This window comes from Coleofasciculus sp. D1-CHI-01 (assembly GCF_040218875.1).
GTDB lineage: Bacteria > Cyanobacteriota > Cyanobacteriia > Cyanobacteriales > Coleofasciculaceae > Coleofasciculus.
Genome location: NZ_JAVJQP010000058.1, coordinates 1 through 57671, shown reverse-complemented (window position 1 = coordinate 57671; position 57671 = coordinate 1). Strand labels below are relative to the sequence as shown.

General features: G+C 43.4%; 49 protein-coding genes and 4 pseudogenes (1 of these 53 running past the window's edge). 25 read left to right on the top strand and 28 right to left on the bottom strand.

The window, feature by feature from the left end:
• Nucleotides 1–1566, bottom strand: the 5' portion of a protein-coding gene (locus RIB93_RS11490; RefSeq protein WP_446372909.1) for a GumC family protein. Its footprint begins 732 nt before the window's first position; the window shows 1566 of its 2298 coding nt (coding positions 1–1566); it begins with the start codon at nt 1564–1566; its stop codon lies off the left edge, out of view.
• 592 nt (nt 1567–2158) lie between these two features.
• Between RIB93_RS11490 and RIB93_RS11485 the strand changes: the two genes are divergently transcribed.
• On the top strand, nt 2159–3502 hold the full coding sequence (locus tag RIB93_RS11485; RefSeq protein WP_446372908.1) for a glycosyltransferase family 4 protein: 1344 nt from the start codon (nt 2159–2161) through the stop codon (nt 3500–3502).
• Between the two features lie 47 nt (nt 3503–3549).
• On the opposite strand, the gene RIB93_RS11480 is transcribed toward RIB93_RS11485, so the two are convergent.
• The 20 genes and pseudogenes from RIB93_RS11480 to RIB93_RS11385 all read right to left on the bottom strand — a co-directional run bounded on the left by RIB93_RS11480 (nt 3550) and on the right by RIB93_RS11385 (nt 23319).
• Complete coding sequence (locus RIB93_RS11480; protein WP_446372907.1) at nt 3550–4407, bottom strand: glycosyltransferase family 2 protein; 858 nt, start codon at nt 4405–4407, stop codon at nt 3550–3552.
• A gap of 30 nt (nt 4408–4437) precedes the next feature.
• Nucleotides 4438–5085 (bottom strand): class I SAM-dependent methyltransferase, encoded by a 648-nt coding sequence (locus RIB93_RS11475; protein WP_446372906.1) that lies wholly within the window; start codon nt 5083–5085, stop codon nt 4438–4440.
• 18 nt (nt 5086–5103) lie between these two features.
• Nucleotides 5104–5490, bottom strand: a pseudogene (locus tag RIB93_RS11470) (glycosyltransferase); the annotation flags it as partial.
• A 126-nt stretch (nt 5491–5616) separates the two neighbouring features.
• On the bottom strand, nt 5617–6798 hold the full coding sequence (locus tag RIB93_RS11465) for a glycosyltransferase (protein WP_446372905.1): 1182 nt from the start codon (nt 6796–6798) through the stop codon (nt 5617–5619).
• Nucleotides 6791–8161, bottom strand: coding sequence for an O-antigen ligase family protein (locus tag RIB93_RS11460; RefSeq protein ID WP_446372904.1), 1371 nt, complete (start codon nt 8159–8161; stop codon nt 6791–6793). Before RIB93_RS11460 ends, RIB93_RS11465 begins: the two co-directional genes overlap by 8 nt.
• Before the next feature lie 13 nt (nt 8162–8174).
• A complete protein-coding gene (locus tag RIB93_RS11455; protein WP_446372903.1) occupies nt 8175–9257 on the bottom strand; it encodes a glycosyltransferase family 4 protein in 1083 nt (360 codons plus the stop codon).
• A gap of 75 nt (nt 9258–9332) precedes the next feature.
• Nucleotides 9333–9971, bottom strand: coding sequence for a class I SAM-dependent methyltransferase (locus RIB93_RS11450; RefSeq protein WP_446372902.1), 639 nt, complete (start codon nt 9969–9971; stop codon nt 9333–9335).
• 120 nt (nt 9972–10091) lie between these two features.
• The gene (locus tag RIB93_RS11445; protein ID WP_446372901.1) at nt 10092–11219 is read right to left on the bottom strand and encodes a glycosyltransferase family 4 protein; all 1128 of its coding nucleotides are present in this window, start codon (nt 11217–11219) and stop codon (nt 10092–10094) included.
• 216 nt (nt 11220–11435) lie between these two features.
• Nucleotides 11436–12398, bottom strand: a complete 963-nt coding sequence (locus RIB93_RS11440; RefSeq protein ID WP_446372900.1) for a hypothetical protein — start codon at nt 12396–12398, stop codon at nt 11436–11438.
• 43 nt (nt 12399–12441) lie between these two features.
• Nucleotides 12442–13410, bottom strand: a complete 969-nt coding sequence (locus tag RIB93_RS11435) for a glycosyltransferase (protein ID WP_446372899.1) — start codon at nt 13408–13410, stop codon at nt 12442–12444.
• 75 nt (nt 13411–13485) lie between these two features.
• Entirely contained in the window at nt 13486–14334 is an 849-nt protein-coding gene (locus RIB93_RS11430; protein ID WP_446372898.1) for a sulfotransferase domain-containing protein, read from the bottom strand.
• A gap of 89 nt (nt 14335–14423) precedes the next feature.
• Nucleotides 14424–15608: a glycosyltransferase gene (locus tag RIB93_RS11425; protein ID WP_446372897.1), complete on the bottom strand. Its 1185-nt coding sequence runs from the start codon at nt 15606–15608 to the stop codon at nt 14424–14426.
• Nucleotides 15609–15663: 55 nt separating this feature from the next.
• On the bottom strand, nt 15664–16515 hold the full coding sequence (locus RIB93_RS11420) for a hypothetical protein (RefSeq protein ID WP_446372896.1): 852 nt from the start codon (nt 16513–16515) through the stop codon (nt 15664–15666).
• A 67-nt stretch (nt 16516–16582) separates the two neighbouring features.
• Nucleotides 16583–17854, bottom strand: coding sequence for a hypothetical protein (locus RIB93_RS11415; RefSeq protein WP_446372895.1), 1272 nt, complete (start codon nt 17852–17854; stop codon nt 16583–16585).
• Nucleotides 17855–18122: 268 nt separating this feature from the next.
• Nucleotides 18123–18800, bottom strand: coding sequence for a class I SAM-dependent methyltransferase (locus RIB93_RS11410; protein ID WP_446372955.1), 678 nt, complete (start codon nt 18798–18800; stop codon nt 18123–18125).
• 2 nt (nt 18801–18802) lie between these two features.
• Complete coding sequence (locus RIB93_RS11405; RefSeq protein WP_446372894.1) at nt 18803–20086, bottom strand: ABC transporter ATP-binding protein; 1284 nt, start codon at nt 20084–20086, stop codon at nt 18803–18805.
• Between the two features lie 128 nt (nt 20087–20214).
• A complete protein-coding gene (locus RIB93_RS11400) occupies nt 20215–21045 on the bottom strand; it encodes an ABC transporter permease (RefSeq protein ID WP_446372893.1) in 831 nt (276 codons plus the stop codon).
• Nucleotides 21046–21510: 465 nt separating this feature from the next.
• On the bottom strand, nt 21511–22272 hold the full coding sequence (gene fabG / locus RIB93_RS11395; RefSeq protein ID WP_446372892.1) for a 3-oxoacyl-[acyl-carrier-protein] reductase: 762 nt from the start codon (nt 22270–22272) through the stop codon (nt 21511–21513).
• Nucleotides 22273–22331: 59 nt separating this feature from the next.
• A complete protein-coding gene (locus tag RIB93_RS11390; protein ID WP_446372891.1) occupies nt 22332–22589 on the bottom strand; it encodes a zinc ribbon domain-containing protein in 258 nt (85 codons plus the stop codon).
• Nucleotides 22525–23319: an RNA-guided endonuclease InsQ/TnpB family protein gene (locus tag RIB93_RS11385; protein ID WP_446372890.1), complete on the bottom strand. Its 795-nt coding sequence runs from the start codon at nt 23317–23319 to the stop codon at nt 22525–22527. The genes RIB93_RS11390 and RIB93_RS11385 overlap by 65 nt, the downstream gene beginning before the upstream one ends.
• Nucleotides 23320–23501: 182 nt before the next feature.
• Here RIB93_RS11385 and trxA point away from each other — a divergent pair, with 182 nt between their 5' ends.
• Entirely contained in the window at nt 23502–23819 is a 318-nt protein-coding gene (gene trxA, locus RIB93_RS11380) for a thioredoxin (protein WP_446372889.1), read from the top strand.
• A gap of 70 nt (nt 23820–23889) precedes the next feature.
• Here trxA and psb29 read toward each other — a convergent pair whose 3' ends face one another.
• Nucleotides 23890–24615: a photosystem II biogenesis protein Psp29 gene (gene psb29, locus RIB93_RS11375; protein ID WP_446372888.1), complete on the bottom strand. Its 726-nt coding sequence runs from the start codon at nt 24613–24615 to the stop codon at nt 23890–23892.
• A 492-nt stretch (nt 24616–25107) separates the two neighbouring features.
• On the opposite strand from psb29, the gene RIB93_RS11370 reads away from it, so the two are divergent.
• On the top strand, nt 25108–25722 hold the full coding sequence (locus tag RIB93_RS11370; RefSeq protein ID WP_446372887.1) for a CpcT/CpeT family chromophore lyase: 615 nt from the start codon (nt 25108–25110) through the stop codon (nt 25720–25722).
• 99 nt (nt 25723–25821) lie between these two features.
• Here RIB93_RS11370 and RIB93_RS11365 read toward each other — a convergent pair whose 3' ends face one another.
• Together RIB93_RS11365 and hemF are read right to left on the bottom strand one after the other, a co-directional pair.
• Nucleotides 25822–26190: an STAS domain-containing protein gene (locus RIB93_RS11365; protein WP_006101536.1), complete on the bottom strand. Its 369-nt coding sequence runs from the start codon at nt 26188–26190 to the stop codon at nt 25822–25824.
• 573 nt (nt 26191–26763) lie between these two features.
• Entirely contained in the window at nt 26764–27798 is a 1035-nt protein-coding gene (gene hemF / locus RIB93_RS11360; RefSeq protein WP_446372886.1) for an oxygen-dependent coproporphyrinogen oxidase, read from the bottom strand.
• A 309-nt stretch (nt 27799–28107) separates the two neighbouring features.
• Between hemF and RIB93_RS11355 the strand changes: the two genes are divergently transcribed.
• The 9 genes and pseudogenes from RIB93_RS11355 to RIB93_RS11315 all read left to right on the top strand — a co-directional run bounded on the left by RIB93_RS11355 (nt 28108) and on the right by RIB93_RS11315 (nt 35320).
• The gene (locus RIB93_RS11355) at nt 28108–28590 is read left to right on the top strand and encodes an SRPBCC family protein (RefSeq protein WP_446349601.1); all 483 of its coding nucleotides are present in this window, start codon (nt 28108–28110) and stop codon (nt 28588–28590) included.
• Between the two features lie 347 nt (nt 28591–28937).
• Nucleotides 28938–29886: pseudogene (locus RIB93_RS11350) on the top strand (RRXRR domain-containing protein).
• Between the two features lie 109 nt (nt 29887–29995).
• Nucleotides 29996–31063 carry an Mrp/NBP35 family ATP-binding protein gene (locus RIB93_RS11345; RefSeq protein ID WP_446372885.1) on the top strand — a complete coding sequence of 356 codons (1068 nt, stop codon included), beginning with the start codon at nt 29996–29998 and terminating at the stop codon, nt 31061–31063.
• Between the two features lie 201 nt (nt 31064–31264).
• Nucleotides 31265–32524 (top strand): rod shape-determining protein RodA, encoded by a 1260-nt coding sequence (gene rodA, locus RIB93_RS11340; RefSeq protein ID WP_446372884.1) that lies wholly within the window; start codon nt 31265–31267, stop codon nt 32522–32524.
• Between the two features lie 193 nt (nt 32525–32717).
• Complete coding sequence (locus tag RIB93_RS11335) at nt 32718–32903, top strand: NAD(P)H dehydrogenase subunit NdhS (RefSeq protein WP_006101398.1); 186 nt, start codon at nt 32718–32720, stop codon at nt 32901–32903.
• Nucleotides 32904–33097: 194 nt separating this feature from the next.
• Nucleotides 33098–33766 carry an HAS-barrel domain-containing protein gene (locus RIB93_RS11330; RefSeq protein ID WP_446372883.1) on the top strand — a complete coding sequence of 223 codons (669 nt, stop codon included), beginning with the start codon at nt 33098–33100 and terminating at the stop codon, nt 33764–33766.
• Between the two features lie 223 nt (nt 33767–33989).
• Nucleotides 33990–34361 carry a hypothetical protein gene (locus RIB93_RS11325; RefSeq protein ID WP_446372882.1) on the top strand — a complete coding sequence of 124 codons (372 nt, stop codon included), beginning with the start codon at nt 33990–33992 and terminating at the stop codon, nt 34359–34361.
• 48 nt (nt 34362–34409) lie between these two features.
• Nucleotides 34410–34934 (top strand): hypothetical protein, encoded by a 525-nt coding sequence (locus tag RIB93_RS11320; RefSeq protein WP_446372881.1) that lies wholly within the window; start codon nt 34410–34412, stop codon nt 34932–34934.
• Between the two features lie 95 nt (nt 34935–35029).
• Nucleotides 35030–35320, top strand: a complete 291-nt coding sequence (locus tag RIB93_RS11315) for a DUF2470 domain-containing protein (RefSeq protein ID WP_044207414.1) — start codon at nt 35030–35032, stop codon at nt 35318–35320.
• Here RIB93_RS11315 and RIB93_RS11310 read toward each other — a convergent pair.
• Nucleotides 35307–36047 (bottom strand): DUF554 domain-containing protein, encoded by a 741-nt coding sequence (locus tag RIB93_RS11310; RefSeq protein ID WP_446372954.1) that lies wholly within the window; start codon nt 36045–36047, stop codon nt 35307–35309. The genes RIB93_RS11315 and RIB93_RS11310 overlap by 14 nt on opposite strands.
• Before the next feature lie 384 nt (nt 36048–36431).
• Here RIB93_RS11310 and RIB93_RS11305 point away from each other — a divergent pair, with 384 nt between their 5' ends.
• On the top strand, nt 36432–37220 hold the full coding sequence (locus RIB93_RS11305) for a DUF4058 family protein (protein WP_446372880.1): 789 nt from the start codon (nt 36432–36434) through the stop codon (nt 37218–37220).
• Nucleotides 37221–37542: 322 nt separating this feature from the next.
• On the opposite strand, the gene RIB93_RS11300 is transcribed toward RIB93_RS11305, so the two are convergent.
• From RIB93_RS11300 to RIB93_RS11290, 3 genes and pseudogenes are all read right to left on the bottom strand, one after another.
• Nucleotides 37543–37857: a YkvA family protein gene (locus RIB93_RS11300; RefSeq protein WP_446372879.1), complete on the bottom strand. Its 315-nt coding sequence runs from the start codon at nt 37855–37857 to the stop codon at nt 37543–37545.
• A gap of 158 nt (nt 37858–38015) precedes the next feature.
• Nucleotides 38016–39706: pseudogene (locus RIB93_RS11295) on the bottom strand (toll/interleukin-1 receptor domain-containing protein); the annotation flags it as partial.
• Nucleotides 39666–39866, bottom strand: coding sequence for a toll/interleukin-1 receptor domain-containing protein (locus tag RIB93_RS11290; protein ID WP_446372878.1), 201 nt, complete (start codon nt 39864–39866; stop codon nt 39666–39668). The pseudogene RIB93_RS11295 and the gene RIB93_RS11290, both read right to left, overlap by 41 nt.
• A gap of 1209 nt (nt 39867–41075) precedes the next feature.
• Between RIB93_RS11290 and RIB93_RS11285 the strand changes: the two are divergent.
• The 12 genes and pseudogenes from RIB93_RS11285 to RIB93_RS11230 form a co-directional block, all read left to right on the top strand.
• Nucleotides 41076–41723, top strand: a pseudogene (locus RIB93_RS11285) (MotA/TolQ/ExbB proton channel family protein); the annotation flags it as partial.
• A gap of 363 nt (nt 41724–42086) precedes the next feature.
• Nucleotides 42087–42848, top strand: coding sequence for a biopolymer transporter ExbD (locus tag RIB93_RS11280; RefSeq protein WP_446372877.1), 762 nt, complete (start codon nt 42087–42089; stop codon nt 42846–42848).
• 307 nt (nt 42849–43155) lie between these two features.
• Nucleotides 43156–45684, top strand: coding sequence for an alpha-L-rhamnosidase-related protein (locus RIB93_RS11275; protein WP_446372876.1), 2529 nt, complete (start codon nt 43156–43158; stop codon nt 45682–45684).
• A 182-nt stretch (nt 45685–45866) separates the two neighbouring features.
• A complete protein-coding gene (locus RIB93_RS11270; protein ID WP_446372875.1) occupies nt 45867–47282 on the top strand; it encodes an aspartate ammonia-lyase in 1416 nt (471 codons plus the stop codon).
• 34 nt (nt 47283–47316) lie between these two features.
• On the top strand, nt 47317–47598 hold the full coding sequence (locus RIB93_RS11265; protein ID WP_446372874.1) for a hypothetical protein: 282 nt from the start codon (nt 47317–47319) through the stop codon (nt 47596–47598).
• Between the two features lie 28 nt (nt 47599–47626).
• Nucleotides 47627–48586: a DUF362 domain-containing protein gene (locus RIB93_RS11260; RefSeq protein ID WP_446372873.1), complete on the top strand. Its 960-nt coding sequence runs from the start codon at nt 47627–47629 to the stop codon at nt 48584–48586.
• A 1205-nt stretch (nt 48587–49791) separates the two neighbouring features.
• Nucleotides 49792–50313, top strand: coding sequence for an inorganic diphosphatase (locus RIB93_RS11255; RefSeq protein WP_446372872.1), 522 nt, complete (start codon nt 49792–49794; stop codon nt 50311–50313).
• 409 nt (nt 50314–50722) lie between these two features.
• Entirely contained in the window at nt 50723–51574 is an 852-nt protein-coding gene (locus RIB93_RS11250) for an MBL fold metallo-hydrolase (RefSeq protein WP_446372871.1), read from the top strand.
• A gap of 240 nt (nt 51575–51814) precedes the next feature.
• Complete coding sequence (locus RIB93_RS11245; RefSeq protein WP_446372953.1) at nt 51815–53746, top strand: ShlB/FhaC/HecB family hemolysin secretion/activation protein; 1932 nt, start codon at nt 51815–51817, stop codon at nt 53744–53746.
• Nucleotides 53747–53759: 13 nt separating this feature from the next.
• Nucleotides 53760–54596, top strand: coding sequence for a sulfurtransferase (locus RIB93_RS11240; protein WP_446372870.1), 837 nt, complete (start codon nt 53760–53762; stop codon nt 54594–54596).
• 547 nt (nt 54597–55143) lie between these two features.
• Nucleotides 55144–55662 (top strand): LabA-like NYN domain-containing protein, encoded by a 519-nt coding sequence (locus RIB93_RS11235; protein ID WP_006101490.1) that lies wholly within the window; start codon nt 55144–55146, stop codon nt 55660–55662.
• Nucleotides 55663–55732: 70 nt separating this feature from the next.
• A complete protein-coding gene (locus RIB93_RS11230; protein WP_446372869.1) occupies nt 55733–57352 on the top strand; it encodes a 2-isopropylmalate synthase in 1620 nt (539 codons plus the stop codon).
• Nucleotides 57353–57671: the final 319 nt, after the last annotated feature.

The following is a 57671-nucleotide window of genomic DNA, read 5'->3' as shown; positions in this document are numbered from 1 at the left end:
TTTTGCGAGTTTACTCTGTTTTTTCAGAGGCTTGTGAAAAGGAATCGTACCCAAAACCGCTAACCCTGTCTTTTCCTTCAACTCCTCGGCTGAGTGAAATACCTTGTCTAATTTTTCCGCTAAAAACCCCGCCCCAGCACCTGCCAGCAATCCAGCCACCGCCCCAAACACCAAACCACGGGGGACGTCGGGAGAGATTGGTGTTTGAGGTTGTTGGGGTTGGGCAATAAGCTGCCAAGGTAATGTCTTTTGGGCGGCTTCAATTTGTAGCGTTTCTCGCACCGCCAGAAAGCGGTTCAAACTCTCGGTGGCGACTTTCAACTCCCGCTGTAAATCCGTATACTGACGGGCAACCACTGCCAAATTCTTCAGTTGCTGACTCATCAACCGTTCCGCTTTAGCGATCGCACCTGCCCGCACTTCTAGCATATTAATTTGATTTGTCGTCTCTACAAGCTGCTGAGTCAGTATCGAACGTAAGGAACTCGGAGATGCCAGAGATGCCGGATTTTCGGGTACAGCACTAGCATTTGCCCCCAAAACAGTTCCGGCTTCCTGACTCAGCAGAGGAAGTAAATTTTGTTGCTTCTCTCGTAGCGCCTGAATCGTGGGACTCTGTTCGGTAAACCGCGCCGATTCACTAGCAATTTGACTTTCGATCTCCGTCAACTGATTCAGCAACTGCTGATAACGCGGGGCTTCGGAGAGGGCGGAAGCCGCGATCGCTTGTTCTGGAGATAGTCCTAATTCCCTTAATTGACTTTGCAGTTGTACCGCCAGGGTGCGGGCTTCATCCAGTTTAGTTTGGGTATCTTGACGTTCTTGGACGATGGCGCTAACTCGATTGGTCAAGACTTGACCCTGACTATCAGGATCAACTAATATATTTTCTTGGCGAAATCGTTGTAGCTTTTGCTGGAGAGTATCCACCCGCCCCTGAAGTTTAGGCAGTTGCTCTTCGACAAACTCAATCCCCTGTCGTGTACTCGTCTGTTGTTCAGAGAGTGAGTAGTTTACATAGCCTTGGGCAATTTGCTCTAAAATAAATTGAATTTTTTCCGGATCAGAATCTTGGTAGCGTACTTCTAATATTTTCGTTTCTTGTAACTGATTAATCGCCAATTGGCGGCGAAGCGTATTATAGTCAATTTCTGGATAGCGAGACTGAATTTGTTCGACAATCGGAGTCATCACTTGAGGACTCCACAGCACCTGAATCTGGGTGTCGTAATCAATACTATTGGTTTGAACCCCAGAGGATTGATTCAGGGATTCACTAATCTGATCGAAGTGATCTTCACCGGAAACTGACCCAACTAATAACTGAAACTTACCTTCGTAGTTGGGCGTCTGCTGCAAGACTTTCGTGACAATTCCCGATGTTACCGCGATCGCCATCCCAACGACAACCCATGCCCGTCGCCGCGCTACCGCTAGAATCTTACGCAAATCCAGCTTGTCGTCCTCTGTCTCAACTAACTCATACAGGGAGAGGCTGGACAGTTCTGACGGTAGTTGTCCATTACGATTGGGTGGTAACGGCTGATATTCTCCATTTGAACCCATAATTCGTTAAACGTTGGCGTTTCTCAAACTGACGCGAATAGTGGACGATTAAATTCCTTATCCCAGAAAGGGTGGGGATGCAGGAATGTTGAACCTCGTAAGCAGCTAGAACTCCCGACCACAGGAGGAGAAGAACTTTTTAAGATGTTTTAGTGTACGCTGATCATAATGACTACTTACAGATACAGCGCTGGTGCGTTTAATCAGGATAATCTTTAGCTGGGTCAGGGTGTAGGCATTTTGAGTTTACTAATCTTGCCTATCGCGGCGGTGGATGGGCAAACCACTATAAATCTATCCAAACGTGGTGGAAATTTTCGTTAAAATGTGGTGATGTCTAAAATTAAGGCAATCACCTCATTTAGATGAATGATAAACTCTTAATACTGACATCAATGTTTAAGTCCGGAGTATTTATCAAATCTTCATGCATTAGGTTAACAAGTAAAATAACATAAATAGGTAAAGTTAATCAAAGACTTGATAAATTCATAAAATTGAGTGCTAATCTAGTCCGGATAGTAGCAAATCAATATGTAAATTTTAGCGTAATCTGATATCTATTTTAGATCCCAGTCAGTAACACAGAAACATGAGCAATAGTGAGACTCCCCTACGGCATAGTAAATCTCTCAGATTATCGATCGTAACTCAATATTACCCCCCTGACTACGCTGCAACTGGACAGCTAATAGAAGAACTGGCTATCGAGTTGGGAAAACAAGGTTTGTCGGTGCGAGTGTTTACTGGACAACCAGGTTATGCATTTCAAAGCCACTCAGCACCAGCCAAAGAGTATTTTCAGCAACTTATCGTTCAGCGATCGCGGGCGACTCGGATTTGGTCAAAGCGTATTCGTGGCAAAGCATTGAATGGACTAATCTTTTGTCTGCGGGCTGGACTGCATTTACTCAGAACCCGTAGTCGGGGAGACATACTTCTGTTAACCACTGCTCCTCCTTTTTTGCCCATTCTGGGATATTTGGCGAAAAAGTTATTTGGACTACCTTATGTGTGTTTAGTCTATGATTTATATCCAGATGTTGCAGTCGAACTCAATGTTGTGTCTCGTCGCCACTGGCTGGTCAAACTCTGGAATATAGTAAACTGCCATATTTGGAAACAGGCTCAACAAATTGTGGTCTTGAGTCCTTCGATGAAAACTCATGTCGCCGCTAAATGTCCCTCCCTGAACGACAAAATTACCGTTATTCATAATTGGGCAGATGCCAATTGGATTGTACCCATTGCTAAACAGGATAATTGGTTTGCCCAAAACTTCAATCTAGTTGATCAGTTTACGGTACTCTATTCCGGAAATATGGGTCGCTGCCATGATATGGAAACGATTCTCAACGCAGCCCAACTGTTACAAAATAAGCCAATTTTGTTTGTGTTTATTGGTAATGGTGCTAAACGGGAAGCCTTTGAAACCCAAACTCGTCTGCTTGGCTTAAGGAATTGCCGCTTTTTACCCTATCAAGATAAACAAAACCTACCCTATTCACTCACTTCAGGGGATTTATCCTTAGTTAGCATTAGTTCAGGGATGGAAGGTTTAGTCGCCCCCAGTAAACTTTACGCCGCCTTAGCCGCAGGGCGTCCAATCGCTGCGATTTGTGAACCCCAGTCTTATTTACAGACACTGATTGCGGAGGCTGAATGTGGTGCAGCGTTCAGTAATGGTGATGCGAAGGGTTTGGCAGAATTTATTCGACGCTTGTCCATAGATGAACGATTAGTCAAGCGTATGGGTGAAGCCGGTCGTCGGTATTTACAATCCAATTTTACCCCCGATTTGATTGCACGAGAGTATTCTAAATTATTTCATCAGTCTGTCATTTCAGAGTTTGTATCAAGCCCTAATGGAATGGATCGGAAAAAAGGGCATCAAACGAATAGAATAACTCAAGCAGGGGATAAGGCAACAATGTAGAAACGTGCCATAGTGCATGGTTTGAGATGTATTATGGCACATTGGGGCTATTTCTTCACAAAAACAGAAGGGTTAACCGATTGGGTAGATGTTGCTGCGATTATATTGGAAACAGATCTGTCCGACATGGTGGGTACTTGAGATTCAAATTTTTCCATTTCGATGAGACGAATAGAGAGTAGAATTTCTGCCAGGGTGCGCTGGAGTGCATAATACCAGCCATACCAACCGTCGAGAATACCAAGGTTTAAGATCAGACAGTAGAACAGGATGACGAAGGGGGCGAGGATTTTTTGCCGCCGAATGCGATCGCCGAAGCTGAGTTCACCAGGAGACGTTTCCAGGATTTTCTGGTTTTCAATCAGCATGTAGCGATCTTGCGCCCATAACCAGCGGCTTAGAGGTTTGCGATCGTCGTGGTAGATATAGGAGTTGAGTGTACCCGACTCACCTCTGACGTGAAGTAGCTGGGTATGTCCGTCATCGAGATAAATAGATTTTTCCCGTCGAAATAGAACTTGTCGAGGCGGAAGTAATGTTCCCCGTAGTGGCTTGCCAAATACGCAATATTTGAACCGGGCGAAGTAGCCATCTATGGGGGAATCTGTGGGAAGAGACGCAAGTTCAGCAATCAGTTCGTCGGTAAGCATGTAATCGGCATCGAGGGAGAGTACCCATTCAGTTTTCACTTGTGCCAAGCCGTAGTTCCACTGGTTGTGATGGGTATCGAACTGCCGCTGGAAGACTTGGGTTTGCGGATAGGATTTTACAATGTCCAAGGTTTCGTCAGTACTGTAGCTGTCGATAACGACGATTTGCTTTGCCCAAGTGAGTTTTGCCAGAGTGCGATCGATGTTAGGGGCTTCATTAAAGGTCAGAATAAGAGGTGTTATTTTTTCAAGCATAAGCCTGAGGTTACTATGAAAATTTTCAACTTAACTATTCACTGGAGAGCTGGAACAGAGCCTTGATTTCCAAAGATAGGGGCATCTGCCGGAAAATTTGAATTTAATGTTTGTGTAGTCTTCTTGGTTTAATAGCTCAGTTAGAGTTTTTGGAGAGAAAAACTTAATATGACCACCATCCCAAAGAGTGGTAAAGTGCCTATCCATTTTTCCGGAAAGAGCTAGAACCAGATTTTTAAAATAGCCGTGATAGGGAGTGGTAATGATTAAAACGCCATTTGGCTTCAAACATTTCTTAGCAGCTCTAAGGAGTTCTCTCGGATAAAATAAATGTTCAATAACTTCGCAGGAAATAACACTATCAAATGAGTTGTCCAACTTAGCATAAGGTAAATTGTAAATACTCCCCTGAATAAATTGGCAATCTGGGAAACTCGAACGAGCCAATGTCACACCCGACTCAGATTCTTCAACACCAACAACTTCATAACCTTGTTGTGCAATGAGATTAGTCAGACTGCCATTTCCACAGCCGATATCTAATACACGTAGCTTTTGTTGGTTGAAGGGTTTTGCCTGAGAGAGTATTTTTAGGAGTGGATCGAGCAGATAGGCATGATGATGCCCTGAACAATTATCTTGATAAGCATAGTTGTATTGGCTAATGGTGGTTTCCATTGATAAATTGGTACTCCATTAGTAGAAAATAGGGACAGGATATTTTTTAATGATGGCGGTATAAACCTCAATCAAATTTAAGGCAATGCCATCCCACGTATATTGTTTGAGAATCAGTTGACGGGCGCGGTTCCCCATCGCTTTTGCTTCTTGGCGATGGTTGAACCAATGTTTAATAGCAGATGCGATCGCCGCCACGTCCAGTTCGGTTAAATAGCCGAGTTGATGTTGTTTGACCATAGACGCTAAGGCAACACCGGGGGTGACCAAAACAGGTAGCCCTACGGCTAACGCTTCTAGAACAACAACCCCAAAGTTTTCCGAGTGGGAAGTCAGGACAAACATATCCGAGCCTTGCAGTAGTAAATCTTTCATCTCCCCTGTGACAAATCCGGAACGATAGGTGCTTTTTGTATCTTGATACAGTGCCGTTTATTTATATCCGACCACTTATAGTGATGTATTGAGATTACTGTATAGATAAAAATATTCGTAATTTTTAAACACTATGATGTACAACTTTGAATTTGCTCAGTCTAACATTGAAGTCGGCTTTTGTTGTCGATACAATATCCATTCGTAAACCTCTATCATTTGTTCTGCTGTACGCTCCCAGGTATATTTAGATTCCACTAATTGTCGTCCTCGATAGCCCATTTCAGTTCTCTGAATTTGTTCGCTCTCCATTGCCTCTCGAAGAGCTTCTACTAGAGGCATTACGCCACTATCAATCCACCAACCGCAGCGATAGGTAACTAAATCAGACCAAGGGGTTCCCTTAGTAGCGATGGCGGGTGTACCGCTTGCTAAAGCTTCTGCTATTACAATTCCGAAATTCTCGGTAAAAGAAGGTAGAACAAAAACATCAGCTTCTTGATATAGTTTCCACTTGGCTTCCCTATCAACATATCCCATCAAATTAATAGTATCTATCACTCCCAATTGCTTTGCTTTTTTTTCTAAAAAACCTTGGTAATTTCTTTCGTCATTACCGGCAATAATCAACTGCCAAGATTTAGAGTTTAGATGAGACCAAGCTTCAATTAAGTTACTTAACCCTTTGACGGGGTGAATTCTTCCAATAAACAAAACTGTTTTTTGGGATTGATGAGAACCTTTTTTTGTTATTGTAGGTAGTCGATCCACTCCCAAAGGGATCATAACAATTGGTAAATCTGGAAACAATTTTCTTAAGTTAAGTGCTTCTGCATTTGATGTAGCGTGCAATACCTGTGTAGTTTTCAAATCGGAATACTGGAAAAAATGCCAAGCTATTCTCTTTTTCCAAGCTTTATAATTCAAAGCCCAATTTTCGAGCATTCCATGAGGAGTAACTATTCGTGGTATTCCTAATCGACGTGATTCTACAGCAATGGCATGATTATTAGGTAACCAAATACCGTGATCATGAACTAAAGAACAGGATGTATCTACTGATGTACCATCCTTAAAATCATGTAAAAAATGCTTAAAAGATTGACTTAAATTTTCAGATAATGGATTCCACTTGAGGTTAGATTTAATTTGAGTTTTACTTAAAATTGGCAAACAGCCAGGACTAGCGCCCAGTCTAATTTGTATTGTTTGATCGTAATCTGCGATCGCCTCTACTAACCTAATAACGGCAATGGGAACTCCTCCTTTATCTTGGGAAATATCCCGAAGAGAGTGTAAAACTTGTATTCCTGTATCTTGAAAAAAATCTTTATTCATTTTCAATTCTCTGATATTTAGACAAAATATTTTTTTTAAACTTTACTTGTTGTACATATTGTTCTATTCGATCAAGTTCCAGTAGATAAGTACCCAGTGCTTCATAAAGAAGTAATGCGAATAAAGGAAAAGTTAGATTACCTAATAAGTATGCTTCGGCAAAGCTACTCAATAGTAAAGAGCCTAATCCAGCTATAACTACACTACAATGAGGATAATAATCAGGGCGTCGAATAGCTATTTTATTGAGTTGTTTCATCATTTTTATGGATTTAATTCCAAATATCACCAGAGGTATAAAACCTAACAAACCCAGGGCTGCTCCTGCAGCTAGCCAGGAGTTTTCTCCATAGCGTAATCGCTCGCTAGTAAGTGGGATGCCAAAAAATGGATAGGTTAAAAAAGTTCGCCATTGAGCCTTCCATACTAGCTCGCGTGTATTGCTCTGAGAACTGAGTTTGTCAAAAGCAATTCCTATGTCAAAAAAATCTAATTCATAAGGTACAAATAAAAGACCAAATATAACAACTGTTAATATTATTAAAAGCCAAAATAGTTTTCCGCTGTAATAGCGATAATAAAGTATTACAGAAAATATTGCAGATAATACTCCAGTTCGTGAACCAGTAGATATTAAACCCAAAATAACTAATCCAAAAAATAAAATTAATAATTGCTTAATTAGAGGATATTGATCATGTTTTTGGTATAAAAACAAGAAACAAGGAATCGTAAGGACGAGAAGGATAGCTGCAGCTTGTGGGTTTCCAGTCGTTCCATGAAATAACCCTTGTACAACCGTAATTGGCGATACATTTATGGTGGCTTGATAGAGGTTGGCAATTACAAAAAGAATGCCTACCATTGCGAGCGACCAAATGGCAAGCTCGAAATTACGTTCGTCTTGAAGCCAACGAGATGGTCCATATATGATTGTTAATACTACTGCCCCAAAGGTGAATATACCTATAAATGCAAAAGAGATGCTTCCATATTGTAAAGTTTTCAAAAAAATTACAATCTGAACAATAATCAGGTAAGTAATAGGCTTGGGTATGAGAATAGAACGCCAGCCTTTAGGAGTTTTAAACGCGATCGATAGGAGCAAGCCCAGCAGAAAAATCGTTAAAGGTCGTCCCATAGTGCGTAACTGCTGCAAAGGAAAAGCTAGAGCGGGTGCTTCTAAAATCCATTCATTTTTGAATTCACCCAAGGAAGCGGCAAATCCACAAAGCGCGAGCAAAAACCAGTGCTGGCGACGGTGAGCCTCGTTAGCCTGCACTAGGATAAGCAAACAAAGGACAACGCCAATCAACCCATAAGAACTGGTTAGAAACTTGAAAAGTTGGTCTAAATAAGACATTGGTTACCTCAAACTACGCTCCGGCTAGGGCTTTTTTAACTACTTCATTCAGAAGCTCGTGCCAACGATCTGCCCAAATCTGTGCAGCATAGGGAGCAGCTAATTGCTGGGCACGTTTTCCCCACGTTGAAAGCAACTCGTAATGTTCATGTAAGCTCAACAAAGCCCGAGCTAGTGCTTCTGGGTTTTCTTGGGGAACGATGATGCCGTTATAACCTGGTCGAATTACTTCTACTGACGAGCCACACACATCCGTACAAACAACAGGCAAGCCAGCAGCCGAGGCTTCGACGAGAGCGAGGGGCCAAGGATCGAAACGACTGGGCAACAGAAATGCTCCTGCCTGTCGCCACACCGCAATCATATCAGTGGGTTGTACGAAGCCGCGATTTTCAATCCCAGCTTGATTTTGTAGGCGATCGCCTAGGGTTCCCTGACCGCAGCAAACAAGCCCCCACGGGTCTGATATCCTACTACGATACTGACGGTATGCTTCCACCAGAATATCGATTCCTTTTGAAGGGGCGTAGCGACCCACGAACAGAAAAGATTGGGGCCAAGGCGATTGTTGCCGTTCCTGCCAGAGGGGATGCCAGACTTGGTCGTCAATTCCATACAGTCCGCGCTGAATTTTGGCAACGGGAATTCCCAGTCGTTGGGCGTACTGCCAACTTCGCTCTCCTGCCACTACAACCCGATCCATACGCTGTAGATACCGATGCAGTAGCCAGGGCGCTAGGTGCTGTCTCCAGGTGCCCCACCAAGGAGTATCCATGCCCATCACCAAGGCGCAATGTTTCAGCGTTGGGGAAAAGGCGAGTTTCCGATAGGGGGGGTGCAGCCAGCCAGAGAACACCACTGCATCGGGCTGAGCTTTTTGAACAAGCTTTTCGATGAGGGGAAAGTTTTGACGTTCCTCTAAATTCAGTAAGCGCGAGGGAATACCTGCCATCAGTTGGTCGGAAAAGGCAGTTTCGGTGTGGGCTTGGAAAGCAAGGACAAATACATCGATGTCTGGAAGCGTGTGCAAAGCAAGCCAGTTCGCTGCCATGTACCCAGAAATGTCAGACCAGCAAAATAAAACTTTGGTACTCATTACTTGAATAACTATTCAATAACGCCACGACATAAAAATCAAAAAAATAAGCCCATTCAATCGCCATATTCTCAATCACTTATAACATTGAATGCCGAGTTCTAAAGTCCAACGCTTTGGATCTTCAACATCACAAAAAACATCAATATTTGAGTCGCCAAATCTGGCTCTTCGTATATTTTTAAATCCAGCACTTTTTAACTCTAAACAAAGCGAGTTGTAGTCAAACATCCAAAGATGAATATTGCCAGTCAAACATTCTTTTAGAAAACTAAACATGTCTTTTTTACGATACTCCTTGCCCAGCCAAGTTATTCTCATAAATTCATGAGCTGCTTCTGGATTATTTGAGCTAATATATGCTTTAGCCATAATTTCTAAATCTGGTACTACCAATCGAAAAATTCCTCCCGGTTGAAGATGCTTGTAACAATTGGCGAGGGCACAGCGTACTTCCTCTAAGCTCATGTGTTCTAGGACATGGGAGCAGTAGAGAAACTCCACACTCTCATCTGCAACTGGTAAACCTTTGACAATATCACCATAGTGAACATTTTTGGGATAACGCCCAAATAGACCAGATGGAACTAGCTTGCCGATAACAGGTATTTTCTGTAATCTCATCAGTGGACTCATATCAAAATTTAACCAACGTTCTGGAGCGCAAAGTCCGCACCCAAACTGAGTAAAGCGACTTTCTGTTGCTGAAAACATAAATTTTTTCCAAAACTAAAGCGTTGACATGTAATTGGGTAAAATGTGGCAGGTAAGATACACGCCCTACAGGAATTTTGGATTCAATCAAGTCCCTAATATATTTAAAATTTATATCAGTTAAATATATTGGAAAAATGCCTTTTCAAGCCGATCGACACATCGCGACCAGGTGTTTTGCTTAGCATAGTCGAGTCCACGCTGGCTGTAGACTTCTCGTAATCTAGAATTTTCTTCGAGTTGGCTCAGAGTATCAACAATAGTTGCTGTTTCCTCTGGTTCAACAATAATGCCATTTGCACCCACTACCTCTGGCAAAGAAGCTCGATTAGCGACTACCGCAGGAGTACCAACAGCCATCGCTTCTAGGGCAGGTATACCAAATCCTTCATAATGTGACAAGAATAGTAAAGAAGAAGCACACCTCAAGATTCGAGGCAAATCACTATCTGGGACAACTCCTAACAATTTCACATTAGGAAATTCGCGAGTTGCTTCCACATACTTCGGTTCTGACTCTCCGGCAACAACGATTTGCAAATCAGAATGGCGATCGAGTAAAAGTTTAGCTACTTCTAACACAAAATTCCCACCCTTTTTTAAACGTAAGCCACCAATAATTAATATATAAGGAGCATCTATAGGCTTTTTAAGCTGAATGGGATTAGCAGAAGCCATTTCATAAAATTGTTGTTCGACTCCACAACCAATTACTACTATTTTATCTGGAGCTGCTCCTAGCAATTCAACCATTCGATGCTTGGAAAATTCAGAAATAGTAAAAACAATTCGGCAATTAGCCAAAGCTTTATAAATCCACTGGTTCCATTTATAACGAAACCATCGATGTTGACGAGTATTAGACCAAGGTAAATCAGGTTCAAATGCTTGAATGTCATAAATTGTAATGGCTGTCGGACAGGATGATACAGGAATATAAGTTTCCATCGGTGTAAAAAGCCAATCTGTTTTTTCGGATATAAAAACATCCATTTTAGGAAGTTGAGCTAATTTCCAAAGTCTTTCTGTAAAATTTTCCGGCAATGGGAAAGTCTTAAGAGATAAATCTCTTAAGGGTGATTTAATGTCTAATTTGTCATCTTCTTGTAACCATTGGCGAGAACATAGCAATTCTAAGTTGATTGAATGACGCGATTGTAATCCTAATAAAGTGTTATTGATATGGCGACCTGATCCTGTACATGGTAAGTAAGTCCGTCGAGGGTGAATGTAGGCAGTAATTTTCATGTTACTTAAAATTAACTATTGCTTGAAGTAGAAGAGTTTTGAATGTTTATTTTTATGACAATTTTAGGGTGCAATGCCAATATTTTGTTTAACCAAGTGCTGGCACATCTTTGGCTTCCAATCCCTAAAAAAGTTGGCAATTTTTCTGCGCTGATTTGATTCAAAAGTAAGTTTTTCATAGATAAACTAGATAAAGTAATCATCAGGTTGGGTTAACTACTTAATTGCTTTATGGTATAATTGATTGAGCCAACGGTGTTCTTTAAGGATTTTAATAAGTTTATTAATAAAATAATTTAACTTAGATTTAATGGCAATAAATAATTGGTTATTCGATGATTTTTTTGTAAAAAAATAGTTTTTGTACAAATTATAATTAGGCATACACTCATTTAATTTATATCCTGCCCAGTGCAATAAAATAATTTGCATTTTGTGATCTAATCCTCCATAATCCCATAGGTAATATTTGCCCTGTTCTTCATAAATTTTTCCAGGCTGTCGCGCCCAAGCATTTTGACAAATACTACCCATGACTTCGGCAAAATGCGCGTAACGTACAGGTTTTACATCACAACAGTAATTTATAAAAGCTTGATCTGTATTGCGGGGGTTCAGTTGTTCGCGAATTTTTAAAGCATCTTCGGCAAACTTCTCAAATTCCTCTATAGAAAATAATCCTTGGCGAGATGCCCAAAGACCTGATATAAATCCTCTTCCTCGTCCTTGTTTGATCATTTCTCGACGGAAGTTTCCGGGTTGGTAGACTTGATTGATCGCACAGTCATAATGAATAAAATCAAAGTCAAATTGTTCCGTTGCTTCAATAAGTGGTTTGAGGTCTGCTAAAACCAACTGCCGCGCATCTAAATACATAAAATATTCTAGTGATCCCCAGAAAGCTGCATAACGTCTAAACCAATAAAGACCGGTCGGAGTATAGCCTAATTCAAATGCTTTACCGATGGCTTCTAGTCGAGAGAAAGAATCATCGATATAAATTTGAAAATCGTAGTTTTTCTGCAAGGTTAGTAGGCGATCGCACTGTTCGTTAAAGGGAATTAAAATTAGTTGTAAATCGGGATTAAAAGTGCGAAAGCTGTTGAGAAATGCAAGCGCCCAATCGTAAACCTTATCATTGGCTGAAAAGTAAACACCGATACTGTTTTTTTGAAACATAATCTTCAGTTAATTGTGTATTGTTCAATTTTCAGTAACTAGATTAACTGGCATCTGCGGGTATCATTTTTCGTAGGTTATCCATCAAAAGTTCTGCCCAGCAGGGACCTAGCAGTTTAACCAACAAGGGATAAGGTACATTTCCTATGACACAGTTTTTTAAATCTAGATTACGAGCTGCTGCAAAATATTCCTGTGCTTCGTTGATATAACCCTCTCGTAAAATACCACGCCCGTAAGCCCAGAAACGTTGAGCTAAAATTTTCCGTACTTCTAGCTGTAAAGGTTTACTTGTCTGAGTTTCTATGAGTTGTTTATATTTTTGTAAAACTTGAAAGTGAAACATTGCTCCTTTGCTACTGTAGCCTCGTTGACTAATACGATTTTTATCGATATATTCACGATATTTATATACTGAACCGGGATAATACAAAAATTCCACTCCAGCCAATACCAAGCGCAGGTGAAGGTCATATTCTTGTCCTCGTGGTAGTGATGGATCGAAACCGCCAATTTCTAACAAATATTCGCGTTTGTGAAGAGGACAAGAAGTTAAAGGACTATTAGCTAAAATGTGAGCGATCGCATCTTCTTCAGGTTGTCGCGGACGCAGAGGATAATTAGGGATAGATTGATCGTGCTGATCGACCCAAATTGCATCACCATAGACAATGGCTTTAGACTCTGAAGGAAGTTGGCTGGCTTGAGCGACTTGTGTTTCTAGACAATTTTTCAACAGGACATCATCAGCATCAAGAAATTTTATATATTCACCTTGAGCTAATTGAATTCCTCTATTTCTCGCCAGTGGTGCGCCGCGATTTTCGCCAGTTTCCCAGCCAATCTGGTCACCAAAGCTTCTGATTATTGCTAGACTCTTATCAGTTGAACCATCATCAATCACAATAATCTCTACATTATTGTAGGTTTGATTGAGTGCGCTGGTGATCGCAATTTCAATAAAAGCTTGACTGTTATAGCAAGGAATAATAATTGTTACTAAATGTGACATAATTTAGTTTCGCCTAACTTTTTGATTTAAAAATAATTTATTTACTTTTTAAATTCCAACCAAAATCCTGATTAATCATTTTAAAGAAACGTTCATTGTGATAAAAAAATTATCAAAAAGCTGGTCGTACAAATTTGGATCAATTTTCTCTGTATATTTACCCGAATTAGTTTTTTGAATTGAAGTAATTTGGTAAATTGGAAGATTTAAAAAATTAAATATTTTTGCACATACATTCGCTTGATTTATCACAAAATCATCAAAGTTAATTATATTTAAATTTTCTTGAGGGAAAAAATTTAGCCAATTTTCCATTTGCTCATCATAATAACCTCGTTTACAATAAGAGTATGTGAGAAAAGCATTTGCTGAATGTTCAGGATTTTTCAGTAATTTATTAAAATCATTAGTAATCCTATCTTCTTCCAACTTTACTGCCTCTGCAAACGATACATTTTCCCTCCCACGTATTTGATTGTGATGGTAATGTGATAAGGCTCTATCAATAGGGTTTCTGACAATTAGAATAAGTTTAGCATTGGGTGTTACCTCATAAACTAATTCTGGTACACAAGGATGAATGAAAAAAGGAGTTGCATCACCTTCTAACGGTGTATAGCCGATTTGCCGCTCTACTTTACGTTTATTATATTTAGTGGAAAAATTTGCTTTATAAAAGTTTATCCCATGATTTCGATTAGAAGGATTATTAAAAAAGTGAACTTCTTTATTTAATCTATGAATGATTCCAGGATGTTTGCACAAACATTCGTAAAGTGAACTAGTGCCACTTTTCTGTACTCCGATAATATAAAAATCGGGTAAATCACCAAGTTTTAACAATGTTTTACAAAAAAATTTAGCATTACTAATGCTAGTCAATATTTGATATTTTAAGTAATTAAGTTGATTGTATTTATCCATGATTGCTAGTTTGTTATGCATCAATTAATTTTTTAAAATTTTATATAGCAAAAAATAAAAAATAGAATACCATAGCTAAAGTATAGGATTTAAATATCGTTTATTGAAATCTTATAAGCTGATATTAAAATTTTATTTATACTATCAACTCTTTGATTAGTTTGACAAAGCTGGCTAATATGCTGACGACCATATTTTCCCATTTGCTCTGCTAAACCCGGATTATTTAGCAATTTTATAATACATTCTGCCATTGCTTCATAATCAAATTCTCTTACTAAAAAGCCTGTTTTTCTATCAATTACTTGCTCAGGAATACCGTTATGAAGTGTTGAAATAATAGGTAATTCTAGTGCAGCAGCTTCAGCTAAAGAGATTCCAAACCCTTCTTGATCTCCACTGGGTGCAGTCACACTATGCTGTGCAAAAACCCAATGTTGATTAACAATAGGTAAAGCCTCTGCACGCGGTAAAGCTCCATAAAGTTTAACAGAATCATCCAACCCCAGTTTCTCAATTCTTTGTTTAACTCTTGGCATTTCTGAACCATCACCTATCAGAGAAAGTTGAGCATCTGGAACTTGCTTTTTTACCAAAACAAAGGCTTCTACTAACGCTACTGGATGTTTTTTGGGTGTAAAACGTCCAATAAATACTACAGATGGTGGTAGAGATTTGCGTTCATTCCAAGTTTTAGGAACTAGTCCTTCCAAATTAATTCCATATCTCACTACATAAATATTTTCTGATAGCGCACCTTCTAAAACTAATAATCGACGTATATGATTAGAAGCTACAATTAATGCCGAAGTGGTTTTAAAAATTTTTTTTAGTTCTTCTCTATAAGTTACATCATTTAAGGCAGAAGTAATATCTGCACCATGAAAATGCACTATAAATGGAATATTTAACTGCTCTAATACTGAATAAGCTAACGCCGCAACAGTACCAAAGTCAATATAAGCCACATCTGGCTGATACTTTTTCAAAACAGGTAGCAATGATTTATGCGCTTGTTTCAATCGTCTTTGATAAGTCCAAAATTCTCCTCGTTTTCCTAAAAAATTGTCTATCCGAAAACCTAGTTTATCAACTATTGAGCTTATAGTTAAAAATCGCACCTCATCAATTTCTAAATTCGTATTTATAGAATAGGAATTAGAATTAGTGAATATTCTTATTAATTGACCTGATTTACTCAAATTTTCTGCTAGGTCTGTCACAAAAGTTTCAGATATTAGACCAAAGTTGGCAGTTATATACGCAATTTTCATACTCTTACACTATGGAAGATGGTACAGTCAAAATCTGTTGATTTAGCGAGTTGTTTTAGTAATAGTCTAGTATTGACATTTCTTCTCGACAGATTTCTTCTATCTTTCTAAGATTTGAAGAACCAAAAAAATCTATTAAAGATATACTAGATTTTCCTTTTGGTTGAAATTGAACATTTTTTATCGGATTAATATTGTTAACAATTTTCAGCTCTAATCTAGATGCCAATGATTCTATTTCACTTACCTTATTGGCTTGAAAATTTTCATATTTTATTGCTGTAAAGTTTGATTGGTTAGCAATATAAAATTGCAAAACCTTTTTGCAACGTAATGCTAAAGTTTCAATATAGTCTCTGCCTTTGTGTTTTAAAAGAGTGCCATCTAAGACATGATACCAATTATAAGGAAATTTTTCCCTTAATTTATGCCATAAATTTAAATGTAAATCATTTAAATTACCTGGTATATCTAATCGATTTAAAATACTACGAATATTAGAGCGTGGATCTCTCAATACAAATATCTTTTTAGCAGATGGAAATCTTAAAGTAGTTTTGTTGACAAAGAAAGTAAATGTTGGATCTTTAATTATATCTTTGGAAAAGTAGTATTTGCTTTTATTAACAATTTCATCAAAGGAGTATTCTCTTTTTAATAATTTTTCCTCCATATCACCGAAAAAACAAAGAATATCAACACAGTAAGTAAGATTTGTAGCCTCTCCTAATAATGCCGTAACAGCGGAAGTTCCAGATTTCTGATTGCCAAACACAAAAATTGGGTTTGGGTTTATTTGGGATGTATAGCATCGCCATGAGTTTTGGACTCGGTAACAAAGAGAAGACAAGCTACGACGCGGATTGTCTATAAAATTAAAATATTTAGCAGACGCAGATTTGATCATACTGAATAATTTTTTTTCTCATTTTTTTGTCATTAATTAATTAATTAATTAATTAATTAATTAATAATTAATTAAAGTAGCTAGTTGATTGAACTAATATTTTTTTAATCTTTTCAAAAGAATGTTCTTGCAAAAAGTGTAGGATGCTTTGATTTTCTATTGCTGGGCTGAGACGGGCAAGCTCCTCAATTTTCGTAGCTATACTTTGAGCATCTCCCTCGACAGCAGTTTTCCAGTTAAATTTATTAACAGTTTTTTGCATTATAAATCCCTTATCAACAATGACTGGCTTGCCATGCGCCATTACTTTAGTCAAAATGTTACTACTAAATGGAAAATTTTTATAGTGTAAATATACAATATCTGATAAATTAATTAATGCTGAAAATTCATTTTCATTTTTTATGAAATAATTAATATCTATATAGGAACTTTGTGCAAGCCTTTCTTGCTTGCCGATGAGTTCATTTATAAATAAATTATATTTTTCTAGATCTTGATCACTTTTTTGGGGTAATTTAAGTTTACCTAAAACCAGAATAAAATATTTATTCAAATCTAATTTAGAAACAGACTCTAAAAATAATGGAAAATTTTTCCTTGGGGTTAAGTTTCCTAATAGCGAAACAATTTTTTTGCCTTGAGAAGCTTGTGCGATTTGATTTAACAAGCCTTGATTGATATCATTGCTTTCAAAGCTTATTGTATTAATAATTTCAGGTAAATGAAGACAATTTAAATGTTTAAATCGTTTGATAAGAAAGCGTTGATAAAGTGGTTGAAGAACAAGAATTGCTTTGCAAGAATGCAATGAAAAATTTTTCTCTGCATTGAATCTTAGTCTACTTTTCTCGTGTCCATCTGTAATTTTTAATTTATAGGATGGAGTAATTAATAATCCAATCCATTGCTTAGGAAAAAAAAATCTAGAAATTTCTACTGGAACAGCAGGCATCATGGAGTCTGTGTGGTGAAAAAATACTGGTGTTTTTCTATCTAAGTTAGACATTATTCTCCTAACAGTGATTAAATTAATTAAGGAAGCAAATTTAATGTATTTTTTTAAAGGTATTTTGTTCAAAAAAGAATCTATAAACATTAAAAATCGACGTAAAATTTTATCTATTAATTTCACCTCTATATCAATAACCTTGGTATTTTCAATATTAATTTTTTCAATATTTTTTTTTAGTAACTCATTATTTGCACAACAGGCATAAACAAGATCGTATTCTTGAGTGAGCATAGAGAGAATATTCATAAAATAAAATTCTGCGTGTCCGCCTCCATTTTCTCCTAAAATACACAAATCTATTAAAAGTATTTTTTTTATTTTCACTGAGTTATAGTCAGATTGATTGAACACTATTCTTTAAAAGTTTGCCCAAGCGCCTGCTGCTCCAATTGCATATAAGCGAACTGTAGTTAAGCACTGAATCTGTAGAGGGGAATCATATCACCCCATTCCTTCATACAGTTTCTATTGATAAAATCCGGATAAATAGAGAGCGATCGCATATTTTTTTGACTTCCTAGAAATTGAATCGATTACAGGGCTTTACCCAACTAGCTCTAAGCAGCGATCGCATCATAATCAATGAGGCAAATTACTTGACCGCTTCTAGATTAAGACTCACAGGATAGTACTTTCCGTTAATTAAGGCTTTACGAGCCGAAAAATCATCAAAAGTCGTTAATTCACAGGAACCTGGTTGCCATTCTTGAACTTGCTTAAATCCCGTCTCGATCAAGAGATTTTTTAGGCTTGTCCTGTTAAAGGCTGTCAAGTGAAAGTTGAATTTATAGTTTTGACCTCCCATGAGCATACGAAGAATGGTATTAATATCACTATTATTATCGTTGTAAATATTCAGTAGCAAATCAAAATCAGGCACAGATAAGCGCAAGGTTCCGCCTGTATTCAACACTCTAAACCACTCGTTTAACACTTTCATAACCTTACTATGAGGAATATGCTCCAGGCAATGACATGCATATATCAGATTTACGCTATTGTCTCTAAAAGAAGCCAGATTGTCTATTGCGCGTATGTAATGTACATGGGGAGCAGGTAAGCCATCAATGTTAATGAACTTTGGATGATTAATAGAACCACACCCTAAATGTAACTTGACTCCTTCGTTTTTCAACTTGGGAAATGGAGGGCGCAGAAACTGTCTTTGAAGCTTTCCGTAAGCGGTTTTTGCTTCAAGCTCAAATGCACGCCATTGAGAACGATACTTGTTACGAAATGATGTCGTTAACAACCTCACGAAAGATATCATTTTCAAGAAAACTCCCAGTAATGTTCTACGGCTATAGTAGTTCTATTTTGAGTAGGTGGAAATTTTGAATTGTAAACATCGTTATCAACTATTTCAAGCGTGGCTATATTTTCCTCCCAACATAACCATTCAGCCATTGGAATAGCTAAGCCTAAACTAATCAAATAATTCCCAGAGGCTAATGGTAGACAAGGAATAATACAGTCTGTATACGATTCTCCTTCTGGAATCGTAAGTTCTAATCCACTAAGAGGTCGAGTAGAATATTGAATTAGCTTATTTCCAAAAGGTGTAGAAATTTCTAATACTACTGAACCATTAGAAATATTTTTAGGTGAATAGTAATGAATCCTAATTCTTAGATAGTCCCAAGTTTTAGTAATTAACTTAAGCTGAGAATCTCTATTTAGTAAAGACAACTCAAGAATTTGAAAGTTATTATAGTTGATTTCTTTTTTGTTTTTCTTAAATAGGGTTCCCGGTGAATAAACATTAAGTATTTGAAATGACATTAAATAATGGCTAATAGTTTTTTTGACTGAGCCAATGCAATCAATCTGACCAGCCTTAAGATGAATTCCTTGATTGCATAAACTTCCAATAGTTCCCATATTGTGGCTGACAAATAAAACAGTTCGCCCTTCTTTTCCTACATCTTCCATCTTTCCTAAACACTTCTTCTGAAACTGAGCATCCCCAACTGCCAAAACCTCATCCACCACCAAAATCTCCGGTTCCAAATGCGCCGCCACCGCAAACGCCAACCGTACATACATCCCCGACGAATACCGCTTCACTGGCGTATCCAAAAACTTCTCCACCTCAGCAAAAGCAACAATCTCATCAAACTTCCGCTTAATCTCCGCCTTACTCATCCCCAAAATCGCACCATTGAGATAAATATTCTCCCGTCCCGTCAACTCCGGATGAAACCCCGTCCCCACTTCCAATAAACTCGCCACGCGCCCCTTAATCCGGATACTTCCTGTTGTCGGTTCCGTAATCCGACTCAAAATCTTCAACAGCGTTGACTTCCCCGCCCCATTGCGCCCAATAATCCCAACCCTGTCCCCCTGCTGAATCTCAAACGACACATCCTTAAGCGCCCAAAACTCCTCAACCGTCGGGTCAGACTCCCCCTTCCCCAGAGGCTTCAGTAACCTGCGCCCCACCGACTTCGCCCCATTCGCAATAACATCCCGCAGCGCCGTATACCGTTCCTGCTTCTGGTGACCGATAATGTACTTCTTCCCTAAATTTTCGACCCGAATTATCGTATTAGACATACTGCAAAAAAACTGCTACCTATAGATGCAAGGCTTTGCTAATTTATCCGGAAAAATACAAAAACAGACTATTTATTTAAATAACTGAATTCTTTAAATTAAAAACGATCACGCTAATCAAGACCTGACTAAATCACGTCCGCAAACGTGCGTTCTACCTTTCGGAAATACCAAATCCCACTGGCAAACAACAGCGCCACTAAACCCAGCGACAAGGCAAACCCTGGTAAATACAGCTTCGACTCTCCCCCTAAAATCGCCCAGCGGAAGCCATCAATCACCCCCACCATTGGGTTAAGCGAATAAATAAACCGCCACCCTTCTGGCACCAAACTACTACTAAATCCTACGGGCGAAATATATAACCCAAACTGCACGATAAACGGCACAATGTAGCGAAAATCCCGATACTTAACATTCAGTGATGCTAACCACAACCCCACTCCCATTGACGCCATAAACGCAATGCCAATAAACAACGGTAGCGTCATAATCCGCCAACTTGGTACGAAATCATACCACGCCATCAATCCCAGCAAAATTATCCCCGAAATCATAAAATCGACGAAACTGACAATCACTGCACTCGTTGGCACGATTAAGCGGGGAAAATACACCTTAGAAATTAAATTGGCATTAGTAATTAAACTATTACTACATTCAGAAAGGGAGTTAGCAAAAAACTGCCAGGGTAACATCGCTGCAAACACCAAAATTGGATAGGGCGCACCGGCTTCCGACGGCAATTTGGCAATTTTGCCAAACACCACCGTAAACACCACCATCGTCAGAAGCGGTCGAATCAGCGCCCAAGCAATCCCAATAATTGTCTGCTTATAGCGCACCAGAATATCCCGCCACGCTAAAAAGTAAAACAACTCTCGATAGCGCCACAGGTCTTTCCAATACTGCTGTTCGGTGCGACCTGCTTCAATGACTAATTCTGTTGGTTGAACCATGGCGATTAAAGTGCTGAATGTGTTCCATGGATTACAGCTATCTGTTGCTAAACTCCGTAAACCTATTCACATCCTGTTGACTCGATCCGGATAAAATTGCTCAAGTAAACTCCTTTTTGCCATGGCGAGGAGGAAGTCGCAGCTACACAAATGTATGCGAAGCCTTCCCCAAGGGCAGTCCGCCTGCGCGGACTAGATTATAAAGGGGGTGGCTAACCCGAATTTGGTATGATGACTGTTTAGGCGATATTATCCAAGCTGTAATTCGACTGGTCAACAGCGATCGCGCCTACTCAATCTCAGCATCAGTTGCTCCGATACGTTTAGCTACGTTGTCGGGACGATGGCAAAACTAGAGTAGAGACACGATATGTCATGTCCCTAATAGGATTGAATCTAGGGTTTATAGTGGACGATACAAGCGTTTATGGCGCTAAAGCGCAACTACGAACCTACAGCGATCGCTCAAGCCATCACCATACCGCCATCGACATTGAACACCTGCCCGGTGATATAAGCGGCGGCTGGATCAGCAGCTAAAAATCGCACCATGCCCGCAATTTCCTCTGGCTTGCCATAGCGACCGAGAGGAATATACTTGATGATATCCTCCGATTTAATATCTTTGGTCATATCGGTTTCAATAAATCCCGGTGCCACAGCATTCACGGTAATCCCGCGAGGCGCGACTTCCTTCGCCACGGTTTTGGTAAACCCAATCACTCCGGCTTTGGCGGCGCTATAATTTGCCTGACCCGGATTGCCCATTTGTCCAGCGACGGAGGCAATATTAATAATACGACCCGATTTTTGCTTGAGCATAATTTTACTGGCTGCCCGAGTACAGAAAAACACACCCGTGAGATTCAGGTCAATTACCGCCTGCCAATCGTCGGGTTTCATCCGCATCAAGAGGGTGTCGCGGGTAATCCCAGCATTATTCACCAGTACGTCTAGGCGACCAAATTTGTCTTTGGTTTCCTTGATCAGAGTCTCCACCTCTTCCAGTTTTGAGACATCTGCTTGAAGTGCGATCGCATCTCCCCCGGCTTCGGTAATTTTGGCGACAACCTGATCAGCCGCCCCACTGGAACTGGCGTAGTTAACCACTACCTTTGCGCCCTCTGCGGCTAATGCCAATGCCACAGCGCGACCAATTCCCCGTGACGCCCCGGTGACAATCGCCACGCGATCGCGGAGTTGGGCAGATGTCTGTGATGTTTCCATAAAAAATCTCTCTTTCCATTAACTGAAGTCAGCTCTTAGCATTTTGCAGTGACATCCTCCTACACTGACCCTATAGGTATAGTGTAAGCTTCCTTTGTCGCCGTCTTACGAGGGCGCCTCCGGCGTTTTCTAGTTGGGAATATGCCCAGCCCAACTCTCTTGATATTGATCGCCGCATTCCAATCTCTATCCAATACAAATCCACATAAACATTCGTGGATTCTAACTGATAAATCTTTTTGGTGGTAGCGGTTACAACAAGAGCATACTTGGTTCACTTCGGCGGTAATGCTGAACAATCGGCTCGACCTCCCCATCCGATGCTGTCCAGAATTTTTCGAGTCCTACGTCCAATCCAAGGGAATTCTCCTCTGTTGCTTCTATCTCTGGTAACTTCAAATTGGGAACGCTTTTGTCTTCCAACGTCAAACACACGTACCAGCCATCTGCCCGACGCGAGATCAGCGCCGCCTTAATCGTAAACCCGTCTGGGATTGGACGATGGTAGATCACTTTTACCTGACCCACTTTGGGTAAATTGATATAGGCAATATCCCGCCGACGTTCCCCATTCTTACGCCGATACGGGTTAACAATCACACTCAGGCAATCTGACTTCAATTGCGGCATACAAAACGTCCGGTATCGCCGCACTGATTTAAACCGAGGTTTGCCGCTCCGTTTCCCTTTTAAATCCCCCTTGATGTACCGATTAAACGTATCTTCTACCCGTTTAATCGCCTCCTGAATAACTTGGGAGTGGATTCCTTTATAGAGTTTGCCGTGGGACTCCCGCGACCAATGGTTTGCTCGTTTTTGTGAATAGTATGAAGGTGGGTCTTTCAGTTCCGGTAAATGAGTGACGAAAATTGGGCAAGCATTGACAGGTGAGCGATTGAACGCCCACCATTTAAACCGTTCTGAAAGCATCAAATTGTGGATATGACATAGTTTGTATAGCCATTCCTTTAGCTGGCTTAACTGTTGCTTGTTTGGCACAATCCGATACTGATAGTTCAGTTTAAATGTATCTTTGCTTCGCTTCAATTCTTGTCACCTCCTTTGTGGTAGTTATTATACTATGCTTGTGGCAACTATTCAGGACAAAAAGGAAACAAGTTTACTCTCGCTGTCGATTCATCTCACGCTCTATCGAAGATTAGAGCGCGAGATGAATCGCCAGATAAGCTAAAATCGAGCCAAACCACCAATCACCATGATGTTTTGTTATGGCAGTTAAAAAACAGTTTGCCAGTTTTCAGGAACTCCTCTCTGGATCGGATGTACCCGTATTGGTCGATTTTTACGCGACCTGGTGTGGTCCATGTCAGATGATAGCACCGACCCTAGAGCAAGTCGGTGTTCAGCTCAAGGGTAAGCTACAAGTGGTCAAAATTGATACAGACAAATACCCCCAGATTGCCTCTGATCATCATATTGAAGCCCTGCCCACCCTGATACTCTTTAAGGATGGCAAAGCGGTGGAACGGATTGAGGGGGTTGTCTCCGACAAGCAGCTTATGGAACGACTAAAACCTTTACTTTGAACAACCACAGAGACGTTCCGGCGGAACGTCTCTACCCAGGCGGAACTTGATCAATATCCCTTGATCAACTTCAGGATGCTGTCGTGGATTCTGGGGAATCACTGGACCCGGTTGTGGCTTTCTTTTTGTCCTGTTCCCGTTGTTCCCGTTTTTTGCGATCGGCTTTGATCGCGTCTTCAAGGACAATCTGGGCTTGAGCCATTTTTTCCAGGTTGCTGCGATACAACTCCAAGTCTTTCTGTAATTTCTCTTGGGGAAGATGCAAAGTTTGACCGATTCGCTGGAGCATTTCCATCGACTGTTTCGCGTCTTGAACTAACTCCGGTTCTGCCTGTTCCAGAAGGGTATACAAGCCAATGGCAAACAGACGAGAGTATTTAAACTTAGGATTATCTGCGATCGCGGCAACCGTGGTATGAATATCCTCAGCACCCTCTAAAGGTGTTGGTGAACTAAACCAGTCAACCAGTTCTTGCCCCGATAAACGCCCGACTGCGGCTTTCAGTTTTTCAGCATCATCCTGATACTGTTGCGGATTACCTCCCACCGCCTGACAAAGGGCGTTAAAAATGGATTCTTTATCCCGTTCCGGTCGATAGCCTTGCATGAAACGATTAAAAGATGCGACCACACCTAAGACATAGATGGGATCATACTTAAAATCCACATTGACCGCCAGCAAATGCATCTCGACCATCAATTCTTCTACCACCCGTCGGTAAATCGAGTTGATTGGACGGGTGTGATAGTTATAAAAATCTCGTTTTGTATCCGAGACGGTGCGAACGTTACTCACAGAGCAAAATATAAAGGATATTTTTTACCATTGTCTCGCTTGAGTGGCTCAATCCCCTAGAACCCGAAGAGATGACTCTCTCCTTGACCCAGTTACTATTCCAGTCCTTTCGGGCGTGTACCCGACGTTAGCGGAGAAAGGTTTGGTGTTACTTTACCTTCGTTTCGCTAACCAGACTGTTTCGCAATACGTTTATAATTCGCCTCTAGCGCAGCATACCCATCAATCGCGATTAGGCTTTGAGGGACTTGAGCCTAGACTAGCGTTCGGGTTTTACTCAGCCCCAGCCAGACTGGCTAACTGCTAAAGAAATAAACAGTTAAACGTTTGGTTTTCACCCTAGGGGGTAGAGTCTCAATCGAGTCATTCCTTCCATCTTACCAGTTATTCCCTTACTCGCACTTGCTACTGTTTATCTTTGATACTATTGGGTTTGATGAACAGGTCTAATAGTATAATGCTTTCTGGCTGAATCTAATTTAACTTCAACTCATGACTCTACCGCCAGAACTGATCACCCTGGCAAGCTATATGGCGGGTAAATTTGATAACCAACAACAGGCGTTGACTGAACCAGTCTGGTATGTTCACTTACACCTCTGGCAACGACCGATTCCTTTATTTAGCGACGATAGCCTCACCCTCTTTGCCGAACAAGCGCCGATTACTAACCTCGATCGCCCCTACCGTCAACGGATTCTGCGGCTGTATCAAAGTGACCAATCCTCCACTGAGTTACAGGTACAGTATTATCAGATCAACGATCCGGACGCCGTTCGCGGTGCAGGTAGGCATCCTGAATTGTTGCAGCAGCTTAACCGCGAAGATATCACATTTCTACCCGATTGCCGTCTAAACGTGCAGATGCAGCAAATTGGTTTCAATAATTATGAATTTACTACCACTTCAGCCAGCGATCGCCCTTGTCGCTTTAGTTATCAGGGCAATACTTACCAAGTCTCTCTAGGCTTTGAAGTAACAGCCGATGAATTTCGCAGCTACGATAAAGGCATTGACCCTAGTACCGGAAAAGCCACTTGGGGAGCCTTACTCGGTCCATTTCGATTTACCAAACGCCAAGACTTCGCTGGGGAACTGCTAATTTAATCGGTTGAGTTGCTGATTGGGTGGGGACTGTTCTCCTGTACAGGTTGTTTGGGAGTGAGTGAACGACCTACATCAAAACTTGGGTATGAATCCCTTTGTTCAGGTTGCCATACTCCGGGGTACACCTTCCAAAGCTTCTTGCTCCGTTTCAAAAATTTCAAACACGGAGTCCATCATCGTGACTTCAAACACCAGTTTGGCTTCGGGATGGACATTACAGATGCGAAAGCTACCTTTGACCTTATCCGCATCGCGCATACCCGCGACTAGAGAGGTTAAACCAGAACTGTCAATGAAGTTAACCTGACTGAGATTAACCACCACATGGCGGCTGAGTTTGGAAATGCATTCTTGTAATTTCAGGCGAAATTGCCAAGCTGTGGTAATGTCCAGGCGTCCAATTGGCGCCAAAACAATAACTGTTGTACCGTCTTTGGTCGTGTGTGTTTTTTGATCAATATGAATCATATAAAGACCTCCTTGAGCAGCAGTAGCTCCCCTTGACATCACAAGAGGAGCCATACAGGGTTTGGGTATCAATTCCGTTACTTAGGCGTTGGGTGAATGGTTGAAACAACAAGTAACTTAATCGGGCAACCTACGCTACTTATCCGTTACAAAAAACTTACCCAAAGTTCCCCAAAACTGGACATCCTTGGGAGTACAGGCTTGGTTACCAAGCCCCTACGGTTCCTGCTTCATCCTAGCAGTGATGGCACTTAACCAGTCCACAGGCTTAACATCGGGTGTAACTCACTCTAGAAAGATTGCCAGGGTGGTTTTTGCGTTAGCAATCTCTTCTGTATTGTACATATTCCCAAGTTAGGTCAGGACAAAGTGGATGCTATTTTTGTGCCAAATTTTGGTAAAGATGACTATTAATGGGCAAGAATTGGGTTACTGTTTCTCACTCCCGTAGTTCAACGCCGATAGTTGGCTTAGGTTCAATGGCACGCTCCTTAAACAGTTTTGGATCACCAAAACCCTTGAGATACCGTATGGTGGGCACTGCCCACCCACCTTAATTCAGTACCATTCGGTTTAGGTTGAAGGAGTCCAGTTTGTCCAATCTTGAGGTTTGAGGAACGTTTCGTACAGTTCAGCCTCTGGTGTATTCGGTTCGGGTTGGTAGCCATATTCCCAGCGCACTAAGGGAGGGAGAGACATGAGAATCGATTCGGTACGTCCGTTCGTTTGCAAGCCAAAGATCGTTCCTCGGTCATACACGAGGTTAAACTCGACATACCGACCCCGACGATAAAGCTGGAAATTGCGTTCGCGATCGCCATAGTTCATATCCCGCCGCCGCTCGACAATTGGCATATAAGCTGGCAAAAACGAATGACCGCACTCCTCCACCCAGGCAAACAGTTGTTCCCAGGTTCGGGGTTCTACCGCCCCCAGTTCCTTGCTGTAGATGGCTGCTGCTTTTTCTGGGTGGGGACCTTTATACAATTCCCCGGTTCCGTCTTGATAGTCAAAAAACAGTCCGCCAACGCCTCGTGTTTCTTGACGGTGTTTGAGATAGAAATATTCATCACACCAACGCTTGAATACGGGATAGTACTCGGAGTGATGATTGTCACAGGCGGCTTTTAGGGTTTTATGGAAATGAGCCGCATCTTCGGCAAAGGGGTAGTAGGGTGTTAAATCAGCTCCTCCACCAAACCACCAAACCGGTCCTGCCTCAAAGTAACGATAATTTAAGTGAACCGTGGGAATATAGGGACTGCGCGGATGTAGCACCATAGATGTACCCGTGGCATAGAAGCCATGACCTGCGGCTTCTGGACGTTGGGTTAAAATCGAGGGCGGAAGTTGAGTCCCCCATACTTCAGAAAAATTAACACCCCCCTGTTCAAAGACAGCACCATCCCGGATTACACGAGAACGACCCCCGCCTCCTTCTTCCCGCTGCCAAGAATCTTCCTGGAACTGACCCGCACCATCAAGTTCTGCCAAGGATTCACAAATAGTGTCTTGGATCTGTTGCATGAACTGCTTCACTCTATCCCTAGAGTCAGTGGCAGGTAACGAACGATTAGGATTTGTGGTCGGTGTCTGAGCTGCGGTCATAATTTCAATAGTAAATACAGTATTACCTAAACCAGAAGGCTATGGTTAGGCATTTTAAGGGTTCCAGGCTCTATTTTAAAGGTTTATGGTGTCAACTATGCCAACTAATTGCTAAGTAGTCGGACTTTCATTAAAGTCGGGCGGTGGGGATAAGGGAAAAGGGAACGGGCAATAGGGAACAGTAAGGATTTGAGGCTGGTTAACATTTCTTAGGACAGCGGACAGAATTTATGTCCAGGTACTTAGCAATACCGTGTCTTGCCGAATGTAAGATAAACATTGCTGAAGCGTCGCGATAGGAGGCGTGCTGTGATCCTAAATTTTTCCTTTAAGCTAATCGCAGGTCAAGAGGGGCTTTGGTGCAAATTTTCCCTCTTTCGGACTTATCGCGCCCTCAGTAATGCTCCGGTGGATGTTCTGTGGCAAAAATTAATCAATTTGGCAGATGTCTCCTGGAATCCTTTGCTCTGTAGTACAAATGCACCGAGAGGTTTAATCCCGAAACCTGGCTTGATTTACCAGGTGGTAACGCGCTTGATTCCCATTCCGGTGCGAGTGTTTGTCGAACGGGTATTGCCGGGTGAATTAATTAGCGTCCGGATGCTGGCAATTCCGGGGGTGGAAAATCGAGTGACATATCGGGTGGAGTCAGGCTTGTGCGGAACGTATGTGTCCTTTTCGGTGACAATGCGGGGATGGCTATCTCCCTTACTATGGTGGTTTATTCGCCCCTACGCTGCCCGTGTCGCGGCTGAATTAGCTCAAGCGGCGGAACAGGGGGTGGTTGTTTAGAGGAAGCTGGGGGAGTTGGGGGAGCTGGGGAAGCTGGGGAAGATAGGAAGCAAACAAATGACATAAGACAAATGACAAATGACAAATGACAAATAACGAATGAGCAATCAGCCGTAACCTATTAAGATTGTTCAATACCCCGCCCTACTCCGTGAGGACGGGGATTGCCGGACAAACGGCAACTAAGTATTGAATACCGCACAGAGTCTCAACCTGGTACAAACTCTTGGATACTTCCCTAGTCCAAGTTATCTTTAAGACTTTTTGTCGAGTCGCTCGCGATTGTTAGGACATCTTGGTTGAGATGGCGGGAAGGGACTACACACTCACTCGTGAGGATTATCTCCATGTTACGAATACCAGTTCTATCAAAGTCAGGTAAACCCCTAATGCCTACTAAGCCTAGTCGTGCTAGGCGTTGGCTGAAAGAGGGTAAAGCCCAAATCATGCACAACGACTTAGAATGTTTTACCATTCAGCTAACCTTTGAGACAGGAGAAGACACCCAACCTATAGCCATAGGAATAGATCCAGGTAAGCACTACTCAGGGATCGGGGTTCAGTCAAGCCGTGCTACTCTCTGGATGGCTCATCTGGTCTTACCGTTTAAGACAATTAAAGAGCGGATGGAGTTACGGCGGGTCATGCGTCGAGCAAGACGAGGAAGACGGATTAACCGAAAACTCCCCTACTCTCAACGGTGTCACCGCCAAAAGAGGTTTGAGAATCGTAGACAGGGTAAGCTACCCCCCTCAATTCGAGCTAATAAGCAATTGGAATTAAGGGTAGTCAAAGAACTCCTCAAGTTATTCCCTGTTAGCGCCATTCACTATGAGTTGGTCATGGCTGATGTAGATAAGACCAGTGGTCGTAAGTCGGCTCGGTCTGGTGTTGGTTTTTCTCCGGTCATGGTAGGACAACGACAGATGCTTAAGTGGCTATCTGAGTTGGCGACCGTTACAACCCACCAAGGATGGCAAAGAGACGGCAACGGCACGACGCAACTTAGACAGTGGCTAGGGTTAGCCAAAGACAAGAAAAACAAAGCTAATCAGACATCAGCAACACACGCCGTTGATGGTGTGACCTTAGCCGCGTTTGAGTTTAGCCGGAAAGACTTACACAGGTTGGTGTTCTGGAGACACCAAGACACAGGTTTCTGTCAGTAATGCCAACTGGAAACGATTAGGGCAGTTTTCCGCCAAAAAAGTCCAGTTGTTGCAGCGAAGCACAGGGTTAATTGTCGTGCCTTCAACTGGACTGTCAAATCTTCCCTTCGACTTCGCTCAGGGTTGATTTGACCTCTATCCCTCTCCGGGTTGCTTCGCTTAACCCGGAGTCTCACGAGATGTACGATGAAGATGTTTGTCCCAGCACATTGTCACCCTAGGAATTTGTCCTGATTATGGTTGATACCCATTCAGTTTTAGACGTACTACGCCCCGTGCAAGACCCTGAACTCCAAAAGAGTTTGGTGGAATTGAATATGATCCGCAATGTGAAAATCGACGGCGGGACGGTTAGCTTTACACTGGTGTTAACCACACCAGCCTGTCCGTTGCGAGAGTTTATTGTAGAGGATTGCCAAAAGGCGGTGAAGCAGCTTCCGGATGTGGAAGAGGTTGTGGTCGATGTGACAGCAGAGACACCGCAGCAGCAATCGTTACCCGATCGCCAAGGGATTGATGGCGTGAAAAATCTAGTCGCCATTTCCAGTGGGAAGGGCGGTGTGGGCAAAAGTACCGTGGCGGTGAATGTGGCGGTTGCCCTCGCCCAGACGGGAGCCAAGGTGGGTCTGATTGATGCCGATATTTATGGACCCAATACCGCCGCGATGCTTGGATTAGCGGATGCCAAGGTGATGGTGCAACAGGGTTCTCAAGGAGAGGTACTTGAACCTGCCTTTAACCATGGCATTAAATTGGTGTCTATGGCATTTCTGATTGATCCCGATCAGCCAGTGATTTGGCGCGGACCGATGTTAAATGGGATCATTCGCCAGTTTCTCTACCAGGTGAATTGGGGAGAATTGGATTATCTGATTGTGGATATGCCACCGGGAACCGGAGATGCTCAGTTGACCTTAGCCCAAGCTGTACCTATGGCTGGGGCGATCATTGTGACAACGCCTCAAAATGTTGCCCTGTTGGACTCCCGGCGCGGTTTGAAGATGTTCCAGCAATTGGGAGTTCCGGTATTGGGTATCGTGGAAAACATGAGTTATTTTATTCCACCGGATCTGCCCGATCGCCAGTATGATCTGTTTGGTTCAGGAGGCGGCGAAAAAACCGCTCAGGAATTAGACATACCCTTGTTGGGATGTATTCCCCTAGAAATTACCCTGCGGCAAGGGGGCGATCGCGGCTTACCCATTGTCGTGGCTGAACCGGAGTCGGCATCAGCTCAAGCGCTGATCGCGATCGCCAAGGCGATTGCGGCAAAAGTGTCTGTTGCTGCCCTAAGCCGCCATTGAATGCTGATTAGAAACAGTAGGAGAAGGAGGGGAAAAAGGAATTATAGGGTTAAACTATAATGCATTCTTCCCTATCCATCCTTATTTTGAACTAGCCTAGGATTTGATCAGGGATTATCCAAAATAGTTGTGAAAAATTCCTGAACAGGGCATCTTCAGAGCGCTAATTGCTAGAAACGTCAATCGCATTCCCCAACGATTATGTTCCAAAAGTCATTGTCCCGTACCCAAATGCGCTGGCTTATGTTCCTGAGCCGATGGCAGGAACTAGACTGGCAGCTATTATTTGTTACCCTAAGTCTCACCTTCCTCGGTGGAGTAATGATTCGCAGCGCCGAAATGAATGAGGGGCTAACCGATTGGTGGTGGCACTGGATCATTGGGGGTATTGGTTTAACGCTGTGTCTACTCATCGCGCGATCGCGTTACGAAATCTTACTCCAATGGCATTGGATGGTTTATGGGGTGACGAATATCGCCTTGTTTGCGGTGATGATTATGGGGACGACGGCAAATGGCGCACAACGGTGGCTGAATATCCTAGGTTTTCACGTTCAACCGTCGGAATTTGCCAAAATTGGCTTGATTATCACCCTCGCCGCGATTATCCACTGGCAACCGGCTTCAACATTAAATGCGGTATTTCGCGTCTTAGCTATTGCGGCAGTTCCCTGGCTATTTGTATTTTTAGAGCCAAACTTGGGAACCTCATTGGTGTTTGGTGCGATTACGATGGGAATGCTCTATTGGGGAAATGCTAATCCCGGATGGTTAATTTTATTCGTGTCTCCCATCGTTTCCGCGATCATGTTCAATGTATTTTTGCCCGGATGGTTTGTCTGGGTAGGAGCGATGATGCTGATTGGTTGGCGGACTTTACCGTGGTCCTTCTTTGGTGGGATTGGAGCATTGGTTGCCAATGTGATTTCGGGGGGATTAGGAAACTTGTTATGGGGATTGCTTCAAGATTATCAAAAAGACCGATTGCTTCTTTTTTTAGATCCGGATAAAGATCCCTTAGGCGGAGGATATCACTTGATTCAGTCTCGAATTGCCATTGGCGCAGGTCAACTCACGGGAAGAGGACTGCATCAGGGGACGCAAACCCAACTCCACTTTATTCCGGAACAGCACACCGACTTTATCTTTTCTGCCATTGGTGAAGAACTCGGATTTATTGGTTGTTTGCTTGTCCTATTTACCTTTTGGCTATTGTGTTTACGGTTAGTGATTATTGCCCAAAATGCTAAGGATAACTTTGGCTCACTATTGGCAATTGGTGTCCTATCGATGATTGTGTTTCAAACGGTGATCAACATCGGCATGAATATTGGTTTAGCCCCGATTACCGGGATTCCACTACCGTTGTTAAGTTATGGGCGATCGGCATTACTGGCAAATTTTTTAGCCATTGGATTAGTGGAATCGGTTGCCAATCACCGACACCGATTGAAGTTTTAGTCATTGGTCATTTGTCCTTTGTCAGGGTAGGACTTAGGCAAATGCTCTATATGTAGGGTGGGGAGAGCGTAGCGTAACGCACCTTGACTAATATATAGGGTTTAGCTGCGTAAGGTTTGAGAACAAATTAGCTAAACTATCAGCTAGCACATTATAGTAAGCTGAAGAGATAGAGATTTAGGGGTAAAAATTGATGATTCTTCCTGGCTCAATTGTGCGCGTTATCAACGGCGATGACACTTACTACAAATTTGAAGGGATAGTCCAGCGTATCGGTGATGGAAAAGCAGGTGTGCTGTTTGAAGGCGGCAACTGGGATAAAATTGTCACGTTCAATTTATCGGAACTTGAAGAGGTGAACCCTAAAGGCAAAAAATAAACAGGACTTTTAACCTGTGACCCGTTATAGCGAACCGAAATGATTCGTGAACCAGAAGAGATTATTTTAAAGACGGGAAAAAGACGGTTTTTATTTCCTCTGTTTCCTGTTTAATCCTCTTGTCTGTTCACGTTTCATTAAATCTATCTATAAACAAAACAAATGACAGATGACGAATGAAAAAGGACTAAACTATGCGTCTTCCTTTACCCCAGTTTACGGCTAGAGAACGCCCTGATAATCACATTGCGGAAGTCATAGAAACGGCAACTACAGAATTTCTGGCACAATGCCTAGAGCCAGAAGATTTGAGTTTTCCGGTCATGCCACCTTTTGGCAGTTGGGTCAAATCCGTTGATGAAGAATCGGGAAATCAGGTTATGGCGATCGTTTATCATGCCACAACTAGCCCGATTGATTCAGTTCACCGGGCTGTTGCGTTGGGATTGTCACTGGCAGAATTGCGAGAGCAACAACCACAGATTTTTGCCATGCTGAAAACGGAGTTTCGGGCGGCGATTGTTGGGTTTATACCGCCTGGTGAGGGACATAATGGTGACCAACCCCCTAGAGGACGAGCCTATCAATATTTGCCTCCTCGTCCGCCGCAAATTCATCAAGCTGTCTATCAATGTCAACCAGACGAGATTATTTACTTTAGTGAACAATTGGATTTTTTACGCACCCTTCTCTTAGTCACTGGAGCGCCAGTGGAAGCGTTAACGGCGGCAGCGATCCGAGAAATCTATCAAATCCGTAAGGGCGATCGCGATTGGTTAGTTCAAGCAGGGCGAACCCTGAGTGTTTTACTCAAGGATGATTATGACCGTTTGCGATATATTTTGAGTCAACTGCACTGGTGAGTTTAGTATCAATTCCCGTAACATCCTCAGTTGAGCTTAGTTCTGGACGCTAGATTGAAACTGTTGAGTATATGGAGTCCAGTGTTGAAGCATTACCGACTGAACTGCAAGCGGTTATTCAACAATGGGATAATGGGGTTGAACAGATGGATCAGGCAGAATAATATTTAGATCTTGTTAAAGCCATAGTTTAGCTTAGCGATCGCACTAACTCAGGACAACCATGACTCAATCTCAACCACCACTTCCCCAACCCCAGTTAGATCCTCAGGGGATTACTTTCGATCAGTATGCCGAATTTACGCCAGAAAAGCTAGAACTGAGCAACGGCTACTTGGGGTATGGTGGACAAGACCAAACGGGGTTTCATTTGGCGATTTTAACCAATATGGGACTATTAGCCGCTATCCAACACATAGGTGTGTCGCTATGGGTGGACGCCCTGAATCACTATTTGCGGCAAAAGTTGGAAGCGGTAAATGCTGAACCAGAAGTCGCTGAAGCGATGATCAATCGGTTGAATCGATCCATAGAAGACTTGGAGGCGATCGCAGAGTATTTTGTGGAAATACAAGATAACAATCAAAGTGGTTAATATCTAACAAACTTTATGAAAAAACCATAAGAATTAGCTGCTCATAACATGAGAAAAGCGTCAGCGTTAGTTCAATGTATTCTCGCCCTACTTTTAGCCATTTGGGGCGTTAAGCTACTATTGCCAGACCGCAATGTATGGGGAAATCCTCAACTTGAAACATTAATGATGCAATGTCAAATTCCATCGACAGAAGCAATCATTCGTTTATATCAGGGAAATGGAGGTGCAACGGTTGCTTATTGGTACTCCGTTACTTTTGATAACGGTAAATTCCCTACAGAAAAACAAATTTTTCATACTTATGCCTACCCATCTATTCAATCCATTGATTGTCGTCCTGATGAAGTGACAGTGTTAGCCGATGAGCAATCCTGGACATTTAGCCTTAAAGAAATAAAAAATCAATTAATCAATCAACCGATAGGATTCTATAGGGGAGAACCCCAACAAAAATCTATTCAACCGCTACGGATACTAACATTGAGTTTTGGAGTATTATTAGAATTAATCAGCGTCTGGATTTTGAGCAGGAGTTTCAAACAATTTCGTGCTTCCCAAAATCCCGAATAAAATTCCCGTAATTCTCAGACTCGGTGAAATGTCCCAATTGCAGCAACGCCCAAGTTTGAGAAACAATACAACTATCCCGTATACAAGTAGGAGTTATGTCTGAACAGTTTACCCAACAAGTCAGCGATCGCATCTGTAAGCACATGAACGAGGATCATGGTGACGCGATCGCGCTTTACGCCCGTACCTTCGGGAACTCTCCCGATACTGAGTCGGCTCAAATGCAGTCCATTGATGCGACAGGAATGAATTTAATCGCCCAACGTCAGGGTGAGTCGGTTCCCTTACGCATTGAGTTTGATCACACCCTCAAAGACTCTGAAGACGCCCATCACACGTTAATTGACATGGTGAAGCAAGCCAGAGGTGCAGCTAAATCAACCTAGCGACGTGATAAATTAACGGAGCGGCTATCAACGCGGGTAAAAAAGACGCAACACGGATGTGGGTCAACTGTAACAGGTTGATTCCCGTCCCCAAAATCATTAATCCCCCTACCCCGGTAATCAAGAGAATTCGAGGATCACTGGCGGGATCAGGAATCGCTTGCGCCAAGACTCCCGCCACCAGAGAAATTCCACCTTGATAGACGAGAATCACAATAATCGAAAAACCGACGCCAATCCCAAAACTACTCGAAAGTGCGATCGCGGCGATTCCATCCATTACGGCTTTTAGCGTCAGCAAGGTATCGTCACCTGTCAAGCCATTATTCAGACTTCCCAGCAACGTCATTGGACCCACACAAAATAATAAGCTAGCCGCCACAAATCCTTCTGTGAACGCACCACTTCCGCGAAATCGAGTCTTCAGCCAATGTCCCACCGATTGCAGTCTAGCTTCAATTTGCCACCATTCTCCCAGTAATCCCCCCAACACAATACTAATCAGCGCCAACACCACACCATCAATGCGCCCTGCTTGCACCTGAGTCATACTCGCCGCCATGCTAACACCCAGAAATAGGGTGAGAAGCCCTACCCCTTGGGTGATAATTTGTTGCATAGGTTTAGGTAAACGGTGCTTCAGTAACAACCCGACCGTTGTACCAATAGCTACCGTTATCACATTTATCCAAGTTCCGCTTGTCTTAGCAAAGAAATCAGTCAGCAAAACATTAACTGTCAACGTTAATAGTGGCGTAGCATACTTAATTTAATACATTAATCATTAGCGCAGAAACCGTAGGGGCGCACCGATGTGCGCCCGATTCAATGGTAAAATCTATTCCACAATTTTAGCTATGTCAGTCCAGTAGTAGCGTGGCACACCTTATTTGATGAATTAACCATTAGCCCCGAAACTGTAGGGGCGCATGGCGTGCGCCCGATTCAATCGTCACATCTAATCCATCATTTTAGCTGTGCCACGCCAGTTAACAACTTGAACGCTAACACCAAACGCACAAGTTAGTAAATTTAAGGCTAAAGTTCCCTTACTACAAACCTAATCTAATATAGTATAGTATTTAATCCATCTTGGCTCAAGGACTGTTCTATGGCTTCTCCCTTTCCCGGCATGAATCCTTATTTAGAAAATCCGGCATTTTGGCCAGAAGTACATAATCGCTTAATCGTCAACCTTGCCGACTCCTTAGCCTCGCAAATTCCGCCACAATATCGGGTGGCAATTGAGCAGCGCACCTATTTAAGTGATGCGTCAGATTCAGTTTTGGTAGGACTTCCTGATGTGTCTGTATTTTCTCAACAGAAGAATACTAAACCAACGGCATCAACAGTAACCTTTTCCTCGACATCTGAAGCTGTAACAGTGACAATGCCTGTACCCGATCCTATCAAAGAAAGTTATTTAGAAATTCGCGAAATCGCCACCAATTATGTTGTGACAGTGATTAAACTTCTATCGCCTAAGAATAAACGTGCAGGTGAGGGGAGAAAAGCTTACGAACGGAAGCGCAAAAAAGTATTAGCGACGACTGCTCATCTCGTCGAAATTGATTTACTTCGAGGAGGAAAGCCGATGGTATTTTTAGGCGAAGTACCTCTTTCAGATTATCGAATTGTGGTGAGTCGAGGCGATTGCCGTCCTCTAGCCCAATTGTATGGGTTTAGCGTGCGAGACGCGATTCCCTCATTTGGATTACCATTACAGTCAGAGGATGTAGAACCTCTGGTGGATTTACAAACGTTATTGAATGGTGTATATGAACGTGCCAGATACAATTTAGCGATCGCTTATAATCAAGAACCCGTTCCACCGTTGTCGGAAAAATATGCGGTTTGGGCAGATAGACTCTTGCGAGAAACAGGGCATCGAAATAACTAAAAATAGGACTTGCTACGAGAATATACAGCAGATTTGGTGGTTGATGAGGTACAGTCTCTAAGCAAGATCCCCGACTTCTTGAAGAAGTCGGGGATCTGTCTGTGTACTGCATATCAAAAAATCAACATCAAACCTAAAAACCTAACCCCCCAGCCCCCTTCCCTGCGTAGCTTGCTTCCCCGAAGGGGTGGGAAGGGGGAGAATTCAAAGCCTCTCCAAATAAAAAAATATATTCCGCTTCCCTCTCCTTGTAGGAGAGGGCTAGGGAGAGGTTCGGAGAGAGGTTTGGAGAGAGGTTTTCTATATCCTGACCAAAAGTAAGCTACAGGATGGGCTCTTCCACAGAAACAGATTTCACATCTACCGTAGCTTCCGGTGCGGTACTGGTTTCTTCCGTGACGACTCCCGCTTGGCGAGATTTAGCCAAATCAATCAACCACTGCGACATCTCAGACACCAGCAGCGTCAGCACGACAACATCATCAATTTGCCCGACAATTGGAATCAAATCTGGAGCGATATCAATGGGACTAAACACATAAAGGATAGTACCTAAAACTATCCACCAACGGTATTTAGGATTACGAACCGCGTTACGATACCAGTTATAAATGGATTGGATTGAAAAATTATTCATCAGTTTTCCCCAACAGCTACCTTTCATCTTGCCAAATTCATCCCGGAACCTCTATGGGGATAACCCACCTGTTCAGGTGCAGAACTTACACCTATTGACGTGAGGGGGAGAGTTTGATGGGACTGGGATTTGCTGGGGATGATCGGAATCGCGCTTGGTTACTGTTCAACATCATCACACAAAGCCTGATCACTCTCTGGGGCGTTGTTTTTTAGATAATCCTCAACCCAATCACAAGCTCTGTTCATGAGTGCATCTAGGGTTAAATCCTCTAAATTCCACAACCTGACTGTTTTATCATTACTAGCAGAAGCAATGGTGTTTCCATCTGGGCTGAACACTACGCTAAAGACCGAATATTCATGACCAGAAAGGGTGTGGAGAGGTTCACCATCTCGATTCCACAACCTGACTGTTTTATCCCCACCAGCAGAAGCAATCATCTTTCCATCTGGGCTGAACACTACGCTGATGACTTGTGCTTCATGACCAGAAAGGGTGTGGAGAAGTTCACCTTGTTGATTCCACAACCTGACTGTTCCATCCTCACTAGCAGAAGCAATGGTGTTTCCATCTGGGCTGAACGCTACGCTATAGACCGAATCTTCATGACCAGAAAGGGTGTTGAGAGGTTCACCGTCTTGATTCCACAACCTGACTGTTTTATCATCACTATATCATCACTAGCAGAAGCAATCGTCTTTCCATCTGGGCTGAACACTACGCTCTCGACCCGATCTTCATGACCCATTAGTCGATTCCGCTCTCTAAATTTGTTGTCATAAATTACCGTCTGCAAGGTTTGAGAAATTCGCTTTTTAGACTCCAAGTTTTCTGAATTTGATTCTTTGAGTAGCGTTCCTGCCCGAATCCCTTCAATCAGAGCATCGAATTTCAGATTTGATTTAACCAGTATCTGGGAAAAGCGGCTTAACGCATCAATTTGACCTGCCATCCTTTTGTCTGATTCCTGCCACTGGACTACAGCCAAGCCAGTTAAACCCATCAAGCCAATCAAGGCAGTAACCGATACAATGATAATTCGGCGAGCTTGTTTCAGTTCTCGTTGACGACGAAGTTCTTCTTGATGCAAATGAGCCTCTTGCGCCGCTAGACTTGCCTGAATAAATGCGTTTTGTAAATCGGTGGCTGTCGGCTTTTTCTGGCTTTGATTTGTTTCCTGTAACCAGTCTTGTGCAATCGCTAATTCATTTCCCCGTAACAATAAATCATCACTTTTATCATGCTGCTGCCACTCCAGCGCCCGCTGTGACCATTTGCTATGCAGGCGAACGTGTTCTCTATCCGTATCTAAGGCTCTGACAAATTGATTGAAATTGGCATTAAACTCCCGTTGATTCTGATTGAAATCAATCCACTGAATTTTGGCTAACTCTGGATGTAAATCTGCCGAGTCTACGGGTTGATGTAATACCGTGACAAACCGCTTATTTAAACTCGCTGCATACTCCACCTCAGCAGCACAGTAGGGGGATTTTATCGAACGCGGTGAAAGAATAAACAAAAAGTTATCACAGGCTTTAATTCCTAACTGAATTTCCTGCTGAAAGTCACTTCCCGATGCAATACTTTCCTGGTCAAACCACGTCGTTTTTCCCTGCATCTGTAACGCATCATTCAGCTTTCTCGCCAAATCTGAGTCCGCACGAGAATAAGAGATAAACACATCCAGTGATTCTAAGGGCGGTTGTCGCAGGCTTTCAGTAATGAATTCTTCTTGTAAAGCGATGGGTAGATGGTGTGTCCGTTTTTGTGCCACCTTTAACCACGTCTCAGCACTGCGTAAGTTATACCCTCGGAGCAGAATAGTAGGATGCTTTTTCAATGCCATCATCAATTTGATTCTGAAAGTCTACTGCTAGGGGGATATCATTGAAGTCAAACCAGACGTTAAAGCCTTGTTGAGTGAGACGCGCTTGCAGGGTTTGCGCGAAGGCTTTACTATCGGCTCGTCCGTAGGAGATAAAGGCATCAAATAATGTTGTCATTTCCTGGTAATCTGTCCATTTTCTATCTACTCCTCAACATTTTCCCCCTCATCCCCTAACCCCTTCTCCCTCCCCCCTCGTTCCCCCCTACCCCCCTCGTTCCCCCCTACAAGAGGGGTGAGGGGTTGAGCTTAAGTTGACACGGATGACCGACGTGCGCCCTTTTACCGTACCGACGTGCTTCCAATGTCACCGTAAAATTTATCCCACCATTGTAGCTGTGCCACCCCAGTCGTGGACTGACACAGCAAAAATCGTAGATTAGGTTGTAGGTTGGGTTTCGACTTCGCTCAACCCAACGAACTATAGGGCTAAAGCCCTTACTACAAGCCGAATCTCATCCATCAATTTAGGCGTGCAACACCACTACTGGACTGACACAGCTAAAATTGTTGAATAGATTTCACCATTGAATCGGGCGCAAGCCTTGCGCCCCTACAGTTTCCGGGCTAATGCTTAATTCATTAAATAAGGTGTGCCACACCACTACGAGAACTTTTTGTGCAAAAATTTAGGTTGAATTGTACTAAGTTAAGGCTGGTGGGCAATGCCCACCCTACGGTATATCAAGAGTTTCGGCGATTCAAAAATGCAAGTTTTCAGTGCCATTTAATTTAAGGTGAGTAGCGAGCCAGATATGAGTAGCCAGAATTGAGGAACGAAATTCCCAAATTCTCCTGATACGCTAAACCTTCTGTAGTACGATGATAATAACCCTCCTAGGTCTACCTTCTAAGGCATGGGAAGACAGATGGTTGGGCTAGGTGTGATAGAGATGTAGTCCTTGCGTGTTAATGAACTCGACCACCGTTCGCTTGTAAGCGTCCAGAAAAGAATAGCGCAAGATGCCTAATGGCATTATTCGGTTAGAACTCTAACCATAAACCGCGAAAACCAAGCGGACTAACAAAATTACCGCCTGTGGAAGACGGGCGACTGCCTGTGGACGCTGAGTAAGACCAATAGAGGGCAACTTTTGGAGGCATCGGCGGACGAAGCGGGAAATCCCAAAGACGAATAAGACCGTCCTTGTTTTTAAGGAGTTGGAAGCCCCAACTTCAGCGTTCGCTTGCGTGCGCGTAGCGCGTAAGCAAGTTGGGTTACTTCACTCAACCTCTTTGCAAACGGCGAGAAATCCCTAGAATTGGAGTGGCTTGCATTTTAGCAGGGACGATTATACTGAGCAATCAAGGGAGGTTGAGAATGGATATGGATATTGTTGCGATTATTGAAAAGGGCGGAATCGCTATATGGCCCCTGTTAGGGCTTTCGATCCTGGCAGTTGGTACAATTTTTGAACGACTCTGGTTTTGGGCGGGAATCCTATTGAAACAACAGGAAATCGTCAATCGGGTGCTGGATGCAGCGGCTCAAAATTGGCAGGTGGCTAGAGAAATCGCGATGAAATCACGCCGACAACCCGTGGGACGATATTTATATGCTCCCCTACGACTGATCAGCCCCGAACCGGAATTGTTCCGCTTAGCCTTGGAGGGGGCGGCTGATGACGAGTTAGCGGCGATGCGACGCGGCGATAAGCTATTAGAAGCGGTGATTGCGCTGTCTCCGCTGTTGGGGTTATTGGGAACGGTACTCGGTTTAATCAACTCCTTAGGCTCTATTACTATTGATCAACTGGGTACAGCCTCTACCGCTGGGGTAACCTTGGGAATCGGTGAAGCGCTGATTAGTACAGCGGCAGGACTGATTATTGCGATTACCAGTTTGGCATTTTATCGACTGTTTCAAGCCTTTTGGTTTAACCAAGTCAAAATATTCCGCAAAGCGGGGACAGAGTTGGAATTGCTGTATCGCCAAGATTGGTTACAGGCTGAGGATAGTGAGCAAGTGCTGAACTATAACGTTCCAGAGAATAACGTTAACGTTTATCAAGAGAGTTTTGAGGTTCCCAAAGGCGATCGCACTCCACCCCCAAAACCTCAATCCCAGCAAAAGCCGGATGATCGCATTCCCGTCGCCAATGCTAAGGCTACCCTAGACAATAACGTTGCTTCAGACAAGTCTCAAGTCCCAGAAACTGATCGCACTCCCGTCGCCAATACTAAAGCCAACCCAGATGATAACGTTGACCCAGATAAGTCTCAAGTCTCGGAAAGCGATCGCACGGCTGTCCCCAACCCCCAAGGAAAGCCAGAAAAATAGATACCAAAGCAGACATCATCAACCCGTACAGTTTGCCCGATTTTGACATTTATAACGATGACAACACTACGCCAGTCACCCCAGCCGCGAACCAAAAAACAACGCGCCGCTTTTGTCCCCCCATTACCCCGCCCCTTAAACTTGCGGATGGATGCCCCCACGGAAGAAGTTCGCATCGAGATCGTACCGCTCATTGATGTTATCTTCTGTATCTTGACCTTCTTTATCCTGGCAGCCGTAGGTTTATCGCGCCAACAAGCCATTAGTGTGGATTTACCCAAAGCCAGTACCGGAACTTCCCAGGGACGACAAATTCTGATGATCAGTTTGGATGAATTAGGACAAGTGTATGTAGAGAAAAATCCGGTAATTAGCCAAGATCAGTTTATCCAACAACTCCAAGCTTACAAGCAACAAAACCCTAGTGGCGTGTTTGTCCTCTACGCCTCCCCCAATGCCATGTATAACGAAGTTGTACAAATCTTGGACTTACTCCGGGAAGTCGGGGGCGATCGCGTAGCGCTAGCTAATTCACCCGGACAATCGCCGCAATTTCCGGGAACAAATCCCCTGTCTCCCTCCACTGGAGTACCCGAATTTAACCCCAATCCCGGACAACTGCCAATGAATCCGGATGGCACATTTAATCCTAATTTGCCGCCTCAATTTCCCGGGGTTCCGGGTCAACCTCAATTTGGATCACCCCAACCGAATCCAGGGGGTTTATCACCGTCTCCTGGACAATTTCCCATCAACCCCGGTGGTTCTGTTCCACCCAATTCTGGTACACCCACGTCACCGCAGCCGCAAGGGGAATAATTTTTTAGGTAGGGACAATAAATGTTAACGGCTGAGAACTCGCTGCCGCGAGAAGCAAGCTACGTCATTTGTCATTCGTCTTATGTCTTATGTCTTATGTCCTTAGTCTTATGTAAGGGTTTGAGGGTTATGTACAGAATTTACAGCAGATTTGGTAGGTTGATGAGGTACATAAGCAAGATCCCCGACTTCTTCAAGAAGTCGGGGATCTGTCTGTGGTAATAGAAGTAGCTTTATTTCCACCGATCTACTTAATCTGAAGTCTCTCCTGTAGAGGACTACAACTCGGCTAATAAGGTTTTCTGAAATGAAAAATCTATCACTTTTACTGTCTGAAGGAACTGATGGAATAGAAGTATTAGGAGAAAAATATAGTTCATATAAAGCAAGCTTTACGGTTGATTATACAGGAAAAACAAGAGTATTTTCTATACGAACTAATGCACCTTTTCAAACTAAATTTAATCATGGTAATCAACGTCGAAGTTATCAAGACTATTTAGTCAATCCCCGGCAAATTGTCGAATCAAAGGATTATCCTACCCTACATAGCAATCATACGTGGTTTGATGCACTTTACGCTCTAGCCATAGACGAAGTTCGCCAATGTTCAGTGTCTGATATTAAAGATAGTGCCTATCGTAATGGACAAGGGATTCCTGCACCTGAAGGAGGCTATTTTGAGACAGGTTTATTCTGGACTTATATTTGGACACGAGATATTTCCTATGCTGTGCATCTGAGTTTAGCTACAATTGATCCCATTCGTTCTTTAAATTCTTTGAACTTTAAACTCTCTGAAATTCGAGCAGGGGGTAACCAGCAAATTATACAAGATACGGGTACAGGAGGCAGTTATCCTATATCAAGCGATCGCGTAGTTTGGTCGTTTGGTTGTCAGGCTTTATTGCAACAACTTCAAGGTAAGACACGGAAAGACTTTGCCCGTTGTGCTTATGAAGCACTCAAAAATACGATTGAACAGGATCGCCAAGTCATTTTTGATTGCCAAGATGGGCTTTATCGCGGAGAACAATCATTCTTAGATTGGCGAGAACAAAGTTATCCTCGATGGATGGCTGAAGATCCGGTACAAATTGGCATGTCAAAAGCCCTTTCGACGAATTGCTGTCACTTTAATGCCTTACAGTTAGCGGCTTCTCTGGCTGGAGAATTAGGTAACAATTCTGAACAAAAAAAATACAGTCAATGGGCGCAGGATTTAGGTCAAGCCATCCGCACTCACCTCTATTTACCAGACTCCAAACTCTATTCTACCTTTATCACGACAACTTTTGCTCCCGGTGCTGCACATCAATATGATTTATTAGGCAATGCCTTGGCTATTTTACTTGATATTGCCGAGGAAACACAAGCCGCTCAAATCGTTTCTAACTACCCCCATTTCCCCAAAGGGGCTGCGGTTATTTTTCCTCAACAAAGGGATACTCTCATTTATCATAACCAAGCCATTTGGCCCTTTGTTACCGCTTATTGGCTCAGGGCAGCTAAAAAAGTCGGAAATGATCAAGTTGTAACTCTGGGAATGATTTCCTTAGTTCGAGGTGCAGCCTTGAGTTTATCGAACATGGAAAACTTTGATGCCGTAAGTGGAAGGGTTGAACTAGATACTGAACCAAAAGAACCTCCCGTAAATTCACCCCGTCAATTATGGTCAGTAGCGGGTTATTTGTCCATGATCTATGACATTATTTTTGGACTCTCTTGGACAGATTCAGGGATTCACATTGCTCCTTATATTACCCGTGAATTTCGTAACGTTCTCTTACCTAAGTCAAATCAGTTAGTTCTAAATGAGTTTCCCTATGAATCACATACACTGAATATTACTGTTAATTTACCCCCTGTGACTGAACAGATGGAGGGTGTTTATACAGTTGGAGAGATTCGTCTCAATGGACAAAGAGTTACCTCTGAAATTACAGAGGCAATGCTTGATAAAAGTAATGTAATCGAGGTGAATTTAGGAGAAGCAGACTCAAAATATCATCCGATTAATATCATTAGCAACCTGGAAGAGTATAGATATAGGTTTGCACCTCGATCGCCTATCATTGAATCCATCACGCCTATAGAGAACCAATTAGAGATTAAATTTAATCTGAATGGCGAAAATCCAGATGAAGTTACAGTTAATATTTATCGAGATGGACAATTAATGGCTAGGGGACTCTCAGGTCATCTGACAAGTTGGCGAGATCAAAATAGTGAGGGAATGCGATCGCCTAGCTATTGTTATAATCTGGAAACGATTTACACCAACACAGGCACAATTTCCCAACGTTCTCATCCCTGCTGTTATTGGGGGGCTAATAACCATCGCATTTATTCGGTTAATGCTGACCAATTTTCCGCGATCGGGGGTCAACTTTCTGAACGTCATGGTAGAAAACATTTTGAAAATTGGGGCGAACCTGGACATCAGATTACGGTTCAGATAAAAGCTCAGTTTAGTGGCGCTCACGCGATTCAGGTAGTTGCCGGGAATGGAGCCGGATCGATCAATACAGGTATCACTTGTGGGGTTAAACATTTGCAAATGACGAATTTACAAAATAATCAAGTGGTGGCAGATGGTTGTCTAGTAATGCCCCATCTTGGCACTTGGGATCGCTGGTTAGAGTCTTCTGTCATTTTTACTCAAGTAGACTTAATCGCTGACCAGAATTACGAAATCAAGATTTTTGGCGATGAGCAAGCCATTAACATGTCAAGTTTTGCCCATAATGCTAACTATACAGGTGGTAAGGTAGGACATTCAGGACCTTACAATTATGTGAATATTGCTCAAATTAAATTAGCGGCATTATCTTGACCGAAAAAGGACATAAATTCTGTCCGCTGTTCTAATAAATGTTAAAAAGCCTCAAATCCTTACTGTTCCCTGTTCCCTGTTCCCTGTTCCCTGTTCACTGTTCCCTGTTCCCTCAATTTAATGATAAAGTTTTCTCAAAACCCACCCCGCCTAAGCCTAAGTGAGAGAGTGTTAAGTGACTTATGACTGATAAATCCGGTGCAGGATATCGAATCGAACGGGATTCTATGGGGGAACGCGAAATCCCCAGCCACGCCTACTACGGGATTCAAACCCTACGGGCGATCGAAAACTTTCCCATCAGCGGGATTAAACCCTTACCCACCTATATCGACGCCTGTGTACTGATTAAAAAAGCCACCGCGATCGCGAATGGTAATCTGGGCTGTATTCCCCAAGAGATTAGCCAAGTGATTATCCAAGCGGCGGATGAAATCCTCAAAGGGCAATGGCGGGATCAATTTGTCGTCGATGTGTACCAAGCGGGTGCTGGCACATCCCACCACATGAATATTAATGAGGTGCTGGCAAATCGGGCATTGGAAATTCTGGGTGATGAAAAGGGGAACTATAAACGGGTTAGCCCTAATGATCATGTCAACTATGGACAATCCACCAATGATGTTATCCCCACCGCGATTAGAATCGGGGCGCTGTTGGCGTTAGAACACACCTTGTATCCCGCCCTATCTGATGCGATTACCGCCCTGGATAACAAAGGCGATGAATTCCAAGATGTAGTTAAATCCGGCAGAACCCATCTTCAAGACGCCGTACCCGTGCGCCTGGGGGAAGACTTTCGGGCGTGGGCGCAAATTCTCACCGATCATACCACTCGGATTGAACGGGCGTCGGAAGATTTAATGGTACTGGGGTTAGGTGGAAGTGCCACAGGAACCGGATTAAACACCCATCCCGACTATCGCCATCAGGTTGCCCAAATTCTTGCCCAACTGGTGGATCAACCCCTCAAATCTGCCCCCCATCTCATGGCGGCGATGCAGAGTATGGCACCATTTGTGAATGTATCGGGCAGTTTACGCAATTTGGCACAGGATTTGGTGAAAATTTCCCATGACTTGCGGCTAATGGATTCAGGACCCAAAACCGGATTCAAGGAAATTCAACTTCCCCCAGTACAGCCGGGATCATCGATTATGCCAGGAAAATATAATCCGGTGATGGCGGAAATGACTTCGATGGTATGCTTTCAGGTGATGGGCTATGACAGCGCGATCGCCTTGGCTGCTCAAGCGGGTCAATTGGAGTTGAATGTGATGATGCCGCTGATTGCCTATAATCTGATTCATAGTATTGAAATTTTAGGCAATACCCTATCTGCCCTGACGCAAAAGTGTCTAGCCGGAATCACAGCCCGACGCGATCGCTGTTTGGACTACGCCGAAGGCAGTCTAGCATTAGTCACCGCCCTGAATCCCCACATCGGTTATCTCAACGCGGCGGCTGTCGCCAAGGAATCTCTGGAAACAGGCAAATCTCTACGACAAATCGTACTCGATAAAGGCTTGATGAGTGCTGAAGACTTAGCCAAGGTACTCGATCTTGATAAAATGAGTGCCTTGTTGCCTAACGAATGACGAATGACAAAGGACATAAGACAAAGGACTAACCATGCAAAGTCAAGATAGTTTTACCCAAATCACCTTTCATTACATCAATGGCGAAACCGAATCCTTTGATATTCCGGTGACACCAGAAGCCTTTAGCGAACAACTTGCTGATTTCCTCAGTCAACCGTGGTTAACGCTGCATCTGTTCGATCAAACCGTGATCATCCTGACATCTCAAGTTGTCAAAGTCGAAGTGACACCCCAGCTAACTCAACTGGAAGGGGATGGTGTCTTCGCAGATTGTCAACGAGTCACGGCTCTGTCCCGTGGCGCGAAGGTCTAAGATAAACTAAAGCTATTTCACGACACTTATGTCTAGCGTTAGTTTAATTCGGGCAGATTCCTATAACCAACAGCCATTGAGAACCGCCATAGAAACCTTGCTGGAACCATTGGGCGGGATTAGGGCATTTGTCAAAGTAGGCGATCGCGTCCTCCTCAAGCCTAATCTGCTGACGGCTGGACGTCCGGGAAAAGAATGTATTACTCGCCCCGAACTGGTTTACACTATCGCCCAATTGGTTAAGGAAGCGGGGGGTCAACCGTTTCTAGGTGATAGTCCCGCCTTTGGTACAGCTAAGGGGGTAGCACAGGCGAATGGCTATGGCCCAATGATGGAGGAACTTAACATACCCATTGTCGAATTCCATGGTCAGCGTTATCAAACGGTTAGCCATACCTTTAACCATCTGCGCCTGTGCAAAGAAGCGATGGATGCCGATGTGGTGATTAATTTACCCAAGCTGAAGTCTCACACCCAGTTAACCCTGACGCTGGGGGTTAAGAATTTATTTGGCTGCGTCCCTGGTAAAATGAAAGCCTGGTGGCACGCTGAAGCAGGTAAGGATGCCTTGCGGTTTGGGGAAATGTTAGTGGAAACGGCGCGGGCAATTAATCCGAATTTGACGATTATGGATGCAATCGTCGCTCATGAGGGCAATGGTCCGAGTGGGGGTGAACCCCGACGCTTGGATACCCTGGCGGCGTCGGCGGATGTATTTGCTTTGGATTGTGCGATCGCGAATTTACTCAATATCGATCCGACTCAAGTCCCCACTCTAGCCGCCGCGATGAACTTGGGGTTAAGTCCAACTCTGGACACTTTAGATTTTCCTCACCTGCACCCAGCCGATATCAATGTACTCGATTGGAAGCTACCGGATCGGTTAATGCCGATTGATTTTGGGATGCCTCGCCTGATTCGCTCTACATTTAAGCATTTTTACATCCGGTGGATCAAAGAACCAATGGGCGTGTATGCTCATCGCTAATGTGATAATTGTCGTATCATTTTTGAGCAAAATTTAACATTGAAAACTCAAAAAGGAATTATTTGGTAAACATTGTTACAGTCTCCCAAGAAGGAAAGAACGTAATCTAATACTACCCTCCGATTGCTTAATTCCACCGCCTAGTGTTAGAGGCGGTTTTTTGTATTTTCTGACTGGAATTAGAATAGATTAGGTGTTTACTGTTAGGGTTTTAGTTAGGAAAATTAAATGTCACCTATGATACGTAATCCCTAATCAATAGAGTTTTATTAAGCTGACTTTTTACAGCATTGTTTGCTGAAAACTATGGTAAAGTGGCTTAGGTCAAGTTTTGAGTTTAAACCCACTCACCATGCTTTGATCTCCTGGGTTAGACATCTTATCGCTACGCTAACGTACCGTTGGACTTGCCAAGCTTGACTAAGGCTCTTCCTTGTCTCCTTTCTAAGAGAGGGTCAAAAACTTCTGCGAGGATGCACTAGGACTCACGTCAATCTGTCTCGTCAATCTGTCTAAGGTCAGTTGTTTGGGGAAAACAGATGTCCTAAGTAGTAAAACGTCAGGTTTTATGCGAATTGTTGACTAGAAAACAATTATTGCGAAAAAACTTGTTAAAATAGACACCATGGGTTGATAGTTTACCCCATTTTCAGATCAATTATAAATTGACTCAAGTTCTGATCAAAACCTCATTTATGGAATCAAGCGGCTCGTCTGCCAACTCTTCTGAACCCCATCCTCATAGGTGGGCAGAAATTATAGGTGCGGTAATGGCTTTTTTAACGCTGACCTTACCTTTCTTAGCCATTGCTTATTACTCGTCTGGCAGCTTAGATGTTTTGCCGACAACACCCTACTCACTGCCAAGGTCAGAAATAAACAATTGGCAAAATTATTAAATAACAAAATAACGATGAAGTGATCAATAAAGTCTTAATCTAATCGAGAGTCTTTTGGCTGGTACAAAATCCGATGATGTCACCCCCGTTTAAACTGGGGTACTTTTTCCTTATACCCCATCTGCCCTAGATGATGTAGACATGGACTCAGAGCCAATGAGAGCCAATTTCATTAGGCTGTTCCCCCTGCCTTAAGGCAGGGGAAGATGCCAGCAAAGTTGTATAACAGAAAAGGCAGTGTGGGGAAACGCCACCCTTGGATAGTTAGGTGATCCCCATCTGCTGTGTCGCTTACACGATTTAGTCATGGATTTATCACGCATTCCAAGTCAACCCAAACCGGGACTGATCAACGTTTTAATTGAAATTCCAGCCGGGAGTAAAAACAAGTACGAGTACGACAAAGATTTACAGGCTTTTGCCCTTGATCGAGTCTTATATTCCTCGGTGCAATATCCTTATGATTACGGCTTTATCCCAAACACCTTAGCCGATGACGGTGACCCCCTTGATGGTATGGTGATGATGGATCAGCCAACCTTTCCCGGTTGTGTCATTACTGCCCGCCCCATTGGTATGCTGGAGATGATTGACTCGGGCGATCGCGACGAGAAAATCCTCTGTGTTCCTGACAAAGATCCACGCTATGCTCAAGTGAAATCGCTCAAAGATGTTGCCGAGCATCGGTTGGATGAAATTGCTGAATTTTTCAAGACTTACAAAAATCTGGAGAAAAAAGTCACGGAAATTCTAGGCTGGAAGGATATCAAGGAGGTTATGCCACTGGTTGAGAAGTGTATCGCCGCCGGGGACAAGGGTGGCAGATAGTTCAGTAGCCTAAGTAGGGGTTTGGTTACCAAACCCCTACAGTACTCATCGCCGCTTTTTGTGACAGAACTCACAAGTCAAGTCCACCAAGCACGCTAAAATTAACAGACTTGAGAGAAACTTCCTGATCGGAAGCAGGGTGCTAGAAAATTCAACCTAGTGGAAAGCCGTATATTAATCGTCATTTTTGTACAAGCTCTCCCGACGTAATATCCTTTAAAAATACCTAATTTGCCCCCTTGGACACAAAAGCCTTAGCAACTATCTCACCCAAAGTACCCTTATCTGAGTATCATATAGTGGAAATTGCTTGGCGTGAAGCTTGGCTAAGGGCAGCTCACTCAATTGAACGATGCCAGATTCTGATCCAGCGTCACCCAGTCCCCGCACATTTAATGTTATAGCCAACATGGTAACTGGCCCTACCGTCAATTTTGTTGTCCAATTTTGGGGCGTCCGAGGTAAAGTTTCGGCTCCAGGAAAAGAAACGGTACGCTATGGTGGCAATACCTCCTGTGTGGAAATGCGTGTCGGTTCCAAACGCCTCATTTTTGATGGGGGGAGTGGTTTGCGACTTCTCGGCAACCATTTACTCCGCCAAATGCCCCTAGAAGCTTACCTGTTCTTCACTCACTGCCACTGGGACAGCATTCAGGGATTTCCTTTTTTTACACCTGCCTTTATCCCCGGCAATTGTTTCCACATCTATGGTGCTAAAGCAACAAACGGAGAATCAATCGAAAAGCGCCTAGGGCGGCAAATGTTAGCACCTAATTTTCCCGTTCCCCTCCAGGTCATGCAATCGGAGCTAAAATTTTACGAACTGGGTTCGGGTGATAAAATCACTGTAGATGATCTAGTCGTTGAAACCGTTTTACTCAACGCTGCCTCCCATTCAATGGGCTACCGAATCACTTGGAATGGTCATTCCGTCGTCTATGCGATCGCTTACTCCCAATCACCCGATCAGCTGGATCAAAATTTGTTGCACTTAGCCCGCCATGCTGACTTGCTCATTTTGGATGCTCCCTGTAATATTCGTGCAAATGATTCTCTAAAACCTTCCCCTTTAGACTGGCAAGACCAACTCGGGCAAACCGGTTTAGCTACAGCTAAAGCCGCAGGAGTTAAACGAATTGTGATGTCTCATTACCATCCTGACCATGATGATGAATTTCTTGAATGGATGGAATCCCAAGTGAAATCGGTCTTTCCCAATGACGTACTGGCTCGTGAGGGTATGGTTATACCAATCTGTTAATCGGAGACGTTTTGACACTTTAAGCAAAAAAATAATTTATATTAACATAATTCATTTGTATTTGAGCCAAGAAAAACTCAATCAAATACCTCATTGCGGTTATTCCCAAACGAAAAAAGAAAATTAAAGCGCACTGACCCTATTGGCAGGTCACGGAATCGGTGTAAGAATCAAGCGATTCATCACATCAGGGGCAAGTTCTTTGATAATTAGCCTCTTTATTTTTTACAAATGAGCAAGATGATTGGTGTGAATTCCAACGGGCAAATTCTAGTCACTTCTATAGCAGCATTATGGGCGGCGTTCTGGCTAGCTCCCTCGGTAAACGCTCAAACTCTGCCTATCCCCACAAACAGTAAGTCCTCAGCTGATAAGTCTTTATCTCTCACAAAGGCAGAAGATTCCATCCAGGTTCCCGATGCACCTAGGGTTGGGTCAACACTCAACACCCAACACTCAACATTCAACGCTCAAGTTCCCGATCGCACCACTCCCCGTGATAGTCCCTCAATTCCGGAACTCCCTCCGCCTCAAGACATTGAGCCACCGCCTCCCTCAAGGCAACCAGAAGCCACACCCTCTCCCACACTACCTCCCCCCGAACAGCTTCTCGAACCCCCGGAATTTTCACCAACAACGCCGGAGACGCCGGAGACGCCGGAGGGTGACACAAGCGAGCAAATTACGGTGAACCAATTTGAATTCATCGGTAACACTGCCTTTAGTGATGAAGAGTTAGCCGAAGTAACGGCGGAGTTCACGAATCGCCCGATTACCTTTGCTGAACTGCTCAATGCTAGAACGACTGTCACCCAGTTATACGTAGACAACGGCTATGCCACGTCTGGTGCCTTCATTCCACCTCAACCCCTCACCCAAGACACCGTAACCATTGAAATTGTCGAAGGCGGACTTGAAGAGATTCAGGTGAATGGATTACGTCGTCTGCGCCCGGGCTACGTGCGATCGCGGATTGCTGTGGCGAATCCCAAACCCCTGAACGTGCCACATCTACTGGAATCCCTACGTCTTTTGCAACTCGATCCCCTGATCGAAAATGTCTCGGCTGAACTCTCAACGGGTTCTGGACCTGGTACCAGTTTAGTCATTGTTGATGTTATTGAAGCAAACACTTGGAGTTACCAACTGTTTGCTAACAATGGACGTTCCCCTAGTGTGGGTAGCTTCCGGCGTGGGGCGTCTATCACCCAAGCCAACTTACTCGGATTCGGCGATGGCGCAACGCTTAGCTATACGAATACGGATGGTAGCGACGAGATTGAATTTAACTACACCCTACCCGTTAATCCGCGTAATGGCACGGTTAGCTTTAGCTTTAGCAACACCTCTAGTGAGATTATTGAAGATCCATTTAACCTTCTCGATATCCAATCCGACTCCACCAGTTTTGACCTGACGTTTCGTCAACCCCTTCTGGAAACGCCAACCAAAGAATTTGCCTTGGGTTTAACCGCGTCCCGTCGGAATACTCAAACCGTGTTCTTAGAAGACGTAGTGGGAGAAAGAGTGGGTTTTCCCTCTCTCGGGGCTGATGAAGATGGAGAGATTCGCGTTTCCGCCCTGCGATTCTTTCAAGAGTGGACTCAACGAGGGGCAAGTGAAGTCTTTGCCCTACGCTCTCAGTTTAATTTAGGTCTGGGTATCTTTGATGCCACAGTCAATGATGATGAGCCGGATAGTCTCTTCTTTTCCTGGCGGGGTCAAGCCCAGTGGGTGAGACTTTTAGCCCCGGATACATTACTGGTGCTTCGCGGTGATCTTCAACTGGCGGCTCAAGATTTGTTACCCGTTGAGCAGATTGGGCTAGGGGGGCTAGGGAGTGTGCGCGGCTATCGCCAAGATATTCGACTCACGGATAATGGTGCCTTTGCCTCGGCTGAGGTGCGGGTACCGATTTTACGCATTCCTGAATGGGACGGTATTTTACAGGTGACTCCCTTCGTGGATGTGGGTACAACCTGGAATAACGGCGATATTGATGATCCTGATCCCAGTAGTTTGGCATCATTGGGGTTAGGACTACAATGGCAACAAGGCGATCGCATTACAGCTCGCTTAGATTGGGGGATTCCCTTGATTTCAGTTGATTCTGAGGATGATACTTGGCAAGAAAATGGCGTATATTTTTCGATAACGATTAATCCGTTTTGATAATTTTTATCTAATGACTGATCATCCTTTTATTATTTCAACCCAATTTCTAAAAGAACACCTCGATGATCCGCAAGTGGTCGTCATTGATTGCCGTTTTGCCCTTGCTGATCCGCAACAGGGATATAAAGAGTATCAGACGAGTCACATTCCGGGAGCGTATTACTTGGATTTGAACCAAGATCTGTCTGCCCCTGTGGAACGTCATGGCGGGCGTCATCCCTTACCTGATCCCAACCGAATTGCCCAAAAACTTGCTGCGATTGGGGTCAGATTCGGTGAAACCTTAGTCGTGGCTTATGATGATTCCCGTTTTGCGTTTGCGGCGCGTCTGTGGTGGTTACTGCGTTACCTGGGACACGATCGCGTGGCGGTACTAGATGGGGGCTGGGGTGCATGGCAATCCCAAGGGTATCCGGTAACCGATGCGATACCGGAACCTCAACCGGGGCAGTTTGTGCCGCAAGTGCGCTCTGAGTGGGTGGTTGATATCAACGGGGTCAAAACCCGGAAAGAGTTACCGGAAGTGGCTTTGGTTGATTCACGGGCACGCGATCGCTATTTAGGAGAGCATGAACCGATTGACCCCGTTGCGGGTCATATCCCTGGAGCCATTAATTACCCTTGGCAAGAGGTGACTAATGCTCAAGGTTATCTCCACTCCCCCAATCAGCAAAAACAGCGATGGCAGGATATCCAAGATAAATCAGACATTATTGTTTATTGTGGCTCTGGAGTCACCGCCTGCGTGAATCTCTTATCTCTGGAATTAGCCGGAACAGGAAGGGGTAAGCTTTATGCTGGAAGTTGGAGCGACTGGTGTTCTTACTTAGCAGAAACCTCTGTTTGACAATCTTCCTTCTTCTAGATTCTATGGAACTTGCATTCCATAAACACCAAGGTAGAAGTTCCATCTCTCGCCTAGGCGTGACTTTCCTGATACCCCACGGTAGAATTATGCTTATATCAGTATATTCATAAAAAACCATGTAATATTATCACACTTGTTGACTTAAATGCAAGCAAACTTGCTATGACTGGCGATTCATCCTCAACTAACTCTGATCGGGTATAGTTGGGGGTGAATCGCCGAAGTCGATAAAGTACATCTACAGCGAATGGGTTGGTGTTATTCTCAACCCTGAGAATAGCTTGAAGATAGCTCCCTGTCTACGTCCTATCGAGTTGCTAAGGTTTTCTAAAGCAGAGAGAAATCTAGTGACATGAGTTTCTTTGCCAGGAGATTGAACTTGGAGGTGAGAGAGTAAGACAATTTAGATGGCGCTAAAACGCTTAGGAATTACGCCGATAGACTAACTATCAGCCAATATTTAGATTAAAATTGCTAAAATAAGAAGTTCACTTAAATTTCCCAAAACTATTAGGTCTGAGTTTATATGCCTTGCTCGATGAACCGTATTTCTATTTTTGTTGATGGGAATAATATGTTCTATGCTCAACAAAAAAATGGCTGGTTCTTTGATCCAAAGCGGGTCTTAGAATATTTTAGAAAAGAACCCCATATTGTTCTGGTTAATGCATTTTGGTATACCGGATTAAAAGATCCTCAAGATCAGCGCGGATTTAGAGATGCCTTAATTAGCCTAGGTTACACCGTCCGAACTAAAATTTTAAAAGAGTATTATGATGATAGTTCGGGTCGCTACTCCCAAAAAGCTAATCTTGATATAGAAATTGTTGTTGATATGTTTAATACTGTAGAACAGTATGACCGAGTTATTCTGTTTAGTGGAGATGGTGATTTTGAACGAGCAATCGAGTTGCTGCGTTCAAAAAATACTCACATTACAGTCGTATCAACGGAAGGAATGATTGCTAGAGAATTAAGAAATGCTACAGATCGGTATATCGACTTAAATGATATACGTGATTATATCGAGAAAACGGATTCTTGATTAATCACACAAACTAGCCCTTATGATTTAACTCATTGAAGATTAACGAGTTCTGACTGGAGACAATCAAATGAACACACAACCCAATCGAATTATTATTTTTGATACCACGCTGCGCGATGGCGAACAGTGTCCTGGAGCCACATTAAATGTAGAGGAGAAACTAACGATCGCACGGCAACTAGCACGACTCGGTGTGGATGTGATTGAAGCCGGGTTCCCGTATGCCAGTGTCGGTGACTTTGAGGCGGTGCAAAAGATTGCCCAAACTGTAGGCGTAGAGTCAGGACCGACAATTTGTGGGTTAGCCCGAGCCACTCGTCAGGATATTGAAGCCGCAGCCAAAGCCCTCAAACCCGCTGCCCATGGGCGAATTCATACATTTATCGCCACATCTGATATTCATCTAAAATATAAACTGAAAAAGACTCGACCAGAGGTATTGGCGATCGCAGAGGAAATGGTGGCGTATGCCAAATCCTTTGTCGAGGATGTGGAGTTTTCCCCCGAAGACGCAGGGCGTTCTGATCCAGAGTTTCTCTACGAAGTGCTAGAACGTGCGATCGCGGCGGGGGCGACAACGGTGAATATTCCCGATACCGTGGGCTACACCACTCCCACTGAATTTGGCGCATTGATTCGCGGGATAAAAGAAAACGTCCCCAATATCGACCAAGCGATTATCTCCGTTCATGGTCACAATGACCTAGGATTAGCCGTTGCCAACTTCCTGGAAGCCGTGAAAAATGGGGCGCGACAGTTAGAATGTACGATTAACGGTATCGGTGAACGAGCCGGAAATGCTGCCTTAGAAGAACTCGTCATGGCATTGCACGTTCGGCGGCAATTCTACAACCCCTATTTTGGACGCCCTGCGGAGTCAGAGGAAGCCTTAACCAATATTGACACGCGCCAGATTTACAAAACCTCGCGGTTAGTATCGAATTTAACCGGAATGTTAGTACAACCGAATAAAGCAATTGTCGGCGCAAACGCTTTTGCCCACGAATCGGGAATTCACCAAGATGGTGTCCTCAAAAATAAGTTGACTTATGAAATCATGGATGCCAAGTTAATCGGCTTAACTGATAATCAGATTGTCTTGGGTAAGCATTCCGGGCGCAACGCCTTCCGCAACCGTCTGAAGGAATTGGGGTTTGATCTGTCCGAGACGGAGTTGAATAAGGCATTTGTCCGCTTTAAAGAAGTGGCGGATAAGAAAAAAGACGTATCCGATTGGGACTTAGAAGCACTGGTTAACGACGAAATCAGCCAAGTTCCCGAACTCTTCCATCTGGAATTAGTTCAGGTATCTTGTGGGGATCACGCTCGTCCTACGGCTACCGTAACCTTACGCACCCCAGAAGGTGAAGAATTGATGGATGCGGCGATTGGAACCGGTCCAGTGGATGCAGTGTATAAAGCGATTAACCGCGTGGTGAATGTTCCGAATGAACTGATTGAATATTCGGTGCAGTCAGTGACAGCCGGGATTGACGCCCTAGGGGAAGTTACCATTCGCCTACGTTATAACAGTCGTGTCTTTTCCGGTCATGCTGCCAATACCGATATTATTGTGGCATCAGCCCAAGCCTATGTGAATGCCCTGAACCGACTCTATGCTTGGTTACAGGGGCAAGGTCAAGAAAGTCGCGATCGCGAGACAGATAAAGCGGTAGCCTCAGTTTAATCTATCCTTACCCGATCCCCGACGTCTTGAAGATACTGCTGGCGAATTGGAAAAACCTAACCCCCCAGCCCCCTTCCCAACCCCCCTCGTTCCCCCCTACCCCCCTCGTTCCCCCCTACCCCCCTCGTTCCCCCCTACAAGAGGGGGGAGGACAGAGGATGTTTCACTTTTTTTGCACGGGGAGGACAGAGGATGTTTCACTTTTTTTGCACGGGGAGGACAAAGGATGCTTCGCTTTTTTTGCACGGAAGGGGGAGCATCAAAGCCCCTCCAAATAAAAAATATTATTCCGCTTCCCTCTCCTTGTAGGAGAGGGCTA

Bases quoted from the DNA above. Each gene is read 5' to 3' on its own strand.
- RIB93_RS11485 (WP_446372908.1), top strand. From the start codon at position 2,159: ATGAGCAATAGTGAGACTCCCCTACGGCATAGTAAATCTCTCAGATTA.
- RIB93_RS11480 (WP_446372907.1), bottom strand. From the start codon at position 4,407: ATGCTTGAAAAAATAACACCTCTTATTCTGACCTTTAATGAAGCCCCT.
- RIB93_RS11475 (WP_446372906.1), bottom strand. From the start codon at position 5,085: ATGGAAACCACCATTAGCCAATACAACTATGCTTATCAAGATAATTGT.
- RIB93_RS11465 (WP_446372905.1), bottom strand. From the start codon at position 6,798: ATGAATAAAGATTTTTTTCAAGATACAGGAATACAAGTTTTACACTCT.
- RIB93_RS11460 (WP_446372904.1), bottom strand. From the start codon at position 8,161: ATGTCTTATTTAGACCAACTTTTCAAGTTTCTAACCAGTTCTTATGGG.
- RIB93_RS11455 (WP_446372903.1), bottom strand. From the start codon at position 9,257: ATGAGTACCAAAGTTTTATTTTGCTGGTCTGACATTTCTGGGTACATG.
- RIB93_RS11450 (WP_446372902.1), bottom strand. From the start codon at position 9,971: ATGTTTTCAGCAACAGAAAGTCGCTTTACTCAGTTTGGGTGCGGACTT.
- RIB93_RS11445 (WP_446372901.1), bottom strand. From the start codon at position 11,219: ATGAAAATTACTGCCTACATTCACCCTCGACGGACTTACTTACCATGT.
- RIB93_RS11440 (WP_446372900.1), bottom strand. From the start codon at position 12,398: ATGTTTCAAAAAAACAGTATCGGTGTTTACTTTTCAGCCAATGATAAG.
- RIB93_RS11435 (WP_446372899.1), bottom strand. From the start codon at position 13,410: ATGTCACATTTAGTAACAATTATTATTCCTTGCTATAACAGTCAAGCT.
- RIB93_RS11430 (WP_446372898.1), bottom strand. From the start codon at position 14,334: ATGGATAAATACAATCAACTTAATTACTTAAAATATCAAATATTGACT.
- RIB93_RS11425 (WP_446372897.1), bottom strand. From the start codon at position 15,608: ATGAAAATTGCGTATATAACTGCCAACTTTGGTCTAATATCTGAAACT.
- RIB93_RS11420 (WP_446372896.1), bottom strand. From the start codon at position 16,515: ATGATCAAATCTGCGTCTGCTAAATATTTTAATTTTATAGACAATCCG.
- RIB93_RS11410 (WP_446372955.1), bottom strand. From the start codon at position 18,800: ATGATATCTTTCGTGAGGTTGTTAACGACATCATTTCGTAACAAGTAT.
- RIB93_RS11405 (WP_446372894.1), bottom strand. From the start codon at position 20,086: ATGTCTAATACGATAATTCGGGTCGAAAATTTAGGGAAGAAGTACATT.
- RIB93_RS11400 (WP_446372893.1), bottom strand. From the start codon at position 21,045: ATGGTTCAACCAACAGAATTAGTCATTGAAGCAGGTCGCACCGAACAG.
- fabG (WP_446372892.1), bottom strand. From the start codon at position 22,272: ATGGAAACATCACAGACATCTGCCCAACTCCGCGATCGCGTGGCGATT.
- RIB93_RS11390 (WP_446372891.1), bottom strand. From the start codon at position 22,589: ATGGGGAGGTCGAGCCGATTGTTCAGCATTACCGCCGAAGTGAACCAA.
- trxA (WP_446372889.1), top strand. From the start codon at position 23,502: ATGGCAGTTAAAAAACAGTTTGCCAGTTTTCAGGAACTCCTCTCTGGA.
- RIB93_RS11370 (WP_446372887.1), top strand. From the start codon at position 25,108: ATGACTCTACCGCCAGAACTGATCACCCTGGCAAGCTATATGGCGGGT.
- RIB93_RS11365 (WP_006101536.1), bottom strand. From the start codon at position 26,190: ATGATTCATATTGATCAAAAAACACACACGACCAAAGACGGTACAACA.
- hemF (WP_446372886.1), bottom strand. From the start codon at position 27,798: ATGACCGCAGCTCAGACACCGACCACAAATCCTAATCGTTCGTTACCT.
- RIB93_RS11345 (WP_446372885.1), top strand. From the start codon at position 29,996: ATGGTTGATACCCATTCAGTTTTAGACGTACTACGCCCCGTGCAAGAC.
- rodA (WP_446372884.1), top strand. From the start codon at position 31,265: ATGTTCCAAAAGTCATTGTCCCGTACCCAAATGCGCTGGCTTATGTTC.
- RIB93_RS11335 (WP_006101398.1), top strand. From the start codon at position 32,718: ATGATTCTTCCTGGCTCAATTGTGCGCGTTATCAACGGCGATGACACT.
- RIB93_RS11330 (WP_446372883.1), top strand. From the start codon at position 33,098: ATGCGTCTTCCTTTACCCCAGTTTACGGCTAGAGAACGCCCTGATAAT.
- RIB93_RS11325 (WP_446372882.1), top strand. From the start codon at position 33,990: ATGACTCAATCTCAACCACCACTTCCCCAACCCCAGTTAGATCCTCAG.
- RIB93_RS11320 (WP_446372881.1), top strand. From the start codon at position 34,410: ATGAGAAAAGCGTCAGCGTTAGTTCAATGTATTCTCGCCCTACTTTTA.
- RIB93_RS11315 (WP_044207414.1), top strand. From the start codon at position 35,030: ATGTCTGAACAGTTTACCCAACAAGTCAGCGATCGCATCTGTAAGCAC.
- RIB93_RS11305 (WP_446372880.1), top strand. From the start codon at position 36,432: ATGGCTTCTCCCTTTCCCGGCATGAATCCTTATTTAGAAAATCCGGCA.
- RIB93_RS11300 (WP_446372879.1), bottom strand. From the start codon at position 37,857: ATGAATAATTTTTCAATCCAATCCATTTATAACTGGTATCGTAACGCG.
- RIB93_RS11290 (WP_446372878.1), bottom strand. From the start codon at position 39,866: ATGACAACATTATTTGATGCCTTTATCTCCTACGGACGAGCCGATAGT.
- RIB93_RS11280 (WP_446372877.1), top strand. From the start codon at position 42,087: ATGACAACACTACGCCAGTCACCCCAGCCGCGAACCAAAAAACAACGC.
- RIB93_RS11275 (WP_446372876.1), top strand. From the start codon at position 43,156: ATGAAAAATCTATCACTTTTACTGTCTGAAGGAACTGATGGAATAGAA.
- RIB93_RS11270 (WP_446372875.1), top strand. From the start codon at position 45,867: ATGACTGATAAATCCGGTGCAGGATATCGAATCGAACGGGATTCTATG.
- RIB93_RS11265 (WP_446372874.1), top strand. From the start codon at position 47,317: ATGCAAAGTCAAGATAGTTTTACCCAAATCACCTTTCATTACATCAAT.
- RIB93_RS11260 (WP_446372873.1), top strand. From the start codon at position 47,627: ATGTCTAGCGTTAGTTTAATTCGGGCAGATTCCTATAACCAACAGCCA.
- RIB93_RS11255 (WP_446372872.1), top strand. From the start codon at position 49,792: ATGGATTTATCACGCATTCCAAGTCAACCCAAACCGGGACTGATCAAC.
- RIB93_RS11250 (WP_446372871.1), top strand. From the start codon at position 50,723: ATGGTAACTGGCCCTACCGTCAATTTTGTTGTCCAATTTTGGGGCGTC.
- RIB93_RS11245 (WP_446372953.1), top strand. From the start codon at position 51,815: ATGATTGGTGTGAATTCCAACGGGCAAATTCTAGTCACTTCTATAGCA.
- RIB93_RS11240 (WP_446372870.1), top strand. From the start codon at position 53,760: ATGACTGATCATCCTTTTATTATTTCAACCCAATTTCTAAAAGAACAC.
- RIB93_RS11235 (WP_006101490.1), top strand. From the start codon at position 55,144: ATGCCTTGCTCGATGAACCGTATTTCTATTTTTGTTGATGGGAATAAT.
- RIB93_RS11230 (WP_446372869.1), top strand. From the start codon at position 55,733: ATGAACACACAACCCAATCGAATTATTATTTTTGATACCACGCTGCGC.